The 57,671-nt window shown below is 70.8% G+C and carries 52 protein-coding genes (2 of these 52 only partly in view); 32 read left to right on the top strand and 20 right to left on the bottom strand.

The features are described from left to right. Positions 1 to 14 carry the beginning of a mannose-1-phosphate guanylyltransferase gene (locus BJ986_RS10330; RefSeq protein ID WP_179421905.1) on the bottom strand. 1,096 nt of this gene lie to the left of the window's left edge, so only the first 14 of its 1,110 coding nucleotides appear in the window; the start codon lies at positions 12 to 14; the stop codon falls past the left edge of the window. 99 nt (positions 15 to 113) lie between these two features. Here BJ986_RS10330 and BJ986_RS10325 point away from each other — a divergent pair, with 99 nt between their 5' ends. The 6 genes from BJ986_RS10325 (at position 114) to BJ986_RS10300 (ending at position 6,190) form a co-directional block, all read left to right on the top strand. After that, on the top strand, positions 114 to 1,256 hold the full coding sequence (locus BJ986_RS10325) for a glycosyltransferase (RefSeq protein WP_179421904.1): 1,143 nt from the start codon (positions 114 to 116) through the stop codon (positions 1,254 to 1,256). Positions 1,257 to 1,417: 161 nt separating this feature from the next. Further along, positions 1,418 to 1,795: a succinate dehydrogenase, cytochrome b556 subunit gene (gene sdhC, locus BJ986_RS10320; protein ID WP_179421903.1), complete on the top strand. Its 378-nt coding sequence runs from the start codon at positions 1,418 to 1,420 to the stop codon at positions 1,793 to 1,795. Positions 1,796 to 1,805: 10 nt separating this feature from the next. After that, positions 1,806 to 2,276, top strand: a complete 471-nt coding sequence (locus tag BJ986_RS10315) for a succinate dehydrogenase hydrophobic membrane anchor subunit (RefSeq protein ID WP_179421902.1) — start codon at positions 1,806 to 1,808, stop codon at positions 2,274 to 2,276. Between the two features lie 25 nt (positions 2,277 to 2,301). After that, complete coding sequence (gene sdhA, locus BJ986_RS10310) at positions 2,302 to 4,077, top strand: succinate dehydrogenase flavoprotein subunit (protein WP_179421901.1); 1,776 nt, start codon at positions 2,302 to 2,304, stop codon at positions 4,075 to 4,077. Continuing rightward, the gene (locus BJ986_RS10305; protein WP_179421900.1) at positions 4,077 to 4,829 is read left to right on the top strand and encodes a succinate dehydrogenase iron-sulfur subunit; all 753 of its coding nucleotides are present in this window, start codon (positions 4,077 to 4,079) and stop codon (positions 4,827 to 4,829) included. The genes sdhA and BJ986_RS10305 overlap by 1 nt, the downstream gene beginning before the upstream one ends. 197 nt (positions 4,830 to 5,026) lie before the next feature. Further along, on the top strand, positions 5,027 to 6,190 hold the full coding sequence (locus tag BJ986_RS10300) for a D-alanyl-D-alanine carboxypeptidase (protein WP_179421899.1): 1,164 nt from the start codon (positions 5,027 to 5,029) through the stop codon (positions 6,188 to 6,190). Between the two features lie 4 nt (positions 6,191 to 6,194). On the opposite strand, the gene BJ986_RS10295 is transcribed toward BJ986_RS10300, so the two are convergent. The 7 genes from BJ986_RS10295 to BJ986_RS10265 all read right to left on the bottom strand — a co-directional run bounded on the left by BJ986_RS10295 (position 6,195) and on the right by BJ986_RS10265 (position 14,307). Beyond that, positions 6,195 to 7,286 carry a YihY/virulence factor BrkB family protein gene (locus BJ986_RS10295; RefSeq protein ID WP_179421898.1) on the bottom strand — a complete coding sequence of 364 codons (1,092 nt, stop codon included), beginning with the start codon at positions 7,284 to 7,286 and terminating at the stop codon, positions 6,195 to 6,197. A gap of 1 nt (position 7,287) precedes the next feature. After that, complete coding sequence (locus BJ986_RS10290; RefSeq protein ID WP_179421897.1) at positions 7,288 to 7,803, bottom strand: 2'-5' RNA ligase family protein; 516 nt, start codon at positions 7,801 to 7,803, stop codon at positions 7,288 to 7,290. Between the two features lie 85 nt (positions 7,804 to 7,888). Continuing rightward, positions 7,889 to 8,911: a tryptophan--tRNA ligase gene (gene trpS, locus BJ986_RS10285; protein WP_179421896.1), complete on the bottom strand. Its 1,023-nt coding sequence runs from the start codon at positions 8,909 to 8,911 to the stop codon at positions 7,889 to 7,891. A gap of 13 nt (positions 8,912 to 8,924) precedes the next feature. Then, a complete protein-coding gene (locus BJ986_RS10280; RefSeq protein WP_179421895.1) occupies positions 8,925 to 11,108 on the bottom strand; it encodes an alpha-galactosidase in 2,184 nt (727 codons plus the stop codon). Next, entirely contained in the window at positions 11,105 to 12,037 is a 933-nt protein-coding gene (locus BJ986_RS10275; protein ID WP_179421894.1) for a carbohydrate ABC transporter permease, read from the bottom strand. Before BJ986_RS10275 ends, BJ986_RS10280 begins: the two co-directional genes overlap by 4 nt. Beyond that, positions 12,034 to 12,930 (bottom strand): carbohydrate ABC transporter permease, encoded by an 897-nt coding sequence (locus BJ986_RS10270; RefSeq protein WP_337795123.1) that lies wholly within the window; start codon positions 12,928 to 12,930, stop codon positions 12,034 to 12,036. Before BJ986_RS10270 ends, BJ986_RS10275 begins: the two co-directional genes overlap by 4 nt. Positions 12,931 to 12,963: 33 nt before the next feature. Beyond that, positions 12,964 to 14,307 (bottom strand): ABC transporter substrate-binding protein, encoded by a 1,344-nt coding sequence (locus tag BJ986_RS10265; RefSeq protein ID WP_179421893.1) that lies wholly within the window; start codon positions 14,305 to 14,307, stop codon positions 12,964 to 12,966. A gap of 293 nt (positions 14,308 to 14,600) precedes the next feature. On the opposite strand from BJ986_RS10265, the gene BJ986_RS10260 reads away from it, so the two are divergent. Genes BJ986_RS10260 through galK form a run of 4 tightly spaced genes read left to right on the top strand, consistent with a single transcriptional unit; the run spans position 14,601 to position 19,724 of the window. Then, positions 14,601 to 16,586 carry a beta-galactosidase gene (locus tag BJ986_RS10260; protein WP_179421892.1) on the top strand — a complete coding sequence of 662 codons (1,986 nt, stop codon included), beginning with the start codon at positions 14,601 to 14,603 and terminating at the stop codon, positions 16,584 to 16,586. Then, positions 16,586 to 17,398 (top strand): DeoR family transcriptional regulator, encoded by an 813-nt coding sequence (locus BJ986_RS10255; protein ID WP_179421891.1) that lies wholly within the window; start codon positions 16,586 to 16,588, stop codon positions 17,396 to 17,398. Before BJ986_RS10260 ends, BJ986_RS10255 begins: the two co-directional genes overlap by 1 nt. Continuing rightward, a complete protein-coding gene (galT, locus tag BJ986_RS10250) occupies positions 17,398 to 18,564 on the top strand; it encodes a galactose-1-phosphate uridylyltransferase (protein ID WP_202881590.1) in 1,167 nt (388 codons plus the stop codon). Before BJ986_RS10255 ends, galT begins: the two co-directional genes overlap by 1 nt. After that, entirely contained in the window at positions 18,561 to 19,724 is a 1,164-nt protein-coding gene (galK, locus tag BJ986_RS10245) for a galactokinase (protein ID WP_179421889.1), read from the top strand. The genes galT and galK overlap by 4 nt, the downstream gene beginning before the upstream one ends. Before the next feature lie 4 nt (positions 19,725 to 19,728). Here the strand turns inward: galK and BJ986_RS10240 are convergent, their stop codons facing one another. After that, positions 19,729 to 20,532 (bottom strand): exodeoxyribonuclease III, encoded by an 804-nt coding sequence (locus BJ986_RS10240; protein ID WP_179421888.1) that lies wholly within the window; start codon positions 20,530 to 20,532, stop codon positions 19,729 to 19,731. Positions 20,533 to 20,582: 50 nt separating this feature from the next. Between BJ986_RS10240 and BJ986_RS10235 the strand changes: the two genes are divergently transcribed. Next, on the top strand, positions 20,583 to 22,160 hold the full coding sequence (locus BJ986_RS10235) for a S10 family peptidase (RefSeq protein WP_179421887.1): 1,578 nt from the start codon (positions 20,583 to 20,585) through the stop codon (positions 22,158 to 22,160). Positions 22,161 to 22,172: 12 nt separating this feature from the next. Here the strand turns inward: BJ986_RS10235 and BJ986_RS10230 are convergent, their stop codons facing one another. Then, positions 22,173 to 23,969 (bottom strand): polysaccharide biosynthesis tyrosine autokinase, encoded by a 1,797-nt coding sequence (locus BJ986_RS10230; RefSeq protein ID WP_179421886.1) that lies wholly within the window; start codon positions 23,967 to 23,969, stop codon positions 22,173 to 22,175. Between the two features lie 89 nt (positions 23,970 to 24,058). Here BJ986_RS10230 and BJ986_RS10225 point away from each other — a divergent pair, with 89 nt between their 5' ends. From BJ986_RS10225 to BJ986_RS10215, 3 genes are read left to right on the top strand one after another with little or no spacing between them, the layout of a single operon-like run. Then, positions 24,059 to 24,889: a hypothetical protein gene (locus BJ986_RS10225; RefSeq protein WP_179421885.1), complete on the top strand. Its 831-nt coding sequence runs from the start codon at positions 24,059 to 24,061 to the stop codon at positions 24,887 to 24,889. Then, entirely contained in the window at positions 24,886 to 25,146 is a 261-nt protein-coding gene (locus BJ986_RS10220) for a hypothetical protein (RefSeq protein WP_179421884.1), read from the top strand. The genes BJ986_RS10225 and BJ986_RS10220 overlap by 4 nt, the downstream gene beginning before the upstream one ends. After that, a complete protein-coding gene (locus BJ986_RS10215) occupies positions 25,139 to 25,441 on the top strand; it encodes a PqqD family protein (protein WP_179421883.1) in 303 nt (100 codons plus the stop codon). Before BJ986_RS10220 ends, BJ986_RS10215 begins: the two co-directional genes overlap by 8 nt. Before the next feature lie 2 nt (positions 25,442 to 25,443). Here BJ986_RS10215 and BJ986_RS10210 read toward each other — a convergent pair whose 3' ends face one another. Continuing rightward, positions 25,444 to 25,890 carry a hypothetical protein gene (locus BJ986_RS10210; protein WP_179421882.1) on the bottom strand — a complete coding sequence of 149 codons (447 nt, stop codon included), beginning with the start codon at positions 25,888 to 25,890 and terminating at the stop codon, positions 25,444 to 25,446. 348 nt (positions 25,891 to 26,238) lie between these two features. On the opposite strand from BJ986_RS10210, the gene aqpZ reads away from it, so the two are divergent. From aqpZ to BJ986_RS10195, 3 genes are all read left to right on the top strand, one after another. Then, on the top strand, positions 26,239 to 27,030 hold the full coding sequence (gene aqpZ, locus BJ986_RS10205; RefSeq protein WP_179421881.1) for an aquaporin Z: 792 nt from the start codon (positions 26,239 to 26,241) through the stop codon (positions 27,028 to 27,030). Between the two features lie 141 nt (positions 27,031 to 27,171). After that, positions 27,172 to 29,385 (top strand): NADP-dependent isocitrate dehydrogenase, encoded by a 2,214-nt coding sequence (locus BJ986_RS10200; RefSeq protein ID WP_179421880.1) that lies wholly within the window; start codon positions 27,172 to 27,174, stop codon positions 29,383 to 29,385. 47 nt (positions 29,386 to 29,432) lie between these two features. Beyond that, entirely contained in the window at positions 29,433 to 29,843 is a 411-nt protein-coding gene (locus BJ986_RS10195) for a nitroreductase family deazaflavin-dependent oxidoreductase (RefSeq protein WP_179421879.1), read from the top strand. 28 nt (positions 29,844 to 29,871) lie between these two features. Here the strand turns inward: BJ986_RS10195 and BJ986_RS10190 are convergent, their stop codons facing one another. Beyond that, a complete protein-coding gene (locus BJ986_RS10190) occupies positions 29,872 to 30,276 on the bottom strand; it encodes a DUF6855 family protein (protein ID WP_179421878.1) in 405 nt (134 codons plus the stop codon). Continuing rightward, positions 30,273 to 31,322, bottom strand: coding sequence for a GNAT family N-acetyltransferase (locus BJ986_RS16795; RefSeq protein WP_179421877.1), 1,050 nt, complete (start codon positions 31,320 to 31,322; stop codon positions 30,273 to 30,275). Before BJ986_RS16795 ends, BJ986_RS10190 begins: the two co-directional genes overlap by 4 nt. A gap of 91 nt (positions 31,323 to 31,413) precedes the next feature. Between BJ986_RS16795 and BJ986_RS10180 the strand changes: the two genes are divergently transcribed. Further along, the gene (locus BJ986_RS10180) at positions 31,414 to 32,406 is read left to right on the top strand and encodes a malate dehydrogenase (protein ID WP_179421876.1); all 993 of its coding nucleotides are present in this window, start codon (positions 31,414 to 31,416) and stop codon (positions 32,404 to 32,406) included. Between the two features lie 58 nt (positions 32,407 to 32,464). On the opposite strand, the gene BJ986_RS10175 is transcribed toward BJ986_RS10180, so the two are convergent. The 5 genes from BJ986_RS10175 to BJ986_RS16655 form a co-directional block, all read right to left on the bottom strand. Further along, positions 32,465 to 32,734 (bottom strand): DUF3017 domain-containing protein, encoded by a 270-nt coding sequence (locus BJ986_RS10175; RefSeq protein ID WP_179421875.1) that lies wholly within the window; start codon positions 32,732 to 32,734, stop codon positions 32,465 to 32,467. Positions 32,735 to 32,739: 5 nt separating this feature from the next. Then, positions 32,740 to 33,612, bottom strand: coding sequence for a bifunctional methylenetetrahydrofolate dehydrogenase/methenyltetrahydrofolate cyclohydrolase (locus BJ986_RS10170; RefSeq protein WP_179421874.1), 873 nt, complete (start codon positions 33,610 to 33,612; stop codon positions 32,740 to 32,742). A 97-nt stretch (positions 33,613 to 33,709) separates the two neighbouring features. Beyond that, entirely contained in the window at positions 33,710 to 35,119 is a 1,410-nt protein-coding gene (locus BJ986_RS16415) for a YlbE family protein (RefSeq protein ID WP_179421873.1), read from the bottom strand. After that, complete coding sequence (locus BJ986_RS16410; protein WP_337795115.1) at positions 35,116 to 36,681, bottom strand: FdrA family protein; 1,566 nt, start codon at positions 36,679 to 36,681, stop codon at positions 35,116 to 35,118. The genes BJ986_RS16415 and BJ986_RS16410 overlap by 4 nt, the downstream gene beginning before the upstream one ends. Next, positions 36,678 to 37,625 (bottom strand): oxamate carbamoyltransferase subunit AllH family protein, encoded by a 948-nt coding sequence (locus BJ986_RS16655; protein ID WP_179421872.1) that lies wholly within the window; start codon positions 37,623 to 37,625, stop codon positions 36,678 to 36,680. Before BJ986_RS16655 ends, BJ986_RS16410 begins: the two co-directional genes overlap by 4 nt. 83 nt (positions 37,626 to 37,708) lie before the next feature. Between BJ986_RS16655 and BJ986_RS10150 the strand changes: the two genes are divergently transcribed. From BJ986_RS10150 to BJ986_RS10090, 13 genes are all read left to right on the top strand, one after another. Next, a complete protein-coding gene (locus BJ986_RS10150; protein WP_179421871.1) occupies positions 37,709 to 39,418 on the top strand; it encodes a PucR family transcriptional regulator in 1,710 nt (569 codons plus the stop codon). Between the two features lie 346 nt (positions 39,419 to 39,764). Beyond that, positions 39,765 to 41,183: a uracil-xanthine permease family protein gene (locus BJ986_RS10145; protein WP_202881226.1), complete on the top strand. Its 1,419-nt coding sequence runs from the start codon at positions 39,765 to 39,767 to the stop codon at positions 41,181 to 41,183. A gap of 136 nt (positions 41,184 to 41,319) precedes the next feature. Next, positions 41,320 to 42,222: an FAD binding domain-containing protein gene (locus BJ986_RS16790; protein ID WP_179421869.1), complete on the top strand. Its 903-nt coding sequence runs from the start codon at positions 41,320 to 41,322 to the stop codon at positions 42,220 to 42,222. Next, complete coding sequence (locus tag BJ986_RS10135; protein WP_179421868.1) at positions 42,219 to 42,728, top strand: (2Fe-2S)-binding protein; 510 nt, start codon at positions 42,219 to 42,221, stop codon at positions 42,726 to 42,728. The genes BJ986_RS16790 and BJ986_RS10135 overlap by 4 nt, the downstream gene beginning before the upstream one ends. Then, positions 42,725 to 45,157, top strand: a complete 2,433-nt coding sequence (gene cutA, locus BJ986_RS10130; RefSeq protein WP_179421867.1) for an aerobic carbon-monoxide dehydrogenase large subunit — start codon at positions 42,725 to 42,727, stop codon at positions 45,155 to 45,157. Before BJ986_RS10135 ends, cutA begins: the two co-directional genes overlap by 4 nt. After that, positions 45,154 to 45,771: an SRPBCC family protein gene (locus tag BJ986_RS10125; protein WP_179421866.1), complete on the top strand. Its 618-nt coding sequence runs from the start codon at positions 45,154 to 45,156 to the stop codon at positions 45,769 to 45,771. The genes cutA and BJ986_RS10125 overlap by 4 nt, the downstream gene beginning before the upstream one ends. Continuing rightward, positions 45,771 to 46,667, top strand: coding sequence for a carbon-nitrogen hydrolase family protein (locus BJ986_RS10120; protein WP_179421865.1), 897 nt, complete (start codon positions 45,771 to 45,773; stop codon positions 46,665 to 46,667). Before BJ986_RS10125 ends, BJ986_RS10120 begins: the two co-directional genes overlap by 1 nt. Positions 46,668 to 46,691: 24 nt before the next feature. Then, positions 46,692 to 47,123, top strand: coding sequence for a VOC family protein (locus BJ986_RS10115; RefSeq protein ID WP_179421864.1), 432 nt, complete (start codon positions 46,692 to 46,694; stop codon positions 47,121 to 47,123). Positions 47,124 to 47,258: 135 nt separating this feature from the next. Next, on the top strand, positions 47,259 to 49,346 hold the full coding sequence (locus BJ986_RS10110) for a hydantoinase/oxoprolinase family protein (protein WP_179421863.1): 2,088 nt from the start codon (positions 47,259 to 47,261) through the stop codon (positions 49,344 to 49,346). Then, complete coding sequence (locus BJ986_RS10105) at positions 49,346 to 51,277, top strand: hydantoinase B/oxoprolinase family protein (protein ID WP_179421862.1); 1,932 nt, start codon at positions 49,346 to 49,348, stop codon at positions 51,275 to 51,277. The genes BJ986_RS10110 and BJ986_RS10105 overlap by 1 nt, the downstream gene beginning before the upstream one ends. Before the next feature lie 7 nt (positions 51,278 to 51,284). Further along, positions 51,285 to 52,466, top strand: a complete 1,182-nt coding sequence (locus BJ986_RS10100) for a CoA transferase (RefSeq protein ID WP_179421861.1) — start codon at positions 51,285 to 51,287, stop codon at positions 52,464 to 52,466. Positions 52,467 to 52,495: 29 nt separating this feature from the next. Next, the gene (locus BJ986_RS10095; protein ID WP_337795114.1) at positions 52,496 to 53,584 is read left to right on the top strand and encodes an alpha/beta fold hydrolase; all 1,089 of its coding nucleotides are present in this window, start codon (positions 52,496 to 52,498) and stop codon (positions 53,582 to 53,584) included. A 113-nt stretch (positions 53,585 to 53,697) separates the two neighbouring features. After that, positions 53,698 to 54,549: a class I SAM-dependent methyltransferase gene (locus tag BJ986_RS10090; RefSeq protein WP_179421860.1), complete on the top strand. Its 852-nt coding sequence runs from the start codon at positions 53,698 to 53,700 to the stop codon at positions 54,547 to 54,549. A 94-nt stretch (positions 54,550 to 54,643) separates the two neighbouring features. Here BJ986_RS10090 and BJ986_RS10085 read toward each other — a convergent pair whose 3' ends face one another. Further along, positions 54,644 to 55,960: a fatty acid desaturase family protein gene (locus BJ986_RS10085; protein WP_179421859.1), complete on the bottom strand. Its 1,317-nt coding sequence runs from the start codon at positions 55,958 to 55,960 to the stop codon at positions 54,644 to 54,646. A gap of 8 nt (positions 55,961 to 55,968) precedes the next feature. After that, complete coding sequence (locus tag BJ986_RS10080) at positions 55,969 to 57,078, bottom strand: ferredoxin reductase (RefSeq protein WP_179421858.1); 1,110 nt, start codon at positions 57,076 to 57,078, stop codon at positions 55,969 to 55,971. Between the two features lie 89 nt (positions 57,079 to 57,167). On the opposite strand from BJ986_RS10080, the gene BJ986_RS10075 reads away from it, so the two are divergent. Next, positions 57,168 to 57,671, top strand: the 5' end (the start) of a protein-coding gene (locus tag BJ986_RS10075; protein ID WP_179421857.1) for a PucR-like N-terminal domain-containing protein. It continues 729 nt past the right edge of the window; only the first 504 of its 1,233 coding nucleotides appear in the window; it begins with the start codon at positions 57,168 to 57,170; its stop codon lies off the right edge, out of view.

The raw sequence follows: 57,671 nt of genomic DNA, 5'->3' as shown, positions 1-57,671 counted from the left end.
GCCGCGGATGACATGGCCGGAACGCTAGCCCACCACCAGCCCGTCACCTGCCGCTCACCCGACACACCCCCAGTCGTGGCCCACCCCTCACCCTGGGTGCGGACGCTGATGGTGTGCGCGTCGCCATCGTCACCGAGTCGTTCCTGCCCTACCTCAACGGGGTCACGACCAGCGTCTGCCGGGTCGCCGAGTGCCTGCGGGACCGTGGCCACGAGGCGCTCATCCTCGCCCCACGCCCCGCCCCGTCCCACTACGCCGGGTATGCCGTCCACGGCCTCGCGTCCGTGCCTGTGCGGCAGTTCCCGGTCGGGCTGCCGATGGGCGGCGAGGTCGAGGCCGCCCTGGCCGACTTCGCCCCGGACGTCGTGCACGTGGCCTCACCCTTCGTGCTCGGCGCCAGCGCCCTGTCCGCCGCTGCACGGCTCGGGCTGGCGACGGTGGCCGTCTACCAGACGGACATGCCCAGCTACGTCCGACAGCACGGCCCCGGCGCGGTGGGACGCGGCGCCGCGCGGGCGGCCTGGCGATGGATCCGCAGGATGCACGAGATGGCCGACCTGACCCTCGCCCCCTCGTCGGCGACCCTCGCCGAGCTGCGCGCGCACGGCATACCCCGCACGGCGTTGTGGGCCCGGGGCGTGGACGCGGCCCTGTTTCACCCCGGCTGGCGCGCCGACGCCGGCACCCGCGCGCTGCGCCGGTCCCTCGCGCCGAAGGGGGAGGTGCTCGTGGGCTATGTCGGACGGCTCGCTCCCGAGAAGGAGCTGACCCGGCTGGCATCGCTCGCCGGCCTGCCGGGCCTGCGGGTGGTCGTCGTCGGCGAGGGTCCGACCCGCGACGAGGACGCCGCGGCCCTGGCTGCAGCCGGTGTCGACGCCGTGTTCCTCGGCCGGCGCGAGGGGGACGACCTCGCCCGCGCGTATGCCGCGTTCGACCTCTTCGTGCACACCGGCACCCGGGAGACCTTCGGGCAGACCCTGCAGGAGGCCGCGGCGACGGCGCTGCCTGTCATCGCCCCCGCGCGCGGCGGCCCCCTCGACCTGGTGGACCACTCGCGGACCGGCCTGCTCTTCGACCCGGACCGACCGGAGTCCCTGCGTGAGGCGGTGGCCCACCTGGCCGGCGACCGGGTCAAGCGGGAGGCGATGGGAGAGGCCGGACGGCTGCGGGTCGCTCCGCGGAGCTGGGCGTCCCTGACGGACCAGCTGCTGACCCACTACTCGTCCGCCCAGCAGGCCCGGTCCCTCGCCGGGTAGGGCTGGCGCCCTCGGCATACCGGCGGGTAACCCGGCCTGTCTGGTTTCTCACAGGCAGGCCGTTCACGGACCCGGTGGCCGGGCCGATAACCTGACGGGCGAACTACGGCCCTCGACGCTCGCGACGACTGCCGTGACATCTGCTTCGAAAGGGACGCGCAGTGGCGCAGGCAGCCAACGGGACCCTCTACCGCGGCCGTGAAGGCATGTGGTCGTGGGTGGCCCACCGCATCAGCGGGGTTCTGATCTTCCTCTTCCTGTTCGCGCACGTGCTCGACACGGCGCTCGTGCGGGTCTCCCCCCACGCCTACAACGAGGTGATGGGGGCCTACAAGAACCCCGTCGTCGGGCTCGCCGAGGCGGGGCTGGTAGCCGCAGTGATCTTCCACGCGCTCAACGGTCTTCGCATCATCGCCGTGGACTTCTGGGCGAAGGGCCCGAAGTACCAGCGACAGCTCTTCTGGGGCGTCGTCATCGGTTTCGTCGTGCTGTTCGCGCCCTTCGCGATCCGGCACCTGACCGTCGTGTTCACGCACTGAGAGGCTGACGATGAGCGCCAGCACCGAAACCAACTACCAGGCCGGCCCCGACGCCGTCTCGGCCAAGAAGTCCCGCTACCGCCGGGTCTCCACGGGCCGCGGCAACTTCGAGCTCTGGTCCTGGGTGTTCATGCGCGGCAGCGGCATCCTGCTGCTCGTCCTCGTCTTCGGGCACCTGTTCGTCAACCTCATGCTGGGCGAGGGCATCCACGGCATCGACTTCGCGTTCGTTGCCGGCAAGTGGAGCAGCCCGTTCTGGCAGACGTGGGACCTGTTGATGCTGTGGCTCGCGGAGCTGCACGGGTTCAACGGGGTCCGCACGATCATCAACGACTACACCGAGAAGGACCGCACCCGGTGGATCCTCAAGGGTCTGCTCGTGGCGAGCGCGTTGCTCGTCATGGTGCTCGGCACGCTGGTCATCTTCACCTTCGACCCGTGCCTCGACCCGTCGACGACCCTCTCCGTGTGTCACAAGTGAGCTCGAGCTAAGGAATCCGCTGAACATGCAGACGCACAAGTACGACGTCGTCATCGTCGGGGCCGGCGGCGCGGGCATGCGTGCCGCGCTCGAGTCGAGCACCCGCACCCGCACGGCGGTGCTCACCAAGCTGTACCCGACCCGCTCCCACACCGGCGCGGCGCAGGGTGGCATGTGTGCCGCCCTGGCCAACGTCGAGGAGGACAACTGGGAGTGGCACACCTTCGACACCGTCAAGGGTGGCGACTACCTCGTCGACCAGGACGCTGCCGAGATCATGTGCCGCGAGGCCATCGACGCGGTCATCGACCTCGAGAAGATGGGGCTGCCGTTCAACCGCACCCCCGAGGGCAAGATCGACCAGCGCCGGTTCGGTGGGCACACCCGCAACCACGGTGAGGCTGCCGTCCGCCGGTCCTGCTTCGCCGCGGACCGCACCGGCCACATGATCCTCCAGACGCTCTACCAGAACTGCGTCAAGCAGGGCGTGGAGTTCTACAACGAGTTCTACGTCCTCGACCTGCTCATGAACACCGGCGCGGACGGCGAGCAGCACACCGCGGGCGTCGTGGCCTACGAGCTCGCCACAGGTGAGCTGCACGTGTTCCAGGCCAAGTCGGTCGTCTTCGCCACCGGCGGCACGGGCAAGGTCTTCAAGACCACCTCCAACGCGCACACCCTCACCGGCGACGGCATGGGCGTGGCCTTCCGCCGCGGGATCCCGTTGGAGGACATGGAGTTCTTCCAGTTCCACCCGACAGGCCTGGCCGGCCTGGGCATCCTGCTCTCCGAGGCGGCCCGCGGTGAGGGCGGCATCCTGCGCAACGCCGACGGCGAGCGGTTCATGGAGCGCTACGCCCCCACCATCAAGGACCTCGCGCCCCGCGACATCGTCGCGCGCTCGATGGCCAACGAGGTCCGCGAGGGTCGCGGCGCCGGTCCCAACAAGGACTACGTCCTGCTCGACCTGACCCACCTCGAGCCGGCCCACATCGACGCCAAGCTCCCCGACATCACCGAGTTCGCCCGCACCTACCTCGGCGTCGAGCCCTACACCGAGCCGGTGCCGGTCTACCCGACCGCGCACTACGCCATGGGTGGCGTGCCGACGAACGTCGAGACCGAGGTGCTGCGCAACAACACCGACGTCGTCCCCGGCCTGTTCGCCGCGGGCGAGGTCGCCTGCGTCTCCGTGCACGGCTCCAACCGCCTCGGCACGAACAGCCTCCTGGACATCAACGTGTTCGGGCGCCGGGCCGGCATCGCCGCCGCGGAGTATGCCGCGAACGCCCCGTACGTCGACCTGCCGGCCAACCCCTCGACCTTCGTGGAGGCCATGGTCGAGACCATCCGCACCCGCGAGAGCGGCGAGCGGGTCGCCGACCTGCGCAAGGCCCTGCAGGAGACGATGGACCGCAACGTCCAGGTCTTCCGCACCGAGGCCTCGATGAAGGAGGCCCTCGGCGTCATCGACGAGCTCAAGGAGCGCTACGCCAACGTCGTGGTCCAGGACAAGGGCAAGCGCTACAACACCGACCTCCTCGAGGCCGTCGAGCTCGGCTTCCTCATCGAGCTGGCCGAGGTCATCACCCTCGGGGCTCTGGCACGCAAGGAGTCCCGCGGTGGTCACTTCCGCGAGGACTACGAGGCCCGCGACGACGTCAACTTCATGCGCCACACGATGGCCTACCGCCCGCCGGTCACCGACGAGGAGCAGGGGCCGACCTTCGCGGACGAGGTCCGCCTCGACTACAAGCCCGTGACCGTGACCCGCTACCAGCCGATGGAGCGCAAGTACTGATGACCGCAACAGCCCAGGAGCCCAAGGCCGCGACGGCCGTGCCCACCTTCACCGTCACGCTCAGGATCTCGCGCTACAACCCCGAGACCGACACCGAGCCCCACTGGGAGACCTACCAGGTCACCGCGCATGCCACCGACCGCGTGCTCGACGCCCTGCACCAGATCAAGTGGGACCAGGACGGCTCGCTGTCGTTCCGCCGGTCCTGCGCCCACGGGGTCTGCGGCTCCGACGCGATGCGGATCAACGGCAAGAACCGGCTTGCCTGCAAGACGCTCATCAAGGACGTCAACCCCGACAAGCCGATCACCGTCGAGGCGATCAAGGGCCTTCCGCTCGAGAAGGACCTCATCGTCGACATGGAGCCGTTCTTCGACGCCTACCGCGAGGTGATGCCGTTCCTCATCACCGAGGGCAACGAGCCGACCCGCGAGCGCATCCAGAGCCAGGCCGACCGCGACCGGTTCGACGACACGACCAAGTGCATCCTGTGCGCCGCGTGCACCACGAGCTGCCCGGTCTTCTGGAACGACGGCCAGTACTTCGGACCCGCGGCGATCGTCAACGCGCACCGGTTCATCTTCGACACCCGTGACGACGGCGGAGCCCAGCGGCTGGAGATCCTGAACGACAAGGAAGGCGTGTGGCGCTGCCGCACGACCTTCAACTGCACCGACGCCTGCCCGCGCGGCATCCAGGTGACGAAGGCGATCCAAGAAGTGAAGCGCGCGCTTCTGACGTCCCGGTTCTGAGCTCCATGAGGCGCCGGGTGTCGTCGCGCGCCCCGGAAGGGGCGTTTGCGCCTCTCGCAAGCTCGTTTTACGGCGCTGCACGCCGCTTCCGGGGCGCGCTCCTCGGACTCCTTGCCGCGGGCCTCGCATTCTTCATGGCGGTAGCAGAACCAGGCGCGGCCACGGCGCTCTCGTCGGGCACGACGCACGCTGTCGCGGTGAGGCCGGCGCCGTCGGCGACGACGAAGACGCTGCCGGTGCCGAGCGCCACGGTGGACCCGTCCGTGTCGGTCGGCGGCCCGCGACTGGCGTCGATGGGGGTCGTCACGGATCTGCCGCCGGGGGTCCCTGCCCCGCCCACTCTTCGTGACGTGTCGTGGGTGCTGGCCGACCTCGACTCCGGAGCGGTGATCGCGGCGAAGGCCGCGCACGCCCGGCTGCTCCCGGCAAGCACCCTCAAGACGCTGACGGCGCTCACCCTCATCCCGAAGGTGCCTGCGACCCGCAGCATCGTGCCCACCCAGGCGGACGCGAGTGCGGACGGCACCAGGGTGGGGTTGGTGCCCGGGCTTTCCTACACGGCCGGACAGCTGTTCCAGGCGCTGCTCATGGCGTCGGGCAACGACGCCGCCTACTCGCTCAGCGAGGCCGCCGGCGGCCGGGCGGCGACGCTGACTGCGATGAACGAGCGCGCGGCATACCTGGGGGCGCACGACACGGTCGCGCGGAACCCCGCGGGGCTGGACGAACCGGGGCAGACGTCGAGCGCGTACGACCTGGCCCTGATCGGTCGTGCGGCGTTGCAGCTCCAGGACTTCCGCGGCTACGTGCGGACCAAGCAGGTCGACTTCCCCGGCCGGCTGGACCCGAAGACGAAGAAGCGCGCGACCTACAAGGTCAACAACCACAACACGTTGCTGTACAACTACCCCGGCACCATCGGCGTCAAGAACGGCTACACCGAGGCCGCCAGCCGCACCTTCATCTCCGCCGTCACCCGCGGGAGGAGGACCTACCTGCTCACCGAGATGCACGGGCTCGACTCGTCCTGGCGTCCGCAGGCGGCGATGTACGACTGGGCCTTCGCCTACGGCGACAAGGCGAGGCCGGTGGGCGAGCTCGTCGCACCCGGCTCGGTCACGACATCGCCGACCCTCCCGCCGCAGTCGACCTCACCGAGCCTGGGCGCGCCCGGCGCGGGCGGTGCCGGGCCCGCCGCTGCGAATGCGGCCGCTGCCGCCCTGTCCAGCTCGGGCATGGCGTTCTCGGGTCTGCGGCCCTGGGTGGGCGCAGCCGGTCTCGCCGCAGCGGCGGCCCTCGTCCTGCTCCTCGCTGCCCGGACCCGCCGGAGATCGGTGCGGGCCCGGGGGCGTCACCGCTGACGGCTCAGCCGCGGCGGACCAGGCTCCGTATGCCGCGGGTGACCGAGCCCAGTGCCACCGCGCCGACCGCACCCAGCACCGCACCCGCAGCCACACTGGTCCGGTCCGCCGCGCGCTGGCCGAAGGTCGGCAGCCCTGCGTCGGTGCGCTGACGGACGCTGCCCACGGGCTCGGGGGCCGGACCTTCGGCAAGCTTCTGCGCCTGGCCGGGACTGACGTCGCGACCGAGGCGGGCGCCGGCGGGGCCGTCGAGGTCGTTGGCCGCCCACGCCGCCGCGACGAGGATGACCCGGGACATGAGGTTCAGCCACACCAGCAGGCCGGCGACGAGGGCGAACCCGAGGTAGAGCTTGTTGTGGGTCGTGCTCGAGAGCAGGAGCGTTCCGAACTTCTTGAGCACCGTCAGGCCGATCCCGCCGAAGAGCGCACCGTTGCGCAGGACCTCCCACGGGAGCCGCACCCCGGTCAGGAGGCGGAGCATGATCGCCACCAGGCCCGCATCGAGGGCGATCCCCACGAGGAAGGCGACGACGGTGAGGATCCAGCCCTGACCGCCCAGTCCGACGAAGTGGCCCACCCAGCTCGCGGCGGCGCCCGCGATGGCCCCGACCGCGGCCGAGAGCAGGATGCCGACGCCGAGGAGCACCAGGACCCCGATGTCCCGGAGCTTGGCCAGGACGGGGTTCCCGGAGCTGCCCTGCACGCCGAAGATCGCCCGGATCGCGTCCCGCAGCGCGCCGAGCCAGCCCGTCCCGGCGAGGACGAGTCCCACCACGGACACGATCCCCTCGATCGACAGGGCGGCACCCGTGGGCACGTTGACGTTGATGATCCCGTTCGGGTTGGCAGCGGTCTTCACGAAGCCAGGGAGCAGGTTGTTGATGGCGTTCTTGGTGTCGGTGAGCAGCTGGGGCTGGCTGCGCAGCACGAGGCCGAACACGGTGAACGCCAGGAGCACCGCGGGGAAGATCGAGAAGAAGGCGAAGTACCCGACGCCTCCGGCGAGGAGGTTGCCGTTGCGGTCGCCGTACCGCTTCCAGGCACGCCAGACGTGGGTCGTCTGGAACCGCGCCCACCAGCCCTTGATCGTCTGCATGTCAGCTCCCGTTCAGGGCGAAGGAACGCACCGGCCGCCAGACCCCGTCGGCACCGTGCTCGTAGAGGTGGAACTCCCCTACGTCGAAGGTGCACTCGAAGTCCGCCAGGTCGGCGAAGGCGCGGTCGAGGTTGTCGTCGGAGACGTGGTGGGCCACGGTCACGTGCGGGTGGTAGTAGAAGTCGAGCTCGCGCTCGAGCGGCCCGCGTCGCACCGCCTTCTCGAGCAGCTCGCAGTCGGCCAGTCCCCCGGAGACCTGGACGAAGACGACCGGCGAGGTCGGCCGGAAGGTGCCGGTGCCGCGCAACACCATCGGAAACGAGCGTCCCTGGGTGGCCACGGACTCCAGGTGCTCGACGACCGAGGCCAGCTCGTCGTCGTCGACCTCGGTGGGGGGCAGCAGCGTCACATGGGTGGGGATGGACTCGGCGAGCGGGTCCCCGAAGGACGCCCGCTTGCCCTGGAGCATCTCCGCGTGCGGAGAGGGGATGGCGATGGACACACCGATGGTGGGCACCCGGCGACCCTACCCAATGCTTTCGGCGGACACCCTGCTGTGAGTCCCGGCCATCGGGGTGGGCACGGGGTCAGCGGGCACGGGGTCAGCGGGCACTGGGCAGCAACCCCACGGCAGCGCGCACCCGGGCCATGGTGGCCTGGGCGACCTCGCGAGCGCGGTCGGCGCCGTCGGCCAGGATGCGGTCCAGCTCGGTCGGGTCGGCCAGCAGCTCGGCCATCCGGGTCTGGAACGGGGTCAGCCGGTCCACGACCACGTCGGCGACCTCCTGCTTCAGGTCGCCGTAGCCGCGACCCGCGAACGACGCGGCCAGGTCCTCGACCGAGGTCCCCGAGAGCACCGAGTGGATGACGAGCAGGTTGGAGACGCCCGGTTTGGTGTCCGGGTCGTAGCGCACCTCGCCATCGGTGTCGGTGACCGCCGACCGGATGTTCTTCGCGATCTTGGCGGGATCCTCCATGAGGTCGATGAGTCCCTTGGGCGAGGACCCCGTCTTGCTCATCTTGGCGGTGGGGTCCTGCAGGTCCATGATCTTGGCGGCGCCCTTGACGATGTAGGGATCAGGCACCACGAGCGTCTCGCCGAAGCGGGTGTTGAACCGCTCGGCAAGGTCGCGGGTGATCTCGAGGTGCTGGCGCTGGTCCTCCCCGACCGGCACGTACGCCGCGTCGTACATGAGGATGTCGGCCGCCATCAGCATCGGGTAGGTGAGCAGGCCGACGTTGGCGTTCTGGCCCTTGGAGACCTTGTCCTTGAACTGGGTCATCCGGCGCGCCTCGCCGTCGCCGGTGAGGCAGTTCATCACCCAGCCGAGCTCGGCGTGCTCGGTGACGTGGCTCTGGCAGAAGACCGCCGAGCGCTTCGGGTCGACGCCGCCGGCGAGGAACTGGGCCGCCGTCACGCGGGTGCGCCGGCGCAGCACCTCGGGGTCGGTGGGCACCGTGAGCGCGTGCAGGTCGGCCACGAAGTAGAAGGCCTCGAAGTCGTCTTGCAGCGTGACCCAGTTGACCAGCGCCCCGAGGTAGTTGCCGAGGTGCAGGGAGTCGCTGGTCGGCTGCATCCCGGACAGGATCCGGGGCAGCACGGCGGGCGCGGACGTTTCAGGCATGCGCGCCATTCTGTCAGGTCAGGTGCAGCAAAAAACCTTGGGCGGGGTCGAGCACCGGCAGGGCCAGCCCGACGTGGGTGAGCACTGCCCCGCTGACGTCGAAACCACCGTCCAGGGCCTGGTCCCACCACCCCGGCCAGCTGTTCTGCGTCACGGCGGGCAGCCCAGCCTCGCCGCGCACCCGCACGGTGTAGGTGCGGTCCTGGTCGAGCCCGGGCAGGGTCTGCAGCCCCGGCTGGACGGCCGGTCCGCTCACGGTGCGCAGGACCGTGTATGCCGCCTGGGCGCCGTCCGCGGAGACGGTGCCCGTCACGAGCAGGCCCTGCTCCGGCGGGAGATCGGCCCGGACCAGGTCGCCGGCGTGCAGCAGCGGGCGGAGCTCGCGGTAGAGCGCGGACCAGCTGCGCAGGGACTCGAGCTCGTCGGGAGTGCAGGCCGTGATGTCCCACTCCAGGCCGGCGTGGCCCTGCAGCGCGAGCAGCATCCGGAACGGCAGGTCGAGCGTGCGGTGCGTCGTGTGGGCGGTGGCCGGCCCGATGTGCGTGCCCATGAGCTCCGCGGGGACCAGCAGGGAGGTCCACCGCTGGATGGCCGCGCGCTCGAGGGCGTCGTTGCAGTCGCTGGTCCAGATCCGATCGGTGCGGGCGAGGATCCCGAGGTCGACGCGGCCCCCGCCACTGGAGCACGACTCGATCTCCAGGCCGGGGTGGGCGGCCCGCAGCCGGTCGAGCAGGGCGTAGACCGCCTCGGTCTGGCGGTGCACCGCAGGGCGGTCGGTCCCGGTCGAGTCCGTGCGCACTACCTCGTGCAGGTCGCGGTTGTGGTCCCACTTGATGAAGTCGATGCCGAGCTCGGCGACGAGCGTGCTGATCTGTCCCTCGATCTGCGCCGCCGCGTCCGGGTTCGCGAGGTCGAGCACGTGCTGGCGCCGCGACGGCCGCGGCAGTCCCGCCCGGGGCCCGAGCACCCAGTCGGGGTGGGCGCGCACGAGGTCGGAGTCGACGTTCACCATCTCGGGCTCGAACCACAGGCCGAACTCCATGCCCAGTCCCTTGACGTGCTCGACGATCGGTGCGAGCCCGTCCGGCCACACGTCCGTCGAGACGACCCAGTCGCCGAGGCCGCTGTGGTCGTCGCGGCGGCTGCCGAACCACCCGTCGTCGAGGACGAAGCGCTCCACCCCGATCGAGGCGGCGGTGTCGGCCAGGGCCTTGAGCCGGGTCAGGTCGTGGTCGAAGTAGACGGCCTCCCAGGTGTTGAGCACGAGGGGACGCGGGTCGTTGCTGTGCTTGGCGGTCGCGCGCTGGCTGCGGTGCAGCCGGCGCGAGACCCCGTCGAGCCCGTCGGCGGAGTGCACGAAGACGACGTCGGGGGCCGTGTAGGTCTCCCCCGGCGCGAGCCGGACCTCTCCCGGCTCGAGGAGCTCGCCACCACCGAGGACGGCGGAGTGGACGCCGGCGCCCTCGGGCAGCCGCTCGACGAGGTGTTCGTGGTTGCCGCTCCAGGCCACGTGGACCGACCAGACCTCGCCCGTGCGGAAGCCGAAGCCGGGCGTGCCCACGGTGAGCAGCAGCGTCGCGTCGTGCCCCGTGCGGCCGCGACGCGACGCCCGCAGGTGGGTGCCGTCCTGGAGGGTCGATCGCTGCGGGGAGCGTTCGCGACACCAGCGACCGGTGAGGTCGAGCACCTCCGTGGCCCGGGTGGGCAGCGGGAGCAGTGCCCGCAGCGCACCGAGGTCGAGCGTCGACGCCTGCATGGCGCCAGGCCCTGGCGACCCGGCGTCGTCCCGGCTCGCCAGGTTGGTCACCGAGCTCGACACCCGCAGCACCCCGTGGGCGTCCAGGGTCCACGCGCTGCGCACGGAGGTGACCCCGTCGCGAGCGGTGACGACCAGCGACCGCTCGCCGTCCTGCTCGGTGGTGACGGCCCAGCGGGGGGCGGTCGCGCCGCCGGCGCGGTGGGCGGCATACGCGGGGGTGCCGAGCCAGCCGTCGCCGCTGGTGGGCAGGACGGTCAGGGGCCACGGCTCGTCCAGCGCGTTGTTCGGCACCGGTCGGGTGGTGACACCCGCGAGCTGGCTGTGCACGGCATCGGGCAGGTCCACCCCCCAGTGCAGGACCCGCGGCAGCTCGCCCTCGGGGAGCTCGATGACCAGGCAGGTGCCTGCGGAACGGAGGGTGGTGGTGGGGATGGTCATCCCTTGGTGGCTCCCAGAGTCAGGCCGGCGACGAACTGCTTCTGCAGGACGAAGAAGATGATGAGGGTGGGCAGGGCGATCACGACCGATCCTGCCGCGACGAGGTTGTTGTCGGTGAAGAACTGGCCACGCAGGTTGTTGATCGAGCTGGTTACCGGGAACTTGTCGCCGGACTGCAGGAGCACCGTCGCCCAGAAGAACTCGTTGTAGATCCAGGTGACCTCGAGGGTGGCCAGCGCCGCGAGCGGCGGCCGGCACAGTGGCAGCGTGAGCTGGAAGAACTGCCGGAGCACGCCGGCCCCGTCGACCACCGCCGACTCGTAGAGCTCGCGCGGCAGCGTCTTCATGTAGTTGGACAGGACGAAGGCGCAGAAGCCGGTCTGGAAGGCGACGTTCACCAGGATCAGGCCCCAGTAGGAGTTGAGCAGCGTGCCGGAGTCGCTGAACCAGAAGGGCACCTGGATGGCGCGGAACATCCGGTACACGGGGATGAGCAGGGCCTGCGGCGGCAGCAGGTTGGCCGCCGTGAACATGCCGAGCAGCGCGAGGTTGAACTTGAACGAGAAGCGCGACACGACGAACGCGACACAGCACGACAGGAACAGCGTGAGCAGGACGGCCGGGATGGTGATGTAGGCCGAGTTGAGCATGGTGTGGGAGAAGTCGGCCTGCTGCCACGCGTTCCTGTAGTTGTCGAGGGTGAAGCCGCCGAAGGACAGGTAGCCGTGCTTCGCGGTGTAGGCGTAGTTGCGGAAGCTGTTCAGCAGCGCGTACCCGACCGGGAAGATCCAGATCAGGGCGACGACGGCCAGGAAGATCTGGATGCCGCGGTTGCCCTTCTGCTGACCGACGCCCTGGGGACGCCTGCTGCTGAGTGGGTTCCGGCTCCGTGGCGCAGCGGTCTGCGGTGCTTCGCTGGCGGCAGTCATCGCTGCTCCCTCATGACGATGCGTAGGTAGAGGACGATGAAGATCGAGGAGATGACGAGCATGAAGGTCGCCAGCGCCGAGCCGAAGCCGATGCGGCTCGCCTCACCGACGATGTTGCTCGTCACCAGGGTCGAGATGAGCTCGAGCCCGTTGCGGCCCTTGTTGATGACCCAGACGAGGTCGAAGGCCCGGAGCGACTCGATCACGGTGACGACCAGGACGATGATGTTGATCGGGAACATCACCGGGAAGACGACCCTGAAGAAGGTCTGGCGCTCGGAGGCGCCGTCGACCTTGGCCGCCTCGCGCAACGTCGGGTCGACGCCCTTGAGCCCCGCCAGGTACAGCAACATGATGTAGCCGACGTGCCGCCAGCTGGAGGCGATCAGGGCGGCCCACAGGTTGTAGCGCTGGTCGCCGTACCAGTCGATGCTGCCCCCGGTCACCGCGTTGATCAGGCCCTGGTCACGGCTGTAGATGAGCTGCCAGATGAACCCGACGAGGGCGAGGGACAGCACGACCGGGAGGTAGATGGCGGTCTGGTAGACCCGCGAACCACGCACCTCCCGGTCGAGCAGGACCGCGAGGAACATCCCGACCGGGGTCGCGAAGAGGAACATCACCGCGAGCCAGATCAGGTTGTGCTGCAACGCCGGCACGAAGGGTGGGTAGATCGTCAGGACGTCGTGGTAGTTCCTCAGCCCCACGTTCTTGGCCGCGCTGATCGGGCCGATCCCGTCCCAGTTGGTGAAGGAGAGCAGGACCGACCCGATCGCCGGCACCCAGACCAGCCACAGCACCAGGATCGTCGGGACGGCGATCATCAGCCCGACCACCACTCGGTCGACAGGGGTCAGGTGGTCGATCCCCTTGTACTTCGCACGTCTGGCCACGGAGGCTCCTCGGTTGCGTCGGCGTCGTCGCGGTCAGCTCGCGAAGATGCTCTGCTTCTGCTTCTCGATGCCGTTGACGAGGCCGTCGATGTCCTTGGGGTTCTTGATGAAGGACTGGATGGCGGGGATCATCACCGTGGAGGCGAAGTCGGGGCGGGTGTCCCGGTCCATGAACTGGGCGATCGACTTGGCCTGGGAGACGAACTCCACCGACTTCTTCTGCAGTGCGGTGTAGGCGCCCTTGTCGGCCTGCTCGTTCGTGGCGATCACGCTCGGGTCCGCCTTGACGACGATGTTCTGCGCCGCGGCCGAGCCGACGTAGCCGAGGAGCTTCTTGGCGCCGGCCTCGTTCTTCGGGCGCTTCGCCATCATGTAGCCGTCGATCGGGGCCTCGATCGCGTCGGCGCCGATGTTCGAGTCGACCTCGGGGAAGTTGAAGAAGGAGAGGTCGTCCTGCTCCGCGCCCTTCCCGAACTGCTGGGCGAGGAAGGAGCCGAGGACGTAGGTGCCGGCCTTCTTCTGCTGGAGCGCCTGGGCCGCCTCCTGCCAGGTGCGGCCGAGCGAGTCCGGCTGGTGCAGGTCGAGCAGGCCCGCCCAGGTGTCGAAGACCTTCTTGACCTTGTCGCCGTTCCAGGCCTCCTTGCCGGCCATCAGGCTGACGTGGAAGTCGTAGCCGTTGATGCGCAGGTTGAGCTGGTCGAAGGTGCCCATCGCGGGCCAGCCGTCCTTGTCTCCGAAGGCGATCGGGACGAGCCCGTCCTTCTTCATCCGCGCACCGAGGGCCTTGAACTCGTCGAGCGTCTTGGGCTCGGTGTAGCCGTACTTGGAGAAGACGCTCTTGCGGTAGAAGACAGCCCACGGGTAGTAGGTCGACGGCACGAAGTACTGCTTGCCGTCGTCGCCCGTCGAGGCCTTCTTCAGCGCGTCCGACATGCCGGACAGGTTCTTCCACACGTCCGAGACGTCACCGGCCAGGCCCTTGGAGGCGAAGAACCGCATGCGGTAGCCGGAGAACCACATCCAGACGTCGTCCGGCGACCCCTGCAGGTAGTTGTTGATGTTCTCCTGGAAGGAGTTGTGGTCGATCGTGTTGACCTTGGCGGTCAGCCCGGGGTTCGCCTTCTGGAAGGCGTCCATCACGGCCTGGATGGCCGCCTTCGGGACGGCGTCGGACTGGTTGGAGCCCACGGTCACGGTGCCGGTCGCGGCACCGCCGCTGCTGCCTCCGCTGCCACCACAGGCGGCGAGCAGGGTGGGTGCGGCAAGCAGGGTGCCGGCGCCGAGGGCGCCGCGCAGCAGGGTCCGCCGGCTGACGCCACGGACAGAGGCAGGGACGAGGCTGGCGAGGTACTCGGCCTCTGAGGTCGGGCGGGTCATTTCGGGTCTCCTTTGACACGGGCTTGACGCGGGTTCCACCGGTGCGATGGGCCATCGCCATCTTCCGACAGATTCGATCAAAAACCATCAACAACACCCGAGGATGAACGCCCGGGCCGGGTCTGTCAAGACCTACGGCCCACCCTGTTCATTGGACGGACAGGTCGCGGGATCGGCTCAACCACGCGGCATACGCTCTGGTGCGAGCACAGCAGGAGGGCCGAGGACGGCACCCCAAACCGCGTGTTGATTTTTGTTGACATGGCTTCCCGAACAGGGACACACTGGCGCCCATGCGTTCATGGCCGAGCCGTCGGATCGCCCTGGGTGGCGACTACAACCCCGAGCAGTGGCCGCGCGAGGTCTGGTCGCACGACATGGAGCTCATGCGCGAGTCGGGGGTCTCCTTCGTCACCCTGGGGGTCTTCTCCTGGTCGTGGCTCGAGCCCGCCAAGGGCGAGTACGACTTCGCCTGGCTCGACGACGTCATGGACCTGCTCCACACGAACGACATCGCCGTCGACCTCGCCACGGCGACAGCCACGCCTCCGCCGTGGCTGTCGGCCGCACACCCCGAGATCCTGCCGGTCGACCACGAGGGCCACACGCTGTGGCCGGGCAGCCGCCAGGCCTGGTGCCCGAGCTCGCCGGTCTACCGCGACCACGCCCTCGCGCTCACGACGCAGCTCGCCCAGCGTTACCACGGGCACCCGGCGCTGGCGATGTGGCACGTCTCGAACGAGTACGCCTGCCACAACGTCCCCTGCTACTGCGACACCTGCGCGGCCGGTTTCCGCGGGTGGCTGCAGCGACGTCACCAGAGCCTCGAGCGCCTGAACGACTCCTGGGGCACGGCCTTTTGGAGCCAGCGGTACACCGACTGGCAGCAGATCCTCCCGCCGCGGCTCACGACGACGTTCGCGAACCCCACGCACGTGCTCGACTACAAGCGGTTCCAGTCCGACACGCTGCTGGACTTCCACCGCAGCGAGAAGGCCATCCTCGCGGACCTCTCCCCCGGCGTGCCGGTGACGACCAACTTCATGACGCTCGCGCACTTCGACCACCTCGACTACCACCAGTGGGCGGCGGAGCAGGACGTCATCAGCACCGACCACTACGTCGTGAACAGCCTCGAGCACCCGAGGGCGGAGCTGGCCTTCAGCGGCGACATCACCCGCGGCCTGGCCGGCGGCGGGCCGTGGATGCTCATGGAGCACTCGACGAGCGCGGTCAACTGGCAGGCGGTGAACCCCGCGAAGGCGCCCGGCCAGACGCTGCGCGACAGCCTCGCCCACGTCGCCCGGGGCGCCGACACGCTGGGCTTCTTCCAGTGGCGGCAGTCGCTCTCCGGCTCCGAGAAGTTCCACTCGGCGCTCGTGCCGCACGCGGGGCCCGACAGTGCACGGTTCCGCGAGGTGGTCGAGCTCGGGCGGATCGCGCAGCGCCTCGGGGAGGTCGTGGGCTCCAGGGTGGAGAGCCAGGTGGCGATCCTCTGGGACTACCAGGCGCAGTGGGCCGCCTCCGGTCCCGCCATGCCGTCCACCGAGCTCGGCTACCCGACCACCGCGCACGCGATCCACCGCGTGCTGCGAGACCGCGGCATCACGGCCGACGTCGTGCACCCGAGCGCCGACCTCACGGCATACAAGGTCGTCGTCGTCCCGACGCTCTACCTCGTCACCGACGAGCACGCAGCCGCCGTCGCGGCGGCGGCGCAGGCGGGCGCGCAGGTGCTGGTGACCTTCTTCTCCGGCATCAGCGACGAGAACGACCACGTGCGGCTCGGTGGGTACCCCGGGGCCTTCCGCGAGCTGCTCGGGGTGCGCGTCGAGGAGTTCTTCCCCCTCCTGGACCACGAGGAGGTGTCCGTCGGCGCGGGCACGGGTCGCCGCTGGAGCGAGGACGTCACCGCCGTCGCCGCCGAGGTGCTCGAGCGGTACTCCGACGGCCCGCTCGCCGGCCGTCCCGCCATCACCCGCCGTGAGGTCGGCTCGGGCGCCGCGTGGTACCTCAGCACGCTGCTCGACGACGCGGCGCTGGGCGCTCTGCTGGACGACGTGACCGGCGCCGCGGGTGTCACCCCGGCAGCCGACGTGCCTGTCGGTGTCGAGGCCGTCCGGCGCAGCAGTCATGATGGGTCCTGGCTGTTCCTCGTCAACGACACCGACCGGGAACAGCACATCGCTGCAACTGGTCACGACCTCGTCGCCGACCGTCCGTTCGGACCGGACACCGCTCTGGCCGCGGGTGCGGTCGCCGTCATCAGGGAGGACTAGTGCTCGCCAGCCAGCGTCGCGCGACGATCCTGGGCCTCGTCGAGGACAGCGGCGCCGCGCGGGTGTCCGACCTCGTGGACCAGCTCGGCGTCTCGGACATGACCATCCGCCGCGACATCGAGCAGCTCGCGACCGAGGGCCTCGTCGAGCGCGTCCACGGCGGAGCCCTGGCCATGGGCAGGCGCAGCAGCGAGGAACCCGGGTTCACCGCGAAGTCCGCCCTCATGCAGGCGCAGAAGAACGCCATCGCCCACGCCGCCGCCCAGCTCGTCGAACCGGGCGCGGCCATCGGCATCTCGGCGGGGACGACGACCTTCGAGTTCGCGCGCGCCGTCCGGCACGTCCCGGACCTGACCGTCGTGACGAACTCGGTCCCCGTGGCGCAGCTGTTGCACGAGTCCGGGACGCCGGGCCAGACCGTGGTCCTCACCGGCGGGGTGCGCACGCCGTCCGACGCGCTGGTCGGTCCCGTCGCGGTCGCGGCCCTGCGCATGCTGCACGTCGACCGGCTCTTCCTCGGCGTGCACGGCATGGACGCCCGGGCCGGCCTGACCACCCCGAACCTGGTCGAGGCCGAGACCAACCAGGCCCTCGTCGACACGGCTCGACGGGTCTGCGTCCTCGCCGACCACACGAAGTGGGGCACGGTCGGCCTGAGCACCATCATCCCGTTGTCGGCGGTGGACCTGCTGGTCACCGACCCGGGACTCACCCCCCGGGCACGACAGGCCGTGACCGACGCCGGCGTGGAGATGGTCCTGGCCACCGCCGCCACGGCCAGGACGCCTCGTCCGCTGCGGGAGCAGGCATGATGGCGCGGCGCACCAGTCGTCGGCTCGCCGACGGCCGCGAGATCATCTACTTCGACGACTCCCCGCAGGCGCCGCCGCGGATCGCCGAGGACACCCGGCCACTCGGTGAGCGGGCCGCGTCGGGCGAGATCCGCCTCGACGCCCTCGTGGGCGACTGGGTCGCGGTCGCCGGGCACCGCAGCAACCGCACCTTCCTCCCGCCGAAGGACGAGTGCCCGCTGTGCCCCAGCGGCGTCGGCAGCGTCCCCTCGGAGGTGCCCGAGGCCGACTACGACGTCGTCGTCTTCGAGAACCGGTTTCCCTCGTACTCCCCCGTCTCCGCGCAGGCCTGCGGACCTGACGGCCGGCTCGGCGGCGACCTGCTCCAGAGCCGGCCGGCGCTCGGTCGCTGCGAGGTCGTCTGCTTCACGAGCGACCACGAGTCGACGTTCGCCGACCTCACTCCCCAGAGGGCGCGCACCGTCATCGACGCCTGGGCCGACCGCACGGCGCAGCTGGGTGCGCTGCCCGAGGTCGAGCAGGTCTTCTGCTTCGAGAACCGTGGCCAGCAGATCGGCGTCACGCTCAACCACCCGCATGGTCAGATCTATGCGTATCCCTATGTGCCACAACGATCCGCCGCCATCCTCGCGCAGGCGACGGCACACCACGCCCGCACCGGCCGCCTGCTCGGCGCCGACATCCTGGCGGCCGAGCTGGAGGCCGCGGAGCGGGTGGTGATCGACACCGAGCACTGGACCGCCTACGTCCCGTTCGCCGCGCGGTGGCCCGTGGAGGTGCATCTCGCACCCCGCCGGGACGTGCCTGACCTGGCGTCCCTGACGAGCGCCGAACGCGACGACCTCGCCCGCGTCTACCTCGACCTGTTGCAGCGGCTGGACCGCTACTACGTCGCGAAGGACGGCAGTGCGATCCGGTTGCCCTACATCGCGGGCTGGCACCAGGCGCCCGCCCACCGGGGGCGCGAGGTGTCGCGGCTGCACCTGCAGGTGATGTCGGTGCTGCGCTCGCCCAAGAAGCTCAAGTACCTCGCCGGCTCGGAGTCGGGCGTCGGCGGCTGGGTCAACGACGTGCCGCCGGAGCAGATCGCGGCCAGGCTCCGTGAGGTGGCACCCGGGGTCGGTTCAGGGGTCGGTTCAGGCGTCGCCGTCGAGGTCGCCTCGTGACGGCCGACGCCGCTGCACTGCTGTTCCGCACGACGTTCGGCTCCGACCCCACGGGGGTCTGGTCTGCGCCCGGGCGGGTCAACCTGATCGGCGAGCACACCGACTACAACAGCGGCCTGTGTCTGCCCATCGCGCTGCCCCACCGCACCTTCGTCGCGGCCAAGCCCCGCGAGGACGACCTCGTGCGGGTCGTGTCAGCGCAGGGCGACGGCCTGGTGGAGGTGCCCCTCGCCGAGGTGGCCCCGGGCCGCCCTGGTGGGTGGGCCGCCTACGTCGCCGGTGTCCCGTGGGCCCTGCGCAGGGCGGGGTATGCCGTGACCGGGCTCGACGTGGCCGTGGACGGCCGCGTGCCGCTGGGTGCCGGGCTCTCCAGCTCGGCCGCCCTGGAGTGCGCGGTGGGAGCCGCGGCGTCCGACCTGTTCCACCTCGACCTGCTGGCCGGTGACGTCGGCCGCACGACCTTGGCCGCGGCCTGTGTCGACGCCGAGAACACGATCGCGCAGGCGCCGACCGGCGGCATGGACCAGTCGGCGGCGCTGCTGGCCTCCGAAGGCCATGCCCTGCTGCTGGACTGCCGGGACGGGCACACCGAACAGGTGCCGTTCGACCTGTCGGCGCACGGGCTCGCCCTGCTCGTCGTCGACACCCGGGCGCAGCATGCGCTGGTGGACGGCCAGTACGCGCAGCGGCGCGACTCGTGCGAAGCCGCCGTCCGTGAGCTCGGCGTCGCGAGTCTGCGCGAGGTGCCGGCCGAGGGCCTGGAGGAACGCCTGTCGGCGCTGTCCTCGGACGTGCTGCGCAGGCGTGCGCGGCACGTCGTCACCGAGATCTCGCGAGTCCAGCAGGCCGTCACCTCGTTGCGCAGCAACGACTTCCGCGCGGTGGGCGAGCTGTTCCTCGCCTCGCACGCTTCCATGCGCGACGACTTCGAGATCTCCGTGGCGGAGCTCGACACGGCAGTGGAGTCGGCGGTCGCGGCGGGCGCGCTCGGCGCGCGGATGACCGGCGGTGGCTTCGGTGGCTCGGCCATCGCGCTCGTCCCGGCCGACCGTGCGCCGGCCGTCCAGGCAACCGTGCGGGAAGCCTTCGCGGCGAGGGGATTCCGGTCACCCGACAGCTTCCTGGTGACCGCCTCGGGCGCCGCCGACCGCGACCGCTGAGCACTCAGCCCAAGTCGTAGTCGACCGTCACCGCGGCGTGGTCGGACCACCGCTGGTCGTAGGCCGCGGCGCGGCCGACCGTCGCCGTCACGGCACGGTCCGCCAGGGGACGGCTGGCCAGCTGGTAGTCGATCCGCCAGCCCGAGTCGTTGTCGAAAGCCTGCCCGCGCCAGGACCACCAGGTGTACGGGCCCGGACCCGGCCCGTGCGCGGCGCGATGCACGTCAACCCACGCGCCCGCCGCGAACCAGCTGTCGAACCGAGCCCGCTCCTGCGGCAGGAACCCCGACTTGCCCACGTTGCCCTTCCAGTTCCTGAGGTCGTCCTCCCGGTGCGCCACGTTGAGGTCGCCGGTGACGACAGCCAGGGCGCCCGAGGCCGTCCAGTCCCGCAGCCTTGCGCCGATCGCGTCCAGGAAACGCAGCTTCAGCTCCTGCCGGGGGGTGCCCGCCTGCCCCGTGTGCACGTAGGTGGACGCGACCGTGACCGGTCCCACCGGCGTCGCCAGGTCGACCTCGACCCAGCGGCCGGCGCCGTCGAACTCGGCGTGGCCGACCCCCACCTGCACCCTGGTGGGCGCCATCCGGCTCACGACGGCCACCCCCGCCCGACCCTTGGCCTGCGCCTCGGTGTGGGCCACGTGCCATCCACCGAAGCCACCGAGCTCCAGCGCCTCCCGGAGCTGGTCATCGGTCGCGCGCACCTCCTGGAGGCACAGGACGTCCGGTCGCTGCGCCGCCAGCCATCCCATGCCACCGCGGCGGACGGCGGCGCGGATACCGTTGACGTTGGCCGAGACAACCCGCATCCGGACATTGTCCGTGCCACCCACCCTCGACCCGCACTAGGGTGCCACGCATGCCCCACGAGTCCACCCACACCCCAGCGCCCGTCCCCGCCGCATCGTCGGCGTCCCCGGCGGCCTCGGACACCGAGCCGGCCACGAGCGCGGATGCGCCCACGACCCCGGCTCCCCAGGACGACCTGGTGACCACGCGGCATACCCTCAAGATCGGCCGCAAGACGCTGCGCTACACGGCGACGGCCGGGCGCATGGTGCTGCGTGAGGAGGTCTTCGAGGACGGTGTGTTCAAGGGGCACAACGCCAAGGCCGAGCTGAGCGTCACCTCCTACGTCCTCGACGCGCCTGCGGGCAGCCGGCGCCCCGTCACGTTCGCGTTCAACGGCGGACCGGGATCCAGCTCGGTCTGGCTGCACCTGGGCCTGCTCGGTCCGCGCCGGGTCGACTCCGGCGACGTGGGCAACCCGACCCCGCCGCCCTACGGCCTGCTCGACAACACCGAGACCCTGCTGGCGGTCTCCGACCTGGTCTTCATCGACCCCGTGTCGACCGGGTACTCGCGCGCCGTGGAGGGAGGCAAGCCCAAGGACTACCACGGCTTCAAGGCTGACATCGAGAGCGTCGGCGAGCTGATCCGGCTCTGGACCACCCGCCACAACCGTTGGCTGTCACCGAAGTTCATCGCCGGCGAGTCCTACGGCACCATCCGCGCAGCGGCGCTCGCCGAGCACCTCCAGGCCCGTCATGGGCTCTTCGTCAACGGCATCATGCTGATCAGCTCGGTGCTCGACGTCGCGACGGTCGACTTCGAGTTCCGCAACGACCGCGCGCACGTCGACTACCTCCCGACCTACGCTGCCGCCGCCCACTACCACGGCAAGCACGGACGCAAGTCGCTGCACACGGTCCTCGCCGAGGCCGAGGAGTATGCCGCGCGCGACTACCCCTGGGCGTTGTCCCGCGGGTCGCGCCTGACCGCCGCGGAGCGCGCCGAGCACGTGGGTCGCCTTGCCGCGCTCACCGGCCTGTCGGAGGGCTACGTCGACCGCGCAGACCTGCGGATCGAGCACGTCCGGTTCTTCACCGAGCTGCTGCGCGACCAGGGCCTGGCGGTGGGCCGGCTCGACGCACGGTTCACCGGCCCACTCGTGCATGCCAACGCCGAGAAGTGGGACGCAGACCCGTCCCATGACGCGATCAGCGGCCCGTACGCCGCCGCCTGGAACCACTACGTGCGCGACGAGCTGGGCTACGAGAACGACCTGCCCTATGCCCAGATCTCCGAGCTCGCGTCGACGGAGTGGTCGTTCAAGGAGTTCGAGGGCAAGCCGATCGACGTCAGCTCGCAGCTCGCGCGGGCCATGCGGGGCAACCCCCACCTCCGGGTGCACATCGCGTACGGCTACCACGACGGGGCGACGCCGTACTACGGCGCGCAGGACGCGGTCGCCCACCTGGAGATCCCTGCGTCGTTGCGGGCCAACGTCGAGGACGCCTACTACGAGGCCGGACACATGATGTACGTCCACGAGCCGAGTCGGCTGCAGCAGTCCAAGGACCTGGCCTCGTTCGTGACCCGGTTCAGTGGCGTGGAGCCCAGCCGCGCGGGGTCCGGTGGCGCGGGAGCCCGCTGAGCAGCCCGTCGGTCAGCGCCGGGCGCCGGCCGCCGCCCGCGCACGCGGCGCACGCGGCTTCACCGCGGGCTTCGGCGGGGCCTGGGTGACCGGCGAGGCCTGGGTGACCGGCGAGGCCTGGGTGACCGGCGAGGCCTGGGTGACCGCGGACGCGCCCGGCGGGGTCGCCTGTGACATCCCCCGTGCTGGCTTTGCGGGTCGAGCGGCCTGAGCCGCCTTGACGCCCTCCGCCGCTGCCCGGGCCGCCTCGACCGCCTGACCCACCTCCGGCAGTCGCCCGGGCTGGAGGTCTGGGAGCGCCTCGGCAGTACGGTCCGGCGTCCGCGCAGCCACCCGGGCCGACTCCGAGCCGGAGGGGCGCTCCTGTGTGGCGCCGAAGCGCCGCTGCAGAGCGCGGACCACCGGGGACTGGAGCCGCTCCGTGAGCGGCTTCGCGGACCCGTAGTAGCCGCCGTAGTAGCCGACGCCGGACGCCTTGGGCTCGACGCTGTTGAGCACCACGCCCAGGGTGTGCCCCTGCACGGCCTGCAGGCTCGCCAGGGCTGCCCCGAGCTGGGTGTCGAGGGTCTTGCCGGCCGTCACCACCACGAGGGCACCGTCTGCCGCCGCCGTGAGCACGGCACCGTCGGTGACCGGGAGCAGCGGAGGCGCGTCGATGATCACCGTGTGACCGCTCTCGGCGAGCCCGTGCAACAGTCGTCGCATCGCCTTGGATCCGAGCAGCTCGCTGGGGTTCGGCGGGATCCCGCCGGCCGCGAGGACGGTCAGGTTGGGCAGTGCGGCCACCTGCTGGGCCACGTCCGCGAAGTCGACGCGGCCGATGAGGACGTCGGTGAGCCCGGCACCCTCGACCATGCCGAAGGACTCGGCCACGACCGGGCGACGCAGGTCTCCGTCGATCAGCACGACGCGCCGATCCGACATCGCCAGGGCGGCAGCGAGGTTGGCCGCGATCGTCGACTTGCCGTCGCCCGGCAGCGGGCTGGTCACCACGATCACGCGGGGCGGGCTGTCGATGTCCATGAACTGCAGGTTCGTCCGGAGCTTGAGGAAGGCTTCCGCGGCATGCACGGGGTCCTTCACCGCCGAGTGGCCGACCACGAGGGGGGCGAGCGCACCGGGCTTGCGGACCATGGCGGGGCTGGCCGGGATGGCGGCCGCGACGGTGACCCCGAACTCCCGCTCGACGTCCTCGCCGCGGCGCAGCTTCCGGTCGAGCTGGCTGCGCGCCACGGCATACCCGATGCCGAGCAGGAAGCCGAAGACGAAGCCGATCCCGACGTTCCGGGTCGTGTTGGGCGACACGGGCGAGGAGGGCAGGGCAGCGGACTCGATCGGCACGATGCGCAGGGCCTGGGTCGAGGAACCGGACGGGTTCTCGACCTGGTCGACCTGCTGCTTGAGGGCCTGCACCCACGCGTCCGCCAGCTGTTGGGCGGAGCGGGGGGTCGCCGCCCGAGCACTGACCTTGATCAGCACCGTGTCGAGCGGCTGCGACACCGCCACCGCGCCGATCAGGGTGGCAGGTGCGACCTGGAGACCCAGGTCGTCGATCACCGTCTGTGCCGTGGCCCGGGACCGGGCCAGGTCGACGTAGGACGCGGCCCGCGACTTGGCCAGGCTGTCCCCGACCGCCGCCTCGCCGGCCGAGCTCGTCGTGCCCGCGCTGACGAAACCGCTGGCGTCCGCCTGGTACACCTTGGGCTGGGCGAGGCTCACCCCGCCGGCGAGGACGACCCCGAGCAGCACCAACGCGGCGACGCCGCGCCAGTAGGCGCGCACCACCCTGAGGTAGTCGGTCAGTTCCACGGCTGCTCCTGACGTGCGGTGTCGACGCGCTCGGCTGCGCGGGTGCGGTTGCCCCGTGCAGTGGTGCGAACTGCTCTACTGTGCGGCCTGTGACCGCAGTCGAGCTGGAGACCTCCAGCCGCCCCACCGTGGTGGACGCCTTCGGCGTGCACGTGGAGGTGAGCGTGCGCGGCGACCGGGCAAGTCAGGTGCTGGACCGGCTGCCGTTGCTGTGGGAGTTCTGCCCCGCACCGGCCGGCGCGACGGGCGAGGTCACGGTGGAGGTGGTCTTCGACAGCGACCCCCAGGCCTGGCTGCTGGCGGAGGCGCAGGGCGCCGTCTCGCGGCTCGACTTCGAGGACCTGCTGCAGGTGCTGACCCAGCGCATCACCCTGTCGGCCATCGACGCCCGCGCCGGTGAGTGCCTCATGCTGCACGCAGCCTGCATCGCCGACCCGCGGACGGGCGACGCCGCAGCCTTCGTCGCGCGTGGCGGCACTGGCAAGACCACGCTCGCGCGGACCCTCGGTCGGGATCGCTGGTACGTCACCGACGAGACCACCGTGGTGCTCGAGGACGGCACGGTCCTGCCCTACCCCAAGCCCCTGTCGATCCGCCGCGACCCGGACAGCCTCTTCAAGGACGAGACCCCACCGAGCGCGGTCGGACTCGTGGCACCGACCGGCCGTGTCCAGCTCGCGGCCCTGTGCCTGCTCGAGAGAGACCCCGGCCACCGCCGGGAGCCCACGGTCGAGACCTTGCCCACCCTCGACGCGCTGGTCGCCCTGGTGCCCCAGACCTCGCACCTGCCCGAGATGGCACGCCCACTGCAGCGCCTGGCGGCGCTGTGCGAGTCGCTTGGTGGTGTGCATCGGATCACCTATCGGGAGTCGGCCGACGTGGCCGGGTTGGTGGACGAGCTGATCGGTGTGGCGTCATGAGAGCGCGCTACCTGCCGGCGGCCGACCGGGTGGACCGGGACGGCGAGGCCGTGGTCCTGGTCGGCCGCGAGGTGGTGCGCCTCTCGGCACTGGCCACCACACTCGTCGACTCGTGCGTCGAGTGGACCGGGGCTGCGGAGCTGGTCGACGTGCTGCTGGCGGTGTTCGGTCCGACACCCGAGGGGGTCGACGCCGTCGTGGCCACGGACGTGGCACTGCGGACGCTGGCGACGCAGGGACTGGTGGAGCTTGACTGACACGGTCTGGCGCCTCGAGCCCGACCTGGCGGTGGTCGAGTCGCCGGGACGGGTCGTCGTGCTCGACCTGACCACCCCCCGGACCGCCCGGCCGTTCGTGATGGAGGGTTCGGCCCACGCCATCTGGCAGGCCCTGGACGGCCGGCCGACGACGGACCAGCTGGTCGCTCGGGTGGCCGCCGCCTTCGGGCTCCCTGCCGCCGACGTCGAGCCGGACGTCCTGGGGTTCCTGGCCGAGCTGGAGTCCCGAGGGCTGGTGTCGCGTGTTCCGCCTGACCGCTCCATGACTGGCTGAGCTCAGGCTTTGACTTGGACGACCTGGACCGGACCGCCGTCGGTCCGGTAGCTGACCGTGTAGGTCGCGGTGCCAGCGTTGCCGGTGTAGATGTACGAGAAGCTCACGTCGACCTTGTCCCCCGCGGGCACGGTCACCGTCGTCGGCACGCCGACCGTGGAGCCGGTCGTGGCGCTCGATGTCACCGAGAGGACCTGGACCGACCCGGCCGCATTGCCGGTGTTGGTCAGCGTCATGACGAAGTCCATCGCCTTCTGGCCGAACTGGTTGGCAGGTTGCTTGTCCGCGACGAGCCTGGCCCCGATCACCGGTGCGACCCCCGAGGCGGCCGCGGCCGGGGCCGCCGTGGCCAGCAGGATGACGGGCACCGACCAGGCTGCACCCAGTGCAACGCTGCGTCGACTCAGCAACGGCCGCGCGCCGTCCCTGCTGCTCCCCTGCTCATCCACCGAAACCCCGCCTCTCGAGTCCCGCACGGGCTCGCTCTGATGTTGGGGAGAACGTAAAGGACAGGGTTTGCTTTTACCAGCATTTGGTAAAGAAATGAAAGTTAAACGATATGGTTTGTCCGGATATGACCTCATTCATTCGACGTATTCACCGACAGTTCACTAGTCCTTTCGGAGGATGACCCGTTTGACATCGAGAGGCCGTGCTCCGGGCACCTTCCCATCGGCCTCCTGCGTGGGTCCTGACCTGCACGGGGTGTTGGGGGTGTGCGCGCGACGTTGGTGCGGGAGAGTGGTCCCGCACCGGCGCCCGTGACGGGCCACCGGCCGGACCAAGGGGAGCCACGCATGCGCACACCGGCACTCAGCTCACGCCTCGGCGCGGAGGCACTGGGCACGTTCTGGCTCGTCTTCGCCGGCTGCGGCAGCGGCATCTTTTCGGCGAAGTACCTCGCCCCCAGCGTCGTCGCCGGTCAGGGGGTCCAGGTCGGGATCGGCTTCCTGGGCGTGGCGCTCGCCTTCGGGCTCTCCGTCCTCACGATGGCGTATGCCGTGGGGCACGTGTCCGGGGCGCACTTCAACCCCGCGGTGACGATCGGCGTCGCAGTGGCGCGGCGCTTCCCGTGGACGGACGTGCCGGCCTACGTCGGCTCGCAGGTCGGGGGCGGACTCCTGGCCGGACTGGCCCTGTGGGGCATCGCCCGTGGCGTCCCCGGGTTCGACGCCACGGGTCACCTCGCCGCCAACGGCTACGGCGAGCACTCCCCCGGCGGCTACACCCTGGTCGCGGTGCTGTGCGCCGAGGCCATCCTGACCGCCTTCTTCCTCTACGTCATCCTGGGAGCCACGGACGATCGCGCGCCGACGGGTTTCGCCCCCATCGCCATCGGGCTGGCCCTCACGCTCATCCACCTGATCTCGATCCCGATCAGCAACACCTCGGTCAACCCCGCGCGCTCCACCGCGGTCGCCTTCTTCAACGGCAACGGCGCACCGGCCCAGCTGTGGGCGTTCTGGGTGGCCCCCCTCGTCGGCGCCGCGATCGCAGGCGCGACGTACCACCTGGTGACCGGCATCGACCGTCGCGACGAGGACATCACCGGGGTGGTCGACCCGGAGGACCTCAGGCCCACCAGCTGACCGCGGTTGCGCCAGTATCTTGACATCAAGATACTGTGGTCTGGTCGAGGGACGACGCCGCCGAGGGCCGATAGCCTGAACGTCGTCTCCCCACCGCTTCAACCGCTTCGACATCCAGACCACCTCAGGAGAGTCGCCTCCATGGCCAAGATCATCTACACCCTGACCGACGAGGCGCCGATGCTGGCGACCTACTCGTTCCTCCCCGTGATCGAGGCCTTCGCCGGCACCGCGGGCGTCGATGTGGAGACCCGCGACATCTCCCTGTCGGGTCGCATCATCGCCGCGTTCGACGACCTGCTCCCCGAGGACCAGCGGATCGGCGACGCCCTCGCCGAGCTGGGCGAGCTGGCCACGACGCCCGAGGCCAACATCATCAAGCTCCCCAACATCTCGGCGTCCGTGCCTCAGCTCAAGGCCGCCATCGCCGAGCTGCAGGGCAAGGGCTACGCGCTGCCCGACTACCCCGACGAGGCCACCACCGACGAGCAGCGAGACGCTCGGGCGCGGTATGACAGCGTCAAGGGCAGCGCCGTGAACCCCGTGCTGCGCGAAGGCAACTCGGACCGCAGGGCCCCGTCAGCGGTCAAGAACTACGCCCGCAAGCACCCCCACTCGATGGGCGCCTGGAGTCCCGACTCCAGGACGAACGTCGCGACCATGGGCGTGGACGACTTCCGCTCGAACGAGCAGTCCGTGGTGCTCCCGTCCGACGACACCCTGACCATCCGCCTCGTCACCGACAGCGACACGACGACCCTGAAGGACGGCCTGAAGGTGCTGGAGGGCGAGGTCGTGGACTCGACCGTCATGCGCGCCGCCGCCCTCGACGCCTTCCTGGCCGAGCAGATCGCCAGGGCGAAGGCAGAGGACGTGCTCTTCTCGGTCCACCTCAAGGCCACCATGATGAAGGTCTCCGACCCGATCATCTTCGGCCACGTGGTGCGCGCCTTCCTCCCGGACGTGTTCGCCACCTACGGCGCGGAGCTCGCAGCCGCGGGCCTGTCGGCCAACAACGGGCTGGGCTCGATCATCGACGGCCTCGGGGCCCTCGGCGACCGGGGTGTCGAGATCAAGGCGGCGATCGACAAGGGCCTCGCGGCGGGCCCGCGACTGGCCATGGTCAACTCCGACAAGGGGATCACCAACCTGCACGTGCCCAGCGATGTCATCGTCGATGCCTCGATGCCCGCGATGATTCGCACGTCCGGCCACATGTGGGGCCCCGACGGCGCCGAGGCCGACACCCTCGCCGTCATCCCCGACAGCTCTTATGCCGGGGTCTACCAGGCCGTCATCGACGACTGTCGCGCGCACGGCGCGTACGACCCGACCACGATGGGCTCGGTGCCCAACGTCGGCCTGATGGCCCAGAAGGCCGAGGAGTACGGCAGCCACGACAAGACCTTCGAGATCACCGAGGCGGGGACTGTCGAGGTGGTCAACTCCGCCGGTGAGGTCCTCATGTCGCACGACGTCCAGCCCGGCGACATCTGGCGGGCCTGCCAGACCAAGGACGCACCCATCCGCGACTGGGTCAAGCTCGCCGTCACCAGGGCGCGCGCCTCGCAGACGCCAGCCGTCTTCTGGCTCGACCGCGAGCGGGCCCACGACGCGAACCTCATCGCCAAGGTCGAGGCGTACCTCCCCGAGCACGACACGGAGGGCCTCGACCTGCAGATCCTGTCGCCCGTCGAGGCGGCGACGTTCTCCGTCGAGCGGATCCGCAAGGGCGAGGACACCATCTCGGTGACCGGCAACGTCCTGCGCGACTACAACACCGACCTCTTCCCCATCCTCGAGCTCGGCACCAGCGCCAAGATGCTCTCGGTCGTCCCGCTGATGAACGGCGGCGGCCTCTTCGAGACCGGCGCGGGCGGTTCGGCCCCCAAGCACGTCCAGCAGCTCGTCCAGGAGAACTACCTGCGCTGGGACAGCCTCGGTGAGTTCCTCGCGCTCGCCGAGAGCCTGCGGCACATGGCGATGACGACGGACAACCCCCGCGCCGAGATCCTCGCCGACACCCTCGACCGGGCGACCGAGCGGCTGCTCAACGAGAACAAGGGGCCGGCCCGCAAGGTCGGCCAGATCGACAACCGCGGCAGCCACTTCTACCTCGCGCTGTTCTGGGCGCACGAGCTGGCGACGCAGACCCAGGACGCGGAGCTCGCAGCCTCCTTCAGCACCGTGGCCCAGACCCTTGCCGCTCAGGAGGCGCAGATCAACGACGAGCTCCTCGGCGTGCAGGGCCACCCGGCCGACATCGGGGGCTACTACCGCCCCGACGAGGCCAAGGCCTCAGCGGTGATGCGACCGTCCGCGACCTTCAACGAGGCCCTGGCCTCGCTGTCCTGAGCGGTTCGTCCCGGAATGGGCCAGGGACCCGCGGGGTTGCACCGGACATGAGCGACTGGAATGACGGTGTCATCGCCGAGTTTCGTGCGAACGAGGGCAAGGTCGGTGGCTACTTCGAGGGCGCGCCGATGATCCTGCTGCACCACATCGGGGCGAAGACCGGCACGGTGCGGGTGACTCCGCTGGTGTACTTCCCGCAGGACGACGGCTCGATGCTCGTCGTGGCGTCCAAGGGCGGTGCCCCGACGAACCCGGACTGGTACCACAACGTCCTGGCCAACCCCCGGTTCGAGGTCGAGGTGGGCACCCGCACGTTCACCGTAGACGCCGCGGAGCTCAGCCCGCAGGAGCGCGCGAAGCATTGGCCGCTCATCGTGGCAGAGCGACCGGGCTTCGGCGAGTACGAGACGAAGACGAGCCGGGTCATCCCGGTGCTGCGGCTGCGCCCCGTCGCCTGACCCGGTCCGCGCCGGGAACGGCAGAGCCTCAGAGCGCCCGCATCCGGTTGTTGCGCGGGTTGTGCTCCACCTCCGCGAGCCCGAGCTCCTCGAGCAGCGGTGGCAGGTACATGCCGACGCGGCCGCGGTAGCCCTTGCGCAGGCCGTACCAGCCCCCGACGGGGTTGGCCTCCGACCGACCCCAGGCCTCGACCGTGCCGTCCTTGGCGGGCTTCTGCTCGTCGGCGCTGCCCAGCGGCACCCAGTCGCCCTGCTCGCGCAGCCAGGCGTGCAGGTCCTCCACGACCCGGGCGTCATAACGCAGCGTGGTCGAGCCCACCTGGCAGACCAGCTGCGCCGGGTCGGCATCGTCGTCGCGGTACATCGCGTACTCGCCGGTCCCGGGTGGGGTCTTCAGTGCCCAGGGGTCGTCCTTCGTCCCGCTTCCGCTCATCGCTGCTCCTCGATCGTGGGGACCTGCCGGCCTGACAGCGCCATCTTGAACCCTTCGTGCGACGCGGTGAACCCCAGTCGCTCGTAGAACCGGTGCGCGTCGGCCCGTCGCTTGTCGGTGGTGAGCTGCACGAGGGCGCAGCCGCGGCGTGACGCCTCCGCGACGGCCCACCGGATCAGCTGCTCCCCCAGGCGCTGCCCGCGTTGGCTGCCTGCCACCCGGACCGCCTCGACCTGTGCGCGCAGCGCGCCCCCACGCGCCAGGCCGGGGATGACCGTCAGCTGCATAGTGCCGACCACGACGCCGCCGTCGTCCAGGACCACGAGCAGCTGAGCCGGGTCCGCATCGATGGCCGCAAAGGCCCGCAGGTATGCCGCCAGCTCACCCGGCGACTCCCGGGTCGCCCCGAGCTGGTCGTCGGCGATCAGGGCGACCACGGCCGGCACGTCCTCGCGGGTCGCGCGTCGGAGCACCACCGGACGGCCCCCGGCGTCCAGGGCTGCCAAGGGGGCGCCCACGGCCGCGGGGGGCGGACCGTCGTCGGAGCCGGCGGCATACCGGTCGGTGGGAGTCGCAGCGCGCTCGAACCAGACGTGACCCGTGAAGGCGAGGGCGCGCTCGAGCCGCACCCTCGAACGCTCCATCATCTCCGGGAGGGCGTCGAGCGCGAACCAGCCGACCTCGAGCGACTCGTCGTCGTTGACCCGGGCCTGCCCCGACAGGTACGTGGCGGTGAAACACAGGTCGAGGTACTGGGCGCGGTCGCCGTTCGGGTACTGCTGAGCGGGCAGCGTCCACACGCCGGTCAGGTCGTCGATCCGCGCCGCGACCCCGGTCTCCTCCGCGATCTCGCGGCGAAGCCCCTCGGCCGGCTGTTCACCCGGTTCGAGGATGCCACTGACCAGGGCCCACTGGCCGTTGTCGACGCGGCGGCAGAGCAGCACCTCACCATGCGAGTTGCGCACCACCGCAGTCACGCCCGTCAGGAAGAGGAGCTGGGTGCCGACCCGTTCACGCAGGGCGAGGATGAACTCCGGAGTCGGCATGAGTCGACCCTAGCCACCCGGCCGCGTGCTGCGGGCCGCCTGCTAGCGTCGTTGGCAGTCACCAGCCCACCAGCACGCGAAGGGTCCCACCGTGAGCACCTCCCCCGTCAAGGTCGCCGTCACCGGCGCCGCCGGCCAGATCGGCTACAGCCTCCTCTTCCGGATCGCGAGCGGTTCGCTGTTCGGCCCGGACACCCCCGTCGAGCTGCGACTGCTCGAGATCACGCCGGCGCTCAAGGCGCTCGAAGGCGTCGTCATGGAGCTCGACGACTGCGCGTTCCCGACGCTGGCCGGGGTCGAGATCGGCGACAACGCGGAGAAGGTCTTCGACGGCGTGAACCACGCCCTGCTCGTCGGCGCACGGCCGCGCGGCCCCGGCATGGAGCGCGGCGACCTGCTCGAGGCCAACGGCGGCATCTTCGCCCCGCAGGGCAAGGCGCTGAACTCCGTTGCCGCCGATGACATCCGGGTCACGGTGACCGGCAACCCGGCCAACACCAACGCCCTCATCGCGATGAGCAACGCCCCCGACATCCCGCAGGAGCGCTTCTCGGCCCTGACCCGTCTGGACCACAACCGCGCGATCAGCCAGCTGGCCGCCAAGACCGGTGCCGCCGTCACCGACATCACCCACATGACCATCTGGGGCAACCACTCGGCCACCCAGTACCCCGACCTGTTCCACGCCGAGGTCGGCGGCCGCAACGCCGCAGAGCTGATCAACGACGAGGCGTGGCTGGCGGACACCTACATCCCCACGGTCGCCAAGCGCGGCGCGGCGATCATCGACGCGCGGGGCGCCTCGTCAGCCGCCTCCGCGGCCTCGGCCACGGTCGACCACGCCCGCGACTGGGCGCTCGGCACGGCCCCCGGTGACTGGGTCTCGATGTCGGTCCGCTCGGACGGCTCCTACGGTGTGCCGGAGGGGCTCATCTCCTCCTTCCCCGTCACCACGAGCAACGGCGACTGGCAGATCGTCCAGGGCCTGGAGATCAACGACTTCTCCCGCGCCCGCATCGACGCCTCCGTCAAGGAGCTCGAGGAGGAGCGCGACGCGGTCCGCGGCCTGGGCCTGCTCGGCTGAGGCAGTGCCGCTGACCACGCGTCGTTGACCCCGCGCCGTTGACCCCCGCGCCGCGGGGTCAGCGGCCGGGACGCAGGTCGAGCACCGAGGTGATGACGGCGAGCGCCAGTCCGAGGGCTGCCATCGTCACCACGTCGATGCCCCGGGAACGCACCGCGAGTCCACCACTGCGCGCCGTGGGGAGCACCAGGCGCAACAGCGCCGCCAGTCCGAGGCCAGCCGCGAGGACGTAGCCCGCGAGCCGCACCTGGTCGAGCAGGAAGAGCCCGACACCGAGCACCAGGACCGGGGCGGCGACCCACCACCAGCCCAGGCGCGGTGCGATCATGCGGGTCAGGCCCGGGTCTCGGCGAGCTGACGCTCGGCCGCTGCCACGATGTTGGACAGCAGCATGGCGCGAGTCATCGGACCGACGCCTCCGGGGTTGGGGCTGACCCAGCCGGCCACCTCCGCGACGTCGTCGGCGACGTCTCCGGCGACGACTGACCTGCCGTCCTCGGCAGTGATCCGGCTGACGCCGACGTCGAGGACGGCGGCACCCGGCTTGACCATGTCGGCCGTGATGAGGCCGGGCTGGCCGGCGGCGGCCACCACGATGTCGGCCTGGCGGACCTCCGCGGCGAGGTCACGGGTCCCGGTGTGGCACAGGACGACCGTGGCGTTCTCGCTGCGTCGGGTGAGCATCAGCCCGAGCGGCCGGCCCACGGTGATCCCGCGCCCGACCAGGGCCACCCGGGCCCCGGCGATCGGCACGTCGAACCGGCGGAGGAGCTCGATGCAGCCCGCTGGGGTGCACGGAAGCGGCGCGGGCTTGCCCAGGACGAGCCAGCCCAGGTTGGTCGGGTGCAGGCCGTCGACGTCCTTGGTCGGGTCCACGCGCGAGAGCAGGGCGAACTCGTCGAGCCCCGTCGGCTGCTGCACGAGGAACCCGGTGCAGTCCGGATCGGCGTTGAGCTCGTCGATGACGGCCTCGACCTCTGCCTGCGTGGCGCTCGAGGGCAGGTCGCGGCGGATGCTCGTGAGCCCGATCTCGGCGCAGTCCCGGTGCTTGGCGTTGACGTACCAGCGGCTGCCGGGGTCGTCACCCACGAGCACCGTGCCGAGGCCCGGTACGACGCCGTGCTCGCGCAGCGCGTCCACCCGCCCGCGGAGCTCGTCCTTGATGGTCGCCAGGACCGCTTTGCCGTCGAGGATGCGTGCCGTCACGAGCCCGTATCCTGCCACGCCCGACTGCGACCGCCCGCGGCAGTGCCGCTGCGTGGTCCGGGGCACAGGACTGGCGCGGGACGAGGCGGAGCGGAGGTCAGGGTGTTCCCGCGGCGGCCGCCAGCGCGGCGATCGCCTGGGTGAAGCACTCCGCGGGCGGGGTCACCAGGCCGGCGCCGACCTGGCCCGTCCCCGCCACGCGTCCCGCCATGCCGGTGTTGATCTGCGGCAGGATCCCGGTGCGCACGACGGCCGAGACGTCGATCCCCGTCGGCGTTCCGCGGAACTCCAGGATGGGCACCTGGTATGCCGTGTGCTCGCCGACGGTGATCTCGTACATGGTGCGCGTGGCCCGCAGCGCCAGGGGCACGTCGCCGCCGACGAACCGGACGATCGCCGGCGCCGCCGCCATCGCGAAGCCGCCGATGCCCGCCGTCTCGGTGATGGCCGAGTCCCCGATGTCGGGGTTCGCGTCGTCCGGCCCGTACGAGCCCAGGAACAGTCCCTCGGGCGTGTTGGCCGGGCCGGTGAACCACTGTGCGCCGGTGCCGGCCGTGCGGATCCCGAAGTCCGTGCCGTTGCGGGCCATGGTGGTGACCACGGTCGAGCCCGCGATCCCCTCGGCCGCCAACGTGGACAGCTTGCAGGCCGGCATACCCAGGTTGAGGAAGAAGTGCTCGTTGGCGCCCGAGAACCGCACCGCCTCGGCGATGTCCGCGGACGACGCCTCGGCGACGATGAGCGAGGGCAGCAGCTCGCGCAGGAGCATCAGCGAACCGGCCCGGTTGCGGTTGTGGCCCTCGTCGCCCATCTGCAGCATCTGGGCGATGATCGACTTCACGTCGATGGGACCCGCGGCGCGGATCGCCTGCTGCAGCAACGGCCCCAGCACCGAGTTCATCCAGTGCAGCCGGTCGATGACCTCGGGGCCGTAGGCGCCGTAACGCAGCACCTTGCCCAGTCCCTCGTTGAGGGAGCACCACGAGGTGTGGTCATGGACCTCGTCGCGCAGCTCGTAGACCCACATCGAGGGCGAGATCACGCCGGCCATCGGTCCGACCGCGTCACGGTGGTGACACGGCTCGAGCTCGACGTCACCCCGTGACAAGGCAGCCTCGGCGGCCTCGGGGGTGTCCGCCATCCCCTCGAAGAGCATGGCGCCGATGAGGGCTCCGCGCAGCGGCCCGGAGGCCCGGTCCCACTCGATGGGAGGACCGGCGTGCAGGAACGTACCGCGTTCGAGACCCAGCGCCTCGCTGGCCGGACGCACGTCGACGAAGTCGGCGCCTGCCGCCGTCATCCGCTGCAGCGCAACGGCATTCGCGTCGGCGCGGCGCGCGTCACCCAGGACGGCGGTCAGGTGGGCGGCGGTGCCGTCGAGGGGTGGCTGCCAGTCCGTCTCGGTGACCACCACCGCCTGGTCGCGCAAGGCGTCCGCGAACATCGAGGCACCAGCGGTGGCGAGCACCGGGTCCGCGGCCAGCAGCCCGTGCAGGGGCGAGGTCATCGAGGTCCTCCCAGGGGGTCGGTGTCGGACAGCAGGTCGGCCGGCAGGTCGGACAGCAGGGACAGAGCCGTCCGGGTGGCTTCGGCGTTGGACAGGTGCACGGACGCGCCCGCCGCGGACAGCGCCGCGGCTGTCGCGGCAAGGTCCTGGGGGTCCCCACGGGTGCCGGTGAGCGAGACCACGACCGGCAGCTCGCGCCCGCCGGAACGGGCAGCCTCGCGCGCCCCACGGATGGCGTCCGCGAGCTCGGGCCCCGGGTCGGGGTGGGCGCCGTGACCGAGCACGAGGTCGAGCAACAGCACCCCGCAGGTCGGGTCGCTCCCCTCGGCGGCGACCCGCTCCAGCCGCAGGGTCGGGTCGATCATCGGGTGGGCCCGACCCCGGGTCAGGCCGTCGTCGCCGAAGTCGATCACGACGTGGTCGTCGGCCCGCAGGTCCGCGTCGAGCGCCAGCTCGGGGGCGAGCGGGATGTTGGACCGTATGCCGCCGAGCTGCGCCCCGGCGACGAGCATCGCCTCGTCGGCGAGGGTGCCGCCACAGAAGAGCCCGCGCAGGTACCGGCCGCTGGCTCCCGTCGCCGCGTCGAGGGGGTCGAGCGGGTCGCGCGAGTCGTGCGCGGGCCAGGACGGCCAGGTGGGGACGGCCTGCCCGCGGGCCTCGAGGAAGGCCTCCACGGCGGCCGTCAGGTCGGGGCGCCCGGTGCCGAGCGTCGCCCAGTGGACCGGCTTTCCGAGCTCGCCGGCATACGCCTCGAGGTCGGCGAGCACCTGCGCGGCCGGAGGCTTCGACACCACGATGATCGCCTCGGTCGACTCGTCTGCCGCGAGCGCCGCGAGAGCCTGCCTCGTGGAGCGGCCGCCGACCGTGGCCGAGAGGTCCCGGCCCCCGACGCCGAGGCAGTGGCTCACCCCCAGCCCGGCGGCGTCGAGCAGGGCCATCGCCTGCTGTGCACCGGTGCCGGACGCCGCGACGATGCCGACGGGGCCCCGCTCGACGACGTTGGCGAAGCCCAGGGCGACGCCGGCGACGACGGCGGTGCCGCAGTCCGGCCCCATGACCAGGATGTCCCGGGCGGCCGCGGCGTCCTTGAGCCGCACCTCGTCCTCGACCGGCACGTTGTCCGAGAAGAGCATGACCGAGACACCGCGGTCGATGGCGTCGTAGGCCTCGACGGTGGCGTACTGGCCGGGGACGGAGACCAGGGCGAGGTTGGCAGCCCCGACCGCGACGGCGCGTCCGAGGGTGCGAGGGGCAGGGGCCTCACCGAAGCCGCCGGCCTGCGACCCCGCGGACCGCAGGGCGGCCAGGGCCGTCTCGAGGGCGGTCAACCCGCTGGCGACGCCGTTCTCGTCCTCGGCTCGGATCGCGACCACGAGGTCGTTGGGCTGGACGCCGGCGGGGACCGAGAACCCCATGCCGGCGATGACGTCGAGGTTCAGCTCGGTGGCCATCGCAACCTGTGCGGCCGCCACGCCGGGGGCACCGGCGACCTGCCGGGAGACCTGCATCAGGCTGACCGAGTCGTAGTAGGCCCCGCTGCGGACCTCGAGGTGGTCGGTCACTGAAGGCTCCTGGGGGTCATGGCCGGGCGGCCGGAGTGGACGAGCAGGTCGGGGGCGCCGAGGAGGTCAGCCGAGTCAGCCTCGTCGAGGGCGTCGAGCGCGTCGAGGCAGCCGGCGAGGCCGCCCAGCAGGTCGGCACCCGAGGAGTGACCGATGGCGAGCACCTCGCGGATGGCTGCGGCGACCTCGTCGGGGAGCGTGGAGCCCGCGGGGCCGGTCTCCCCCGTCAGGCGTGCCGAGCCCGTCGGGGCTGCGCGGTCGGCGCCCGCCAGAGCCTCGGTGAGGCGCACGACCGGCGCCACGGCATACCCCCGCGCAGCCTCGGTGAGCAGGGCCGCGGACAGGCTCGTGGTCGTCGCGAGCAGCGGACGCACCGCCCGCCAGAGGCGGCCCAGCAGCACGTCGGATCCCCGAGGGTGCAGGCGCAGGGCGAGCATCACCCCGCACAGGACGTCGTCGCCGCTCGGGGTGAGACCAGGTCCCCGCCCCACCAGCTCCTGCACCCGGGACGGCAGGGAGCGCTCGTCGCCGGTCAGTCCTTGCGTGAGCACGCGCGAGGCGGCTCGCCAGGGCAGAGCCAGGGGGGCAAGCGGCGCACCGAGGAACGTCGCGACGGAGGCGGTCGGCACCCGGCGCGGGTGCCAGGTGCGGACGGCGCGGATCGTCACGCCCGGCAGCAGCACGTCACCACCACCCACCACGACGTCGTCGCCCGGCTGGACGCCCCACCCGACCCTGGGCAACGAGGTCGCGACGGCCAGGGCTGTCGGCAGGCGCAGGCCGTCGGGGGTCACGACCGGGAGGACCCGCGCGTGGCCGCCGACCTGGAGGTAGAGCGCCGTCGGAAAGGTGCCGAGGACCTTCGCCGAGCGGGCGGGTCCGTGGACCAGCGTGGCAGCACGTTCGGACACCGCTGCCGGCCAGAGCGGCTCGGACGCTGTCACGGACGACCTCCGGTGCGTGCGGGTTCCTCGGGGTTTCCTCGGACTGACGCAGCGACGCTATCGAGTGCCGTTACAGTCGGCTCATGGTGAATGTTGCCAAGGATGACGCCCTGGTTGACGCGGAGTTGCCATCGGCCTCCCCCCTCACGGCCCCGCCCAGCCACGACCTCGTCGGCGGCGTGAGCCTCGAGCGACTGCTGGCGCTGCCATCGCTGGCGGGCGCTCGGCTGCTCCACGACCCCGACGAGCCGGCGCGAGGCGTCAGCCGGGCCTCGTTGCTCGGCGCCGCACCTGAGCCCCGCCACCACCTGGTCTGCGCGGACGCCGAGACCATCGAGGCCTGGCAGGCAGCAGGCCGCGACCCCTTCGAACAGTGCTCCCTCGACGGTGCCACCGCGCTGGCCGTCGCCGGCGGCACCTCCGACCAGGCCCTGCACTGGGGCTCACAGGCCGCCGCGGCGAGGCTCCCGCTGGTGCTGGCATCGCGCACCGCCGCGCCCGAGCGGATCGTCACCGAGGTCCTCGAGGCGGTGCTGGACCAGCAGGCCGGCATCCTCGAACGGGTCGAGGAGGCCCACCAGATCCTGGTCGGGGTCGTCCTCGCCGGGGGTGGGCTCGAAGACCTCTGCCAGCAGCTGGCCGGGTTCCTGGGAGGCGCGGCCATGGTGACCACCAGCGACGGTCGGGTGCTGGCCAGCGCCGGGTCGGAGGCCGACCTCGCCGCGGCACTGTCCCTCGACTGCTTCGACCGCACCGGCCGCCTCATCACCGAGCACGAGCCGGTCGGCATCCGCCCTCCCCACGGAGCCAGCGCCCGCCGCGCCATGGTGCGGATCGCCGCGGGCAACCTCAACCACGGGCTGCTGGCCGCGTTCGTCGGGGACCGCGCCCTCACCGCCGACGACGTCCACCTGCTCGAGCGGGCCGCCACGGTGGCGGCGCTGGCCATCACCAAGGAGCAGGCCGTCTCCGCGGTCGAGAGCAAGTACCGCGCCGAGTTCCTGCGGGACGCCCTGTCCGGACGGGCCGGCTCCCCCACCGAGGCCGTGGCCCACGCGGCCTCCCTGGGGTGGGACATCGACCGCCGGCTCGTCGTCGTCGTCGCCGAGACCGACGAGGACGACGCGCACTCGACGCGGTCACCGGAGGAGGTCGGCGTCCTGCAGGAACGCTTCTCGCGGGCATGGAGCCAGGCGATGGCAGTGCGGGACCCGCGGGCGCCGGTGATGGGGTTCAGCCAGGAGGTCGTCGCGCTCTGCGGCGTCTCGCCCACGGCGGACACCGACGCGATCATGCGCACCGTCTCCGAAGTCGTCCGGGTCATCAGCGGGATCGGCGGCGGCGGTCGGCGCACCTTCTCCACCGGTGTCTCCCGGCCGATCGACTCCGTCGCCGACCTGCCGCAGGCCTACGACGAGGCGCTCAGCGCGGTGAGCGTCGGACGCCAGCTGCACGGTGACTCGGCGGTCACCCACTTCGACGGCCTCGGGGTCTTCCGGCTGCTCGCGCTGATCCCGGACAGCGCCGACCTGCGCCGCTTCGTGGACGAGTCGCTGGGCGGCCTCGCTGCCGACGACTCCCCCGAGAACGTCGACCTGAGGCGCACCCTGTCGATCCTCATCGACACCAACATGAACGTGGCCGAGACGGCCCGCCGGCTGTTCTTCCACTACAACACGCTGCGCTACCGGATCGTGAAGCTCGAGAAGATGCTCGGCCCGTTCACCACCGACCCCCAGCTGCGGCTCAAGCTCGCGCTGGCCCTCAAGGTGCACCAGATGCGGGGCATCTGAGCCCCTGTAGGCGTCTGCATGCCGTCCGCATGCGTCTGCATGCCGTCCGCGTGCCATCCGTGGGACCCCACATGAAGGTGCCGCGCCCTCTGGCGGGAGGGACGCGGCACAGCCCATTCGACTCCTCCGGGACGGGAAACGCGAGCGCGCCACTCCGCATACTCTGCCGAAAGGCGCTCCGGCTCCGATAGCAACAATTGCCCAATGCACCGGCCCGGTCTGGCCGCTAGTTTTCGCCTATCCCGAACGGGACTGTGGGCCACGTCACCTGGGGTGGCCCCTGGTGGATAAAGGAGTCCGCATGTCATTGGGCCTGGGTTGGAAACTGCATGGAGACGGCCGCACCATGGGCCCCGATGACGTCGTCGCTCCCGACGAGCGACTGTCGTGGGGCAAGACGATCGGGCTCGGCGCCCAGCACGTCGTGGCCATGTTCGGGGCAACGTTCGTCTTCCCCCTGATCATGGGGCTCAACGCCCAGCTCGCGATCATGATGAGCGGCGTCGCGACGATCTGCTTCCTGCTGATCGTCCAGGGCAAGGTCCCCAGCTACCTGGGGACGTCGGCCTCGTTCGTCGGGGCCGTGGTGGCCATTCGCGCACAGGCGGGCTCGACCTCGGCCACCGTCACCGGTGCGATCCTCGTGGCGGGCGTCGTGCTGGCCCTGGTGGGTGTGCTCATCCACTTCCTCGGGTCGGCCGTGCTGCACAGGGTGCTCCCGCCGGTCGTGACCGGTGCCGTGGTCATGCTCATCGGCTTCAACCTCGCGCCGGTGGTCGCCAACATCTACTGGCCGCAGGACCAGTGGGTCGCGCTGCTGGTGATGACCTTCACGATCATCTGTGCGGTCGCCTTCAAGGGCTTCATCGGGCGCATCGCGATCTTCCTCGCGCTGATCTTCGGCTACGTCCTGTCCTGGCTGTTCGACAAGGGCTTCGGCAAGATCACCTCGTTCGACCCCGGCGCCGGCAAGATCACCACGCACTTCCGCACCAACTTCCAGGGCATCAAGGACGCCGCGCTGTTCGGCTTCCCGCCGCACACCCAGGTCGTCGGTGGCAAGGAGGTCGTCGGCTGGCACGCACCGTCGTTCTCGGTGGCCGCCATCCTGCTGGTGGTGCCTGCCGTGATCGCCCTGATCGCCGAGAACACCGGGCACGTCAAGGCCGTCGCCGAGATGACCAAGACCGACCTCAACCCCTACATGGGTCGCGCCATCGCCGCTGACGGCTTCGGCACGGTGGTGGCCTCCGCGGTGGGTGGTTCGCCGACGACGACCTACGCCGAGAACATCGGGGTCATGGCAGCGACGCGCGTCTACTCGACGGCCGCGTACTTCGTCGCGGCGATCGTGGCGATCCTGTTCGGGTTCTCCCCGAAGTTCGGTGCGCTCGTGGCCTCGACCCCCGGTGGCGTCCTGGGCGGCATCACGGTCGTCCTCTACGGCATGATCGGCCTGCTCGGCGCCAAGATCTGGAAGGAGAACGGGGTCGACTTCGGCAACCCGATCAACCTGGTCCCGGTGGCTGCCGGCATCGTCATCGGCATCGGCAACGTGACGCTCAAGTTCACCGACAGCTTCTCCCTCACCGGGATCGCGCTGGGCACCATCGTCGCCGTGGTGGCCTACCACGTCGCCAAGGCGCTGGCACCCGCCGAGCTCCGAGCCCGGGCCGAGGGTGCGGTCCTGACCGTCGGCGGTCGGGAGACCTACGGCGACAGCGACGGGGTCGACGACCTCTACCAGGACGACGCCCGACGCTGACCCTCGTGGTGCGGGCCCCCGATCCAGCATCGGGGGCCCGTGCCATTTCCCGGCCATTCCCCCGCCTGCGCCGACCACTCGGCCCCGCCGCTCCCCCGCCCTTTCCCCCATCCACCGCAGAAGGCAGGATCAGTCCGTGAAGCCCGCGCCGTTCGTCCACCACGCCCCTCGCACCGTCGCGGAGGCGGTTGCGGTGCTGGCCGAGGTGGGACACGACGGCAAGGTCCTCGCGGGCGGCCAGAGCCTCATCCCGATCCTCAACATGCGCCTCGCCTCACCTGCCCACCTGGTCGACATCAACCAGGTCTCCGGTCTCGCCGACGTGGTCGTGAGCGACACCGAGGTGCGGGTGGGCGCGCTGGTGCGCCACGCGCAGCTGGAGCACCACGCGCAGGCGTATGCCGCGTTGCCGCTGCTGCGCCAGGCGCTGGTCTGCGTGGCCCACCCGGTCATCCGCAACCGGGGCACGACCGTCGGCTCGATCGCCCACGCCGACGCGGCCGGCGAGATGCCCGCGATGCTCGCCCTGACCGACGGGGTGGTCGAGGCCGTCTCCGCCTCCGGCTCCCGCGAGATCGCCGTCGCCGACTTCTTCCTCGGAGCGCTCGAGACGTCCCTGGCCCCAGAGGAGCTGGCCGTCGCGGTGCGGTTCCGACGGTTCGCGGCGGGCACCGGCACGGCCTTCATGGAGCGCGCCCGGCGGCACGGCGACTACGCCATGGCCGGCGTGGCCGCTGCGGTCCGCACGACCGACGGCGTCGTCGCGGACGCCCGCCTGTCGTTCGTGTCGGTCACCGACGTGCCCCGCACCCTCGACGTCACCTCCGTCTTCGCCGGCCTGGAGCCGGCCGCGGTGGACTGGTCGGCCGCAGGCGACCTGGTCCGCGATTCCATCGACCCCGAGGGCGACATCCACGCCACTGCCGAGTACCGCGCCATGCTGGCCGCCGAGCTCGCCCGACTCACCCTGACCGAGGCCGCCGCGAGCTCCGTTGCGCCGCAGCCGGTCCCGCACGACACGGAAGGACCAGCAGCATGAGCGAACCGGCCACGGAGGAGCTGCTCGACCTGACGGTCACCGTCAACGGGGTGCCGCGGCATGCCAAGGCTCCGGCCCGTCGGCTGCTGTCGGACTTCCTGCGCCACGACCTGCGGCTCACCGGCACCCACGTCGGCTGCGAGCACGGGGTCTGCGGCGCCTGCACGGTCCTCGTCGACGGCCGGCCCATGCGCTCCTGCCTGATGTTCGCGGTCACCGCCCAGGCCCACGCGATCACGACCGTCGAGGGGCTCGGCACCATCGACTCCATGGGTCCGGTCCAGCAGGCGTTCACCGAGTGCCATGGTCTGCAGTGCGGCTTCTGCACCCCCGGGTTCCTGACCACCATCACGGCCTACCTCGACGACCACCCCCACCCGACCGCCGAGGAGGCCCGCGACGCCATCTCGGGCAACCTGTGTCGCTGCACCGGTTACCAGAACATCGTGAAGTCCGTGCTGCGCGCCGCCGAGCTGAAGTCCGAGACCACGGCGGGACCCGCATGACGACCCAGCTGTTCGGAGCGCGGGTGGCACGCAAGGAGGACCCGCGCCTGGTCACCGGCGGGGGTCGCTACCTCGACGACATGGGTCACGGCGCCCTGGCCGCCGCGTTCGTGCGCAGCCCGCACGCCCATGCCCGGATCCTCGACATCGACGTCAGTGACGCGTTCGAGATCGACGGCCTGGTCGGCATCTGGACCCATGAGGACCTGCCGGGCAAGGTCGGCGAACCGCTGCCGCTGCTCATCCCCCACCCCACCCTCACCCACGGGCGCACGCAGTTCGCCCTGGCTCGCGACGAGGTCAACTACGTCGGGGAGGCGATCGTCATGGTGGTCGCCCGCGACCGCTACATCGCCGAGGACGTGTGCCAGCGGATCCGGGTCGACTACGAGCTGCTCACCCCGGTCGTGGGGATCGCCAACGCCCGCGACGGGTCGGCGCTGGTCCACGAGGACGTGCCCGGCAACGTCGCCTGCCGCATGCTCCAGGAGGTCGGTGACGTCGATGCGGCCATCGACGCCGCGCCCCACGTCCTCGAGCTGGAGCTCGACATCGAGCGCAGCGCCTGCATGCCGATGGAGGGCAAGGGCGTCCTGGCCCGCTGGGACACCGACAAGGGCGAGCTGCGCATCTTCTCCTCCACGCAGACCTCGACGGGCGTGCGGGCCGCCGTGGCCGCCAAGCTCGACCTGCCGCTCGCGAAGGTCGAGTGCATCGCCCCCGACGTGGGCGGCGGCTTCGGGGTCAAGATCAACCACCCGTGGCCCGAGGAGGTCCTGATCCCTTGGGCCGCAAGGCTCCTCGAGCAGGAGGTGAAGTGGACCGAGGACCGACGCGAGCACTTCATCTCCAGTGCCCACGAGCGCGGCCAGCTGCAGCAGGTCCGGGTCGGGTTCGACGACGAGGGCCGCATCCTCGGCCTTGACGTCAAGTTCTGGCACGACAACGGCGCCTACACCCCGTACGGCATCATCGTGCCGATCATCACCAGCACCCAGCTGCTCGGTCCCTACAAGCCGGGCGCCTACCGCTGCGAGTTCTGGTCGCTCTACACCAACACGGTGCTCGTGACCCCCTACCGGGGCGCGGGACGCCCGCAGGGCTGCTTCGCCATGGAACGCACCATGGATGCCATCGCGGACAGTCTCGGGATCGACCGGGCGGAGGTGCGTTCGCGCAACTTCATCCTCCCGAGCGAGATGCCCTACGACCACGGGCTGCTCTTCCAGGACGGACGACCCCTGAAGTACGACTCGGGCGACTTCCCCGCCTCCCTGGCCAAGCTGAAGGCACTCGTCGGCTGGGACGACTTCGCGGCATACCGCGCGCAGGCCGAGGCCGAGGGCAGGCGCGTCGGTCTGGGCATCGGCTGCTACGTCGAGGGCACCGGGGTCGGCCCCTACGAGGGTGGACACATCCAGATCGAGACCAGTGGGCGCGTCAACGTGTCCACCGGCCTCACGTCGCAGGGCCAGGGGCACGAGACCGCCTTCGCCCAGATCGTCGCCCAGGAGCTGGGTGTCCCCCTCGACGATGTCTTCGTCACGACCGGCGACACCCGCCGCATGCCGTATGCCGTGGGGACGTTCGCCTCCCGTGCCGCGGTGACGAGCGGCAACGCGATCGCCCTGGCGGCGCGTGCCGTCCGGGCCAAGGCACTGCGCATCGCGGCGGACGCCCTGGAGGTCTCGGCGGAGGACCTCGAGATCGTCGACGGCATCGTGCAGGTCAAGGGCGCCCCGGGCACCCGGATGTCGTTGGGCACGATCTCGGTGATGTCCAACCCGCTGCGCTACGCCTTCGACGACGCGGCCAAGGCAGCCACCCAGTTCGCGGGGAACACCGACCTCAGCAAGCCACCCGTGGCGGACGACGACGAGCCCGGCCTGGAGGGCAGGGACTTCTACTCCCCGCCCCAGGCCACCTTCGCGAACGGCATGCACGCGGCCATCGTCGAGACCGACCCGGTGACCGCCGAGATCCGGATCCTGCGCTACTGCGTCATCCACGACTGCGGCACCATGATCAACCCGCTGATCGTCGAGGGCCAGGTCCACGGCGGCGTCGCCCAGGGCGTGGGCGGGGCCCTCTACGAGCGGATGGTCTACGACGAGTCCGGGCAGCTGCTCAACGCCTCGTTCATGGACTTCCTGATGCCCTACGCCTCCGAGGTCCCGTTCGTCGAGACTGACCACCTCGAGACCCCCTCGCCCCTGAACCCGTTGGGGATCAAGGGCGCCGGCGAGGCCGGGTGCATTCCCGTCACGGCGGTCATCGCCTCGGCCATCGAGGACGCCGAGGGCTTCCCGATCACCTCGATGCCGATCTCCCCGGTCGAGCTGTGGGAGCTGCGCCAGCGGCACGCCCGCGGCGAGATCCCCTCACTGGCCCGCACGCGGCACAACCCATCGCAGCAGGAGGCACGATGAAGATCTCCGGAACGGCCGCCCTCAGGGCGACCCCCCAACAGGTGTGGGACGCGTTCCACGACCCCGCGGTGCTCGCGCGCTGCCTGCCCGGCTGCGAGTCCCTCACCGAGGTGGGCCGCGACGAGTACGCGATGGTCGTGACCGCCGGCGTGGCGGCGATCAAGGGCACCTACGAGGGCAAGGTGGCGTTGCTCGACCCGCGGCACCCGGAGCAGTTCACGATGAAGGCGCAGGGCGCCGGAGGCCCGGGAACCGTCGACGCCGATGTCGTGGTCCGCCTCGCGCCTTCTGCCTCCGGTGGCACCGACCTGGGCTACGACGCCGACGCGGCGGTCGGTGGGGTGATCGGCGGTGTCGGTCAGCGGATGCTCGCCGGGGTGACCAGGAAGATGGCCGGGCAGTTCTTCGAGGCCGTCGACGACGACATCGCCGGCGTCCGCAAGGAGGACAAGAAGCCCAAGCCGGTCGACGTGCCGAGCGGTCCGCGACCCATCGAGGGCGTCGGCACCGCGACCGCCGCCTTCGCCGGCCGGCCCTACGCCTGGGGTGTCGTCTCCGGCGGGGTGATCGCGCTGGCCGGGGTTATCGTGGGATGGGCGATCGGAGGACGTTGATGCGCGCTTTCACGGCGGCTGCCATCCAGCTCGCACCCGTGCCCGGGCCGTTGTCCCCGGAGTCGGTGCGCAAGAACCTGGACAAGTGCGTCGACTTCACGCGACGCTGCGTCGACGCGACCGGGGCCGAGCTCGTCGTGCTCCCCGAGTCGGCGACCACCGGGTTCACCCCCGACTGCACCACCGAGGAGCTCTGGGACCTCGTCTCGGACATCCCGGGGCCGGTCACCGAACCCGTGCAGGCCGTGGCCCGCGACCTCGGTGTGTATGCCGTGCTGGGCACCTACGAGCGGGGGCCGGAGCGAGGCGTCATCTACAACTCCTCGGTGCTCATCGACCGGTCCGGCGAGGTGATCGGGGTCTACCGCAAGACGCACCCGTTCTGCACCGAGCACGTTGACGGTGGCGGTTGGGTCACGCCCGGCGACACGGTGACGGTCTGCGACACCGACCTGGGCAGGATCGGCATGATCATCTGCTTCGACGGCGACTACCCCGAGCTGTCGCGGATCCAGGCGGTGCAGGGCGCGGAGGTCATCTGCCGACCCAGCGCGCTGCTCCGGTCGGCCGACATCTGGGAGCTGACGTCGCGGGCGCGCGCCTACGACAACCACGTCTTCGTCATCGGCGCCAACGCCACCGGGACCGACCCGGCCGGGGTGCTCTACTTCGGGAACTCGCACATCGTGACACCCACCGCGCACATCGCCGCCAAGGCCGCCTCGCACGAGGGCTGGGTCTCGGCCGTGCTCGACCCGGCGACCGCCCTGTCGTCCCTCACGCCCGGCTCGAACATCGGCCAGGGTTTCGACCACCTGCGCGACCGCAACCTCGACCTGATCCGCGCCCACCGCGACGACCTCGAGCGCCCCGCGCAGACGTCCTTCCCCCACTGACGGCCGCCCGGCAGGATGGGCGCCATGGACTGGACCCTCGAAGTCGTCATCCTGCCCGTCTCCGACCTCACCTCGGCCATCGAGTTCTACCGCGACAAGGTCGGCTTCCACCTCGACCACCGCACCACCAACGACCACATGGACGTCGCCCAGCTGACTCCGCAGGGGTCCGGCTGCTCCGTCGTCATCGGCACGCTGCCCTCGCAGCAGGAGATGGCGCCCGGGTCGATGCGCGGCCTCCAGCTCGTCGTCGCCGACGCCGCGTCTGCCCGCGACGAGCTGGTCGGCCGGGGTGTCGAGTGCAGCGAGGTCACCGTGTTCGACGAGCGGGACGGCGGCACCTTCTTCGGCTTCGCCGACCCTGACGGGAACACCTGGGCCGTCCAGCAGCTCAAGGTGCGCGGCGAGAAGCCGCTCATCCCCCTGGACCACCGGGGCCGCTTCGGCGAGGCCTGACCCGCGCCTGCCCGACCGCGGGCCACGGCCTGCGCCGGGACGTACGGCGGATGGGCACCACGCGGCATACATCGCCGATGTGGTTGGCAACATGTGCCAAGGCGAGGCGGACGCCTGACCTGTTGAATCTCACCCATGGCTCAGCGGCGGATCAGGATCGGCATCGACACCGGCGGCACGTTCACGGACGTCGTGGCGTTCGACGAGGACTCCGGCGAGATGGTGACGACCAAGACGCCGTCCACGCCGAGCAACCCGGCTGACGGCTTCATCAACGGCGTCTCGAAGGTGCTCGACCTGATGGGCGCCGCCGGGGCCGACATCACCGCGGTCTGCCACGGCACGACGGTCGCCACCAACAAGCTCCTCGAGGGCAAGGTGGAGCGGCTCGGGTTCATCACCAGCGAGGGCTACGAGTTCATGCTCGAGATCGCCCGCCAGGCGGTGCCGGACGGCTACGGCAACTCCTACTTCTGGGTGAAGCCGCCGCGCATCGTGCCGGCCGATGCCGTGCGCACGGTGGGCGGCCGGATGGACTTCCAGGGCACCGAGCTCCGGCCGTTCGACGAGGAGTCCGCCGTGGCCGCCGCACGCTGGTTCCGCGACCGGGGGATCACCACCCTTGGCGTCTGCTTCCTGCACTCCTACGCCAATGACACCCACGAGCTGGCCATGCGCGAGATCCTGCACCGCGAGCACCCCGAGGCGATCGTGTCGATCTCGAGCGAGGTGCTGCGCGAGTACCGCGAGTACGAGCGCTCGATGACCACCCTCGTCGACGCGGCGGTCAAGCCCAACGTGAGCCGCTACGTCACCAACATCCACACCCGCCTGGACGACTTCGCGAGCGGGATCCCCTTCTACATCATGAAGTCCAACGGGGGGGTGCTGTCGGCCGACGAGGTCGTGCACCAGCCGATCACGACGGTCCTGTCGGGTCCTGCGGCGGGCGCGCTCGGCGCGGGGCTGATCGCCAGACGGGCCGGGTTCCCCAAGGTGCTGACCTGCGACGGCGGTGGCACCTCGACCGACGTCAGCGTGGTCCTCGACGGCGAGCCGACCCTGACGACCGAGGGCACGGTCGGGGCCTACCCGAGCAAGATCCCGATGATCGACGTCGTCACCGTGGGCGCCGGCGGCGGGTCGATCGCGTGGATCTCCCCCGAAGGAACGCTCAAGGTGGGGCCGCACTCCGCCGGCGCCGACCCGGGCCCGCTCTGCTACGCCAAGGGCGGCACCGCGCCGACCATCACCGACGCGCACGTCGTCCTCGGGCGGATCCCCCCGCACCTGCTCGGCGGCGAGATCCCCCTCGACGTGCAGGCCGCGCGCGAGGGCATCGACTCCCTCGCCGGACAACTCGGCATCGACCCCGTCCGCTGCGCCACCGGCATCCTCGAGATCTCGGCGTGGAACCAGGCCAACGCGCTGCGTCAGGTCTCGGTCAAGCGCGGCCTGGACGTCCGCGACTTCATGCTCACGACCTTCGGCGGGTCCGGCTCGCTGCTGGGCTGCCGCCTCGTCGACATCCTCGACCTCGCCGGGGTCGTCGTCCCGCAGAATCCCGGCAACGTCTCCGCCTTCGGCCTGCTCACCGTCGACGTGAAGAACGACTACGTCCAGACGATGGTCTCCAAGCACGCCTCGCTCGACTACGCCGCCGTCCAGCGGACCTTCGACGAGCTCACCGCCAAGGCCGCGAAAGCCCTTGACGGTGAAGGCTTCCCGCGCGACGAGCACCGCTACTCGCGCACCGTCGACCTGCGCTACTTCGGCCAGGCGTTCGAGGTCAGGGTCGCCGCGCCGGAGGGTGCCGTCGACGAGGCGTATGCCGCCGACGTCGCCGAGGCGTTCCACGCCGAGCACCGTGCGCTGTACGGCTACGACTTCCGCGACGACCCGAGCCAACAGGTCGAATGGGTCAACCTGCGCGTGACGGGCGTCGGTCCGATCACCCGCCCGGAGCTGCGCGACCTGGCTGCCGCAGCCGAGGAGCAGGACGACGTTGCCACCCGCGCCCTCAAGAGCAGCCGGCCGGTCTGCTTCGACGCGGACGCGGGCTACGTCGACACCCCGGTGCTGTGGCGACCTGACCTGCGCGCGGGCGACACCTTCGCGGGGCCGGCGATCGTGGAGGAGTTCGGATCGACCGTCCCCGTGCACCCCGGCTTCACCGTCCGCGTCGACTCGATCGGCAACCTCGTCATCACCAAGGAGCACTGATGGCCAACAACGCCGGCCTGCCCACGGCATACGAGCACGGCAACCGGCTCACGCCGCTGGGCACCACGGTCGACCCGATCCTCGTGGAGATCGTCCAGGGGACCCTGGCGAGCGTCGAGATGGAGGTCGAGACGGCCATCGCGCGCACCAGCCGCTCCCCCATGATCCGGGACGCCCACGACTTCCGGGCGGGCATCCACGACCGCCAGCTGCGCAAGCTCACCGGCCGGTCCTACTCGGCGCTCGTGCACCCGATCGTCCGCGACTTCCCGCTGGCGGAGATGAGCGAGGGGGACGTCTTCTTCCACAACGACGTCTACGAGTCCGAGGGCGGCATCGGCCACCTGCCCGACCTCTGTGTGACCGTCCCCGTGTTCAGCGGTGGTGAGGTCGTGGCCTTCGTGCAGGCGTTCGGCCACCACGACGACATCGGTGGCGCCGTGCCCGGGTCGATGCCCAGCGACGCCTCCAGCGTGTACGAGGAGGGCCTGGCCGTCCCGCCGATCAAGCTGTGGGACAAGGGAGTTCCCAACAAGGCGGCGCTGCGGATCATGACCCGCAACTCCCGCATGCCCGACTCGCTGGCCGCGGACCTCGACGCCGAGTGCTCGGCCTGCCTGATGGGCGCCCGGCGCCTGTCCGAGCTGTTCGAGCGCTACGGCCGGGACACCATCGAGGCGGCCTTCGACACCATCCTGGACCAGACCACCGAGACCTACCGGCGCGAGATCCTGTCCAAGATCCCCGACGGCACCTACGTGTGGGAGGACTACGCCGAGCACGACGGCGTGGACGAGCCGCAGCTGCACACCCAGCGGATCACCCTCACCAAGGAGTCCACCGGAGGCCCCGGTCCCGGAGACGGCGGGCCGCGCCTCATCATCGACTTCACCGGCACCGCCCCGCAGGCCAAGGGTCCGATCAACCACTGCGGTGACTACGTCGGCGGCAACTTCCTCAAGAAGTGGCTCGCGCCGATCCTGCGCAACCTCGCCGACACCCCTGAGCGGATGGCCGAGCTCGACGTCAACGAGGGCATCGTGCCGCTCATCGAGATGCGCTTCCCCGACAAGGGCACCCTGCTGACGCCGATCTTCCCGGCCCCGACGAACGCCCGGACCTTCGTCATCCTGCGGCTCCTGGGCGTGCTGGCCGGCGTCGTGGCCAAGGCCGTCGACGGCAAGATGCCCGCCGACCAGGAGACCATCCGCTACACCGGTGTCTACGGCAAGGACCGGGACGGCAACGACTACCTCATGCGCGAAGTGCTCGGCGGTGGTTCGGGTGGCCGCTACTACGCCGACGGGGAGGACACCATCCACGTCGTGCCGGACTCACGCAACCTGCCCACCGAGTTCACCGAGAGCCGGTTCCCCTTCATCGTCGAGCGGCTCGGGCTGGCCGTCGACTCCGGCGGCGCCGGGCGCTACCGCGGCGGCCTGGGGTACGAGAAGCAGATCCGGATGCTCAAGGACGCGCACTTCATGTCCATCGCGGACCGCTCGATCCTCGCCTGCTGGGGTGTCAAGGGCGGCAAGGCCGGCAGCTCCTTCAACGTCACCATCGACCTCGGCGGCCCGGACGAGCGGGAGGTCGACGCGCTGGCCGACGCCGAACCGGTCAAGGCAGGCCAGCTGATCCGGATCCGCACCACCGGCGGTGGCGGCTGGGGCGACCCGCTCGAGCGTCCCTACGAGGACATCGAACGCGACCTGCGCTGGGGCAAGGTGTCGTTGGAGGGCGCGCGCACCGACTACGGGGTGGTCGCCTCGGGGACCAAGGACGCCCCGGTCGTCGATGTCGCGGCGAGCGACGCGCTGCGCGATCAGCTGCGCGACGCCCGCCCCGACGCGGAGCCGTTCTTCGACCGCGGCCCGGGCTACGCTCGCCTCGCCGGCGGCAAGGACGCCGCCGACGTCGACTGGATGTGAGCAGACCGTGAACGCGCCGCTGGAGGACATCGTCGTCATCGACCTGTCGCGGGCCCTGGCCGGCCCGCACGCAGCGATGATGTTGGGAGACATGGGCGCCCGCGTGATCAAGGTCGAGTCACCGGGGACCGGGGACGACACGCGCGGGTGGGGCCCCCCGTTCGTCGGACCCGAGGACGACCCGATCTCCACGTACTTCCTGGCCGCCAACCGCAACAAGGAGTCGATCACCCTCGACCTGAAGTCCGACGACGGTCGCGAGGTCCTCACCAAGCTGGTGCAGCGCGGCGACGTCCTCGTCGAGAACTTCCGGCCGGGCGTCCTCGACCGGCTGGGCTTCTCCGCCGAGCGGCTGCACGAGCTCAACCCGCGCCTGGTGCTCCTCAGCATCAGTGGCTTCGGGCATGACGGACCGCAGGGCGGCCGGGCCGGCTACGACCAGATCGCCCAGGGTGAGTCGGGGCTGATGTCAGTCACAGGTCCCGATGCCGACACCCCCCAACGGGTCGGCGTCCCGATCGGCGACCTGCTCGCCGGCATGTACGGCGCCTACGGTGTGGTGACAGCCCTCCACGAACGCAACACCACCGGCGTCGGGAGGGTCGTGCGCACGAGCCTCCTCGCCGCGCTCGTCGGCGCGCACGCCTTCCAGGGCACGGCCTACACCGTGGCCGGTCACGTGGGTCGCGCGCAGGGCAACCACCACCCGTCGCTGTCCCCCTACGGGCTCTTCCACTGCCAGGACGGTGACATCCAGGTCGCGTGCGGCAGCGAGTCGTTGTGGCGCAAGCTCGCCGAGGCCTTCGACATCGACCCGGCCACTCCCGGCATGGCCACCAACCGCGAGCGCACCGTCAACCGCGACCAGGTGACGGCCGCCCTCAACACCGCCTTCGCGGCATACCCGCTCGCGGGGCTGCTCCCGCGCCTGGCCGAACTGGGCATCCCCGCCGGCGAGGTGCGCACCATCGACCGGGTCTACGACTGGGACCAGACGCGTTCGCAGGGCCTGGTGCTGGACGTCGACCACCCCGTCCTCGGCCACATCGAGCTGCCGGGGCCGCCGATCCGCTTCGACGACAACACGTATGCCGGTGGTCGCAGCGAGCATGCGGCACCTCCGACGCTCGACCAGCACGGCGCGGCCATCCGCGCGTGGCTCGCTGAGCTGAACGCACTCCGGGACTGAGCGGCGGACGCGGTCGTACCATCGGTGAGGTGGACGTGCAGCCGCGGGAGCCGAGGCAGGAGATCCGCTTCTGCCGTGCGCCCGACGGGGTGCGCATCGCGTATGCCGTGCACGGCTCGGGTCCGCCGATGGTGGTGGACTCGTGCTGGCTGAGCCACCTCCAGTACGACTGGCAGTCCCCCGTCTGGCGGCACTACCTGACCGAGTGGGGACGCGACCACACGGTCATCCGGTTCGACGAGCGTGGCCACGGACTGTCGGACCGTGGCGTCACCGACCACAGCCTCGAGGCCCGGCTCGGCGACCTCGAGGCCGTCGTCGACGATGCCGGACTCGAGCGGTTCGCGTTGCAGGCCATGGCCCAGGGCGGGCCGGTGGCGATCGCCTACACGGCCAAGCACCCAGAGCGTGTCTCGAAGCTGGTGTTCTACGGCAGCTACTGCGGCCAGCAGTCCAAGGACCCGACCGAGGCCGAGATGAACGACACTCTGGACGCCCTGATCAAGGTCGGCTGGGCCCGCCCGGACTCGGCGTTCCGCCGGGTGTTCACGTCGCTGATGATTCCGCGCGCGACGGAGGAGCAGCACACCTGGCTCGACGAGCTGCAGCGGGTCGCCACCGATGCCGAGACCGCCCGTACCTCACGGCGGCAGCGGCTCGCTGCGGACAGCAGTGCGTTGATGGGCCGGCTGGACGTGCCGACCCTGGTCATCCACTCCCGCGGTGACCGGATGAACGACTTCCAGGAGGCCCGCTACCTCGCCGGCGGCATCCACGGAGCGCGGCTGGTCGCCCTCGAGAGCGACAACCACATCGTGCTCGAGGACGAGCCGGCGTGGCCCGTCTACTGCGAGCAGCTGCGTGACTTCCTCTCTCCCGACGCGTCGCTGCGTACCGCGATGCCCGCCGGCCCCGACCGTCTCGACCAGCTGTCGACGCGGGAGGTCGAGATCCTGCGCCTCGCCTCCGAGGGGATGGACAACGACGACATCGCCGCCGCACTGACCCTGAGCGTGCGCACCGTGGAGCGGCACCTCAGCAACGTGTACGCCAAGCTCGACCTGCACGGCAAGTCCGCCCGCACGGCAGCAGTCGCGCGCCTGCTCACCCGGGCCTGACGGCATACACGCAGCTCAGGCGCCCCGCAGATGGGTGCATCCACCGATGTTCGCGCCCTCGCACCGGTCCTACCTTCGAGCGTGCAGGGCAACCAGAGCGAAGGGGAACAGCGATGACAACCCAGACATCAGGCACGGGCATCACCGACACCGACGAGGACCGCGCCCTCAAGGCCAGGCACAGCGCCATGTGGGCGCTGGGCAACTACCCCGCCGTGGCCGCCGACATCATCGGCTCACTCGGCCCGATCGTGGTCGACGCAGCCGGGATCACGGCTGGCCACCGCGTGCACGACGTCGCGGCCGGGTCCGGCAACGTCGCCATCCCGGCCGCGCGGACGGGAGCCCACGTGACCGCCACCGACCTGACCCCCGAGCTGCTCGAGAAGGGGCGGCAGGACGCCGAGGCCGAGGGGCTCGCGATCACCTGGCGGGTGGCGGACGCCGAGCACCTGCCGTTCGGCGACGGCGAGTTCGACGCGGTCACCTCGTGCGTCGGCGTGATGTTCGCCCCGCACCACCAGCTGGTGGCCGACGAGCTGGTGCGCACCTGCCGTCCGGGCGGCACGATCGCCCTGCTGAGCTGGACGCCGGAAGGCTTCATCGGGCAGATGTTCGCTGCGATGAAGCCGTATGCCGCGCCGCCGCCTCCCGGGGCGCAGCCCCCGCCGCTGTGGGGGCACGTGGACCACGTCCGCGAGCTGTTCGGCGAGCGGGTGGAGGGCCTGACCGCACGTCAGCAGGACCTCGTCGTGGACCAGTTCGCGACACCGGAGGAGTTCCGCGACTTCTTCAAGACCAACTACGGCCCGACCATCGCGGTCTACAAGGCCATCGCGGACGACCCCGACAAGGTCGCTGCCCTGGACCGCGACCTCGTCGCCCTGGCCCAACGGTTCGACCGCGGGGACGGCCATACCGTGCTGGACTGGGAGTACCTGCTGGTCACCGCCCAGCGCGTCTGAGGCCCGCCCGCAACGCGGTTCGAGGTATTCCGCTACCGGGATCCGGTGGCGGAATACCTCGAACGCGAGGGAGGAACGGGGGGGTAGGGGTGGATCAGGCGGTGCGGACCGGGCGCCGGTTGCGCAGCTTGCGGCGCACCTGCTTGCCGATCGCCTGTGCGGCGATGCCCACGCGGTTGCGGCCGGGCTCCGGGTTGGGCAGCGACAGGGCGATGACCTGGCCCCACGCGGACGCGACCTGCTTGTACAGCGGCCCGGTCGTGTACGTCAGGCCGTAGCGCTCGCAGATCTCCTGCACCCGCGGGGCGATCTCGCCGTAGCGGTTGCTCGGCAGGTCGGGGAACAGGTGGTGCTCGATCTGGTGGCTCAGGTTGCCGGACATGATGTGCAGCGCCTTGCTGCCCGAGATGTTGGCCGACCCGAGCATCTGGCGCAGGTACCACTCGCCACGGCTCTCGCCCTCGATGGACGCGCGGGCGAAGGTCTCGACGCCCGAGGGGAAGTGGCCACACATGATGATCGAGTGCGTCCAGACGTTGCGGACGAAGTTGGCCGTGGCGTTGGCAGCCATCGTGTGCAGGAACGACGGGCCGGACAGCAGCGGGTGGAGCAGGTAGTCCTTGCGCGCCTGGCGCCCGACCTTTCGCAGCACCGTCTTGCCGTTGCGGCGGAAGGTCTCCTTGTCGCCGCGGCCGGCGAGCTGCTTGCCGATCTCGAGGTCGTACGCCGCGATGCCGTACTGGAAGAAGCACATGTTGAGGAAGTTGTAGATCGGCTGGCCGAGGTAGGCCGGCATCCAGCGCTGGTCCTCGTCGACGCGCATGATGCCGTAGCCGAGGTCGTTGTCCTTGCCGATCACGTTCGTGTACGTGTGGTGCAGCTCGTTGTGGCTGTGCTTCCACAGCTCGGCCGGGGTGGCGCTGTCCCACTCCCACACGGTGGAGTGGATCTTGGGGTCGCGCATCCAGTCCCACTGGCCGTGCAGGATGTTGTGGCCGACCTCCATGTTGTCGAGGATCTTGGCCACGGACAGGCCCGCGGTGCCGAGGATCCAGGCCGGGGGGAAGATCGAGAACAGCAGCACCGCGCGCGAGGCGAGCTCGATCTTGCGCTGCACGTCGATGACCTTGCGGATGTATGCCGCGTCCCTGGCGCCGCGCGAGTCCAGGACTCCCTGACGGAGCTCGTCGAGCTCCATGGCCAGGGCCTCGACGTCCTCGGCGGTCAGGTGCGCGGTCGGGTCGGCCTTGCCGGAGCGCTTCGGCACGTGCCGGCGCTCGGCGATGGCCGTCGACAGGCGGCTGTTCGGGGCCCGGGTCGCGGTGCGCACGGAGGGCGTGCCGGGTGCCTTGGGGGTGGAGGCAGCCGAGCCGTCGATGGTGAGGTCAAACTTCTCTGCGGTGGCAGTCATGTCGTCTCCTAGAGGTCGATCTCGCAGTGGCCGGCAGCGGCCGACACACAGGTCTGGATGCGGATGCCGTCGCCCTTGGCGGCAATGGTGAGGTCGCCACTGCGCAGGTCGCGCACGGCACCCTCCTTCAGGGGCACGACACAGCCGAAGCAGATGCCCATCCGGCAACCGGACGGCATGAGGACCCCGGCGGCTTCGCCGGCGTCGAGGATCGGGGTCGAGCCGTCGGCATCGACGGTGATGCGCTGCGTGCCGAAGGTGACGGTGCCACCCTCACCCTCGGCGATGATGACGGGGCGGAAGCGCTCGGTGTGCAGCCGGTCGCTGATCTCGGCGTCGGCCCAGGCTGCCTCGAACGCGTCGAGCATGCCGGTGGGGCCACAGGCCCAGGTCTCGCGGAAGCGCCAGTCGGGCACGAGCTCGTCGAGCGAGTCGGTGCCGACCATGCCCTGGCTGTCGGTGTGCCGCTCGACGAGGCGGATGCGGCCGGCTTCGGCCCACTCCCGCAGCTCGGCGGCGAAGATGACGTCGGCCTCGGTGGGCGCGGAGTGCACGACCACGACGTCCCGCAGCTCGTCGAGGTGGTTGCGCAGCATCCCCATCACGGGGGTGACGCCCGATCCCGCGGTGACGAACAGCGCGCGGGCCGGACGCAGGGACGGGAGCGTGAAGTCGCCGGTGGCCTGGTCGAGGTGGACCAGCGTGCCGGGCTGGAGCGCCCGCACGATGTGGTTGCTGACCTTGCCGTCCGGGATGGCCTTGACGCAGATCGAGATGATCCCGTCCTCGGCGGTCACCGGGGAGGTCAGCGAGTAGGCACGCCAGTTGCGCACTCCGTCGACGTCGACGCCGATCCGGATGTACTGGCCGGGCACGTGGCCGGCCCAGGCGCGACCGGGCTTGATGCGCACCGTCACGGCGTCGCGGGTCTCGGGCGTCACCGACACGACACGACCACGCAGGTCGGCGCCGGCGCGCAGGGGGGCGATCAGGTCGAGGTAGTCATCGGGCAGCACGGGGGTGACGACTGCCTCGGCGACTCGCCGGAGGACCGTGCGCAGGGACGGCCGGGGTCTCGTGGACCCGGGCGTCGTGCGGAAGGGGATAACTGCGGTCATGTTTCCACTATCAGGCCTCAGGTAGGGTAATTTCCTGACCGCAGCGGGTGAGACTTTCGACAGTTATTGTTCGCAAAGGATAAAATGCCATGGTGACTACGGCGAGTGGGACAGCGGCTGAGCACGCGGCGGAGCTCAGCATCCCCGCAGCGGTGCAGAGCGAGCTCAAGCGGGCACTCCCCCAGGTGGCGGCGGATGCCGTCCAAGCCATCATCGTCGAGGTCCCGAGCTACGCCGAGGCCCGCGACTACCTCGTGGGCAACATCGAGTCGGCCGTGCAGGTCGCCCTCGGCAGCTTCCTGACGATGGCCGCCCGGTCCGACGACCCCAGCTCGCCCCTGGGGCCCGCCCGCCAGGCGTCCTACGCCCTGGGCCGGGGTGAGGCGCGCAGCGGCCGGAGCATGGACGCCCTGCTGTCGGCCTACCGGATCGGCGCCCGGGTCTCGTGGCGCGAGCTCTCCGCCGTGGGGGTGAAGGCAGGCATGTCCGCGCCCCTGCTGGCGCAGTTCGCCGAGCTGGTCTTCGCCTACATCGACGAGCTATCCGCCGCCAGCGTCGCCGGTCACGCCGACGAGCTCGCCACCGCGGAGCGC

This window comes from Pedococcus badiiscoriae (assembly GCF_013408925.1).
Taxonomy (GTDB): Bacteria; Actinomycetota; Actinomycetes; order Actinomycetales; family Dermatophilaceae; genus Pedococcus; species Pedococcus badiiscoriae.
The sequence above is the reverse complement of the archived record's forward strand: the minus strand, read 5'-3'. Positions and strand labels throughout refer to the sequence as shown.

Bases quoted from the DNA above. Each gene is read 5' to 3' on its own strand.
- BJ986_RS10315 (WP_179421902.1), top strand. From the start codon at position 1,806: ATGAGCGCCAGCACCGAAACCAACTACCAGGCCGGCCCCGACGCCGTC.
- sdhA (WP_179421901.1), top strand. From the start codon at position 2,302: ATGCAGACGCACAAGTACGACGTCGTCATCGTCGGGGCCGGCGGCGCG.
- BJ986_RS10305 (WP_179421900.1), top strand. From the start codon at position 4,077: ATGACCGCAACAGCCCAGGAGCCCAAGGCCGCGACGGCCGTGCCCACC.
- BJ986_RS10295 (WP_179421898.1), bottom strand. From the start codon at position 7,286: ATGCAGACGATCAAGGGCTGGTGGGCGCGGTTCCAGACGACCCACGTC.
- trpS (WP_179421896.1), bottom strand. From the start codon at position 8,911: ATGCCTGAAACGTCCGCGCCCGCCGTGCTGCCCCGGATCCTGTCCGGG.
- BJ986_RS10280 (WP_179421895.1), bottom strand. From the start codon at position 11,108: ATGACCATCCCCACCACCACCCTCCGTTCCGCAGGCACCTGCCTGGTC.
- BJ986_RS10275 (WP_179421894.1), bottom strand. From the start codon at position 12,037: ATGACTGCCGCCAGCGAAGCACCGCAGACCGCTGCGCCACGGAGCCGG.
- BJ986_RS10265 (WP_179421893.1), bottom strand. From the start codon at position 14,307: ATGACCCGCCCGACCTCAGAGGCCGAGTACCTCGCCAGCCTCGTCCCT.
- BJ986_RS10260 (WP_179421892.1), top strand. From the start codon at position 14,601: ATGCGTTCATGGCCGAGCCGTCGGATCGCCCTGGGTGGCGACTACAAC.
- galT (WP_202881590.1), top strand. From the start codon at position 17,398: ATGGCGCGGCGCACCAGTCGTCGGCTCGCCGACGGCCGCGAGATCATC.
- BJ986_RS10240 (WP_179421888.1), bottom strand. From the start codon at position 20,532: ATGCGGGTTGTCTCGGCCAACGTCAACGGTATCCGCGCCGCCGTCCGC.
- BJ986_RS10235 (WP_179421887.1), top strand. From the start codon at position 20,583: ATGCCCCACGAGTCCACCCACACCCCAGCGCCCGTCCCCGCCGCATCG.
- BJ986_RS10220 (WP_179421884.1), top strand. From the start codon at position 24,886: ATGAGAGCGCGCTACCTGCCGGCGGCCGACCGGGTGGACCGGGACGGC.
- aqpZ (WP_179421881.1), top strand. From the start codon at position 26,239: ATGCGCACACCGGCACTCAGCTCACGCCTCGGCGCGGAGGCACTGGGC.
- BJ986_RS10200 (WP_179421880.1), top strand. From the start codon at position 27,172: ATGGCCAAGATCATCTACACCCTGACCGACGAGGCGCCGATGCTGGCG.
- BJ986_RS10195 (WP_179421879.1), top strand. From the start codon at position 29,433: ATGAGCGACTGGAATGACGGTGTCATCGCCGAGTTTCGTGCGAACGAG.
- BJ986_RS10190 (WP_179421878.1), bottom strand. From the start codon at position 30,276: ATGAGCGGAAGCGGGACGAAGGACGACCCCTGGGCACTGAAGACCCCA.
- BJ986_RS16795 (WP_179421877.1), bottom strand. From the start codon at position 31,322: ATGCCGACTCCGGAGTTCATCCTCGCCCTGCGTGAACGGGTCGGCACC.
- BJ986_RS10175 (WP_179421875.1), bottom strand. From the start codon at position 32,734: ATGATCGCACCGCGCCTGGGCTGGTGGTGGGTCGCCGCCCCGGTCCTG.
- BJ986_RS16415 (WP_179421873.1), bottom strand. From the start codon at position 35,119: ATGACCTCGCCCCTGCACGGGCTGCTGGCCGCGGACCCGGTGCTCGCC.
- BJ986_RS10150 (WP_179421871.1), top strand. From the start codon at position 37,709: ATGGTGAATGTTGCCAAGGATGACGCCCTGGTTGACGCGGAGTTGCCA.
- BJ986_RS10145 (WP_202881226.1), top strand. From the start codon at position 39,765: ATGGGCCCCGATGACGTCGTCGCTCCCGACGAGCGACTGTCGTGGGGC.
- BJ986_RS10135 (WP_179421868.1), top strand. From the start codon at position 42,219: ATGAGCGAACCGGCCACGGAGGAGCTGCTCGACCTGACGGTCACCGTC.
- cutA (WP_179421867.1), top strand. From the start codon at position 42,725: ATGACGACCCAGCTGTTCGGAGCGCGGGTGGCACGCAAGGAGGACCCG.
- BJ986_RS10125 (WP_179421866.1), top strand. From the start codon at position 45,154: ATGAAGATCTCCGGAACGGCCGCCCTCAGGGCGACCCCCCAACAGGTG.
- BJ986_RS10120 (WP_179421865.1), top strand. From the start codon at position 45,771: ATGCGCGCTTTCACGGCGGCTGCCATCCAGCTCGCACCCGTGCCCGGG.
- BJ986_RS10115 (WP_179421864.1), top strand. From the start codon at position 46,692: ATGGACTGGACCCTCGAAGTCGTCATCCTGCCCGTCTCCGACCTCACC.
- BJ986_RS10110 (WP_179421863.1), top strand. From the start codon at position 47,259: ATGGCTCAGCGGCGGATCAGGATCGGCATCGACACCGGCGGCACGTTC.
- BJ986_RS10105 (WP_179421862.1), top strand. From the start codon at position 49,346: ATGGCCAACAACGCCGGCCTGCCCACGGCATACGAGCACGGCAACCGG.
- BJ986_RS10090 (WP_179421860.1), top strand. From the start codon at position 53,698: ATGACAACCCAGACATCAGGCACGGGCATCACCGACACCGACGAGGAC.
- BJ986_RS10085 (WP_179421859.1), bottom strand. From the start codon at position 55,960: ATGACTGCCACCGCAGAGAAGTTTGACCTCACCATCGACGGCTCGGCT.
- BJ986_RS10080 (WP_179421858.1), bottom strand. From the start codon at position 57,078: ATGACCGCAGTTATCCCCTTCCGCACGACGCCCGGGTCCACGAGACCC.